57 protein-coding genes (2 of these 57 running past the window's edge) are annotated in these 55,435 nt (G+C 69.6%); 36 read left to right on the plus strand and 21 right to left on the minus strand.

Annotation, left to right across the window (positions count from 1 at the left end; genetic code table 11):
- The 4 genes in view from M673_RS02540 to M673_RS02555 are tightly spaced (each overlapping or abutting the next) and all read left to right on the plus strand, a layout consistent with a single transcriptional unit that may run on beyond the window.
- Nucleotides 1–396: the 3' end of an HpcH/HpaI aldolase/citrate lyase family protein gene (locus M673_RS02540; RefSeq protein WP_082639593.1), read on the plus strand. 489 nt of this gene lie to the left of the window's left edge; 396 of the gene's 885 nt are visible here — the last part of the coding sequence; the start codon falls outside the window, past its left edge; it ends in the stop codon at nt 394–396.
- A complete protein-coding gene (locus M673_RS02545; RefSeq protein WP_061973330.1) occupies nt 393–599 on the plus strand; it encodes a DUF1737 domain-containing protein in 207 nt (68 codons plus the stop codon). The genes M673_RS02540 and M673_RS02545 overlap by 4 nt, the downstream gene beginning before the upstream one ends.
- On the plus strand, nt 596–865 hold the full coding sequence (locus M673_RS02550; RefSeq protein ID WP_062215220.1) for a hypothetical protein: 270 nt from the start codon (nt 596–598) through the stop codon (nt 863–865). Before M673_RS02545 ends, M673_RS02550 begins: the two co-directional genes overlap by 4 nt.
- On the plus strand, nt 862–1,572 hold the full coding sequence (locus M673_RS02555) for a TIGR02117 family protein (RefSeq protein WP_061973333.1): 711 nt from the start codon (nt 862–864) through the stop codon (nt 1,570–1,572). The genes M673_RS02550 and M673_RS02555 overlap by 4 nt, the downstream gene beginning before the upstream one ends.
- A 78-nt stretch (nt 1,573–1,650) precedes the next feature.
- Here M673_RS02555 and M673_RS02560 read toward each other — a convergent pair whose 3' ends face one another.
- Nucleotides 1,651–2,073, minus strand: coding sequence for a metallopeptidase family protein (locus M673_RS02560; RefSeq protein ID WP_061973335.1), 423 nt, complete (start codon nt 2,071–2,073; stop codon nt 1,651–1,653).
- 487 nt (nt 2,074–2,560) lie between these two features.
- On the opposite strand from M673_RS02560, the gene M673_RS02565 reads away from it, so the two are divergent.
- The 3 genes from M673_RS02565 to M673_RS02575 are packed head-to-tail and all read left to right on the plus strand — an operon-like array spanning nt 2,561 to nt 8,614.
- Entirely contained in the window at nt 2,561–3,526 is a 966-nt protein-coding gene (locus M673_RS02565) for an ImuA family protein (RefSeq protein ID WP_061973337.1), read from the plus strand.
- Nucleotides 3,471–5,093: a Y-family DNA polymerase gene (locus M673_RS24010; protein WP_244493272.1), complete on the plus strand. Its 1,623-nt coding sequence runs from the start codon at nt 3,471–3,473 to the stop codon at nt 5,091–5,093. Before M673_RS02565 ends, M673_RS24010 begins: the two co-directional genes overlap by 56 nt.
- Nucleotides 5,090–8,614: an error-prone DNA polymerase gene (locus M673_RS02575; RefSeq protein WP_061973338.1), complete on the plus strand. Its 3,525-nt coding sequence runs from the start codon at nt 5,090–5,092 to the stop codon at nt 8,612–8,614. Before M673_RS24010 ends, M673_RS02575 begins: the two co-directional genes overlap by 4 nt.
- A gap of 18 nt (nt 8,615–8,632) precedes the next feature.
- On the opposite strand, the gene hisC is transcribed toward M673_RS02575, so the two are convergent.
- The gene (gene hisC / locus M673_RS02580) at nt 8,633–9,691 is read right to left on the minus strand and encodes a histidinol-phosphate transaminase (protein ID WP_061973340.1); all 1,059 of its coding nucleotides are present in this window, start codon (nt 9,689–9,691) and stop codon (nt 8,633–8,635) included.
- A 172-nt stretch (nt 9,692–9,863) separates the two neighbouring features.
- On the opposite strand from hisC, the gene M673_RS02585 reads away from it, so the two are divergent.
- The 14 genes from M673_RS02585 (at nt 9,864) to M673_RS02650 (ending at nt 26,071) form a co-directional block, all read left to right on the plus strand.
- On the plus strand, nt 9,864–10,331 hold the full coding sequence (locus M673_RS02585; protein WP_148639953.1) for a DUF2269 family protein: 468 nt from the start codon (nt 9,864–9,866) through the stop codon (nt 10,329–10,331).
- Between the two features lie 4 nt (nt 10,332–10,335).
- The gene (locus tag M673_RS02590; protein ID WP_061973343.1) at nt 10,336–11,649 is read left to right on the plus strand and encodes an SDR family oxidoreductase; all 1,314 of its coding nucleotides are present in this window, start codon (nt 10,336–10,338) and stop codon (nt 11,647–11,649) included.
- A 222-nt stretch (nt 11,650–11,871) separates the two neighbouring features.
- Entirely contained in the window at nt 11,872–12,846 is a 975-nt protein-coding gene (locus M673_RS02595) for a cytochrome c oxidase subunit II (RefSeq protein WP_061973344.1), read from the plus strand.
- Complete coding sequence (ctaD, locus tag M673_RS02600) at nt 12,843–15,410, plus strand: cytochrome c oxidase subunit I (protein ID WP_061973346.1); 2,568 nt, start codon at nt 12,843–12,845, stop codon at nt 15,408–15,410. The genes M673_RS02595 and ctaD overlap by 4 nt, the downstream gene beginning before the upstream one ends.
- A 160-nt stretch (nt 15,411–15,570) precedes the next feature.
- On the plus strand, nt 15,571–15,951 hold the full coding sequence (locus M673_RS02605) for a hypothetical protein (RefSeq protein WP_061973348.1): 381 nt from the start codon (nt 15,571–15,573) through the stop codon (nt 15,949–15,951).
- A complete protein-coding gene (locus M673_RS02610) occupies nt 15,948–16,652 on the plus strand; it encodes a cytochrome c oxidase assembly protein (RefSeq protein WP_244493267.1) in 705 nt (234 codons plus the stop codon). Before M673_RS02605 ends, M673_RS02610 begins: the two co-directional genes overlap by 4 nt.
- Complete coding sequence (locus M673_RS02615) at nt 16,649–17,953, plus strand: c-type cytochrome (RefSeq protein ID WP_061973351.1); 1,305 nt, start codon at nt 16,649–16,651, stop codon at nt 17,951–17,953. The genes M673_RS02610 and M673_RS02615 overlap by 4 nt, the downstream gene beginning before the upstream one ends.
- A gap of 401 nt (nt 17,954–18,354) precedes the next feature.
- Nucleotides 18,355–19,281, plus strand: coding sequence for a pyridoxal-phosphate dependent enzyme (locus M673_RS02620; RefSeq protein ID WP_061973352.1), 927 nt, complete (start codon nt 18,355–18,357; stop codon nt 19,279–19,281).
- A 114-nt stretch (nt 19,282–19,395) separates the two neighbouring features.
- Entirely contained in the window at nt 19,396–20,283 is an 888-nt protein-coding gene (locus M673_RS02625; RefSeq protein WP_061973354.1) for a BadF/BadG/BcrA/BcrD ATPase family protein, read from the plus strand.
- Nucleotides 20,284–20,538: 255 nt separating this feature from the next.
- Nucleotides 20,539–21,651 carry an S-(hydroxymethyl)glutathione dehydrogenase/class III alcohol dehydrogenase gene (locus M673_RS02630; protein ID WP_061973355.1) on the plus strand — a complete coding sequence of 371 codons (1,113 nt, stop codon included), beginning with the start codon at nt 20,539–20,541 and terminating at the stop codon, nt 21,649–21,651.
- 2 nt (nt 21,652–21,653) lie between these two features.
- The gene (locus M673_RS02635) at nt 21,654–22,148 is read left to right on the plus strand and encodes a GNAT family N-acetyltransferase (protein WP_061973357.1); all 495 of its coding nucleotides are present in this window, start codon (nt 21,654–21,656) and stop codon (nt 22,146–22,148) included.
- A gap of 26 nt (nt 22,149–22,174) precedes the next feature.
- Nucleotides 22,175–23,017, plus strand: coding sequence for an S-formylglutathione hydrolase (gene fghA, locus M673_RS02640; RefSeq protein WP_061973359.1), 843 nt, complete (start codon nt 22,175–22,177; stop codon nt 23,015–23,017).
- Between the two features lie 97 nt (nt 23,018–23,114).
- Nucleotides 23,115–24,548, plus strand: coding sequence for an NADP-dependent phosphogluconate dehydrogenase (gndA, locus tag M673_RS02645; RefSeq protein WP_061973360.1), 1,434 nt, complete (start codon nt 23,115–23,117; stop codon nt 24,546–24,548).
- A gap of 227 nt (nt 24,549–24,775) precedes the next feature.
- Nucleotides 24,776–26,071: a PQQ-dependent sugar dehydrogenase gene (locus tag M673_RS02650; RefSeq protein WP_061973361.1), complete on the plus strand. Its 1,296-nt coding sequence runs from the start codon at nt 24,776–24,778 to the stop codon at nt 26,069–26,071.
- A 344-nt stretch (nt 26,072–26,415) separates the two neighbouring features.
- On the opposite strand, the gene M673_RS02655 is transcribed toward M673_RS02650, so the two are convergent.
- The 8 genes from M673_RS02655 to M673_RS02690 form a co-directional block, all read right to left on the minus strand.
- On the minus strand, nt 26,416–27,255 hold the full coding sequence (locus M673_RS02655) for an ABC transporter ATP-binding protein (protein WP_061973368.1): 840 nt from the start codon (nt 27,253–27,255) through the stop codon (nt 26,416–26,418).
- A gap of 8 nt (nt 27,256–27,263) precedes the next feature.
- Nucleotides 27,264–29,282: a Fe(3+)-hydroxamate ABC transporter permease FhuB gene (fhuB, locus tag M673_RS02660; RefSeq protein WP_061973370.1), complete on the minus strand. Its 2,019-nt coding sequence runs from the start codon at nt 29,280–29,282 to the stop codon at nt 27,264–27,266.
- Nucleotides 29,279–30,178, minus strand: coding sequence for an ABC transporter substrate-binding protein (locus M673_RS02665; RefSeq protein ID WP_061973371.1), 900 nt, complete (start codon nt 30,176–30,178; stop codon nt 29,279–29,281). Before M673_RS02665 ends, fhuB begins: the two co-directional genes overlap by 4 nt.
- A 513-nt stretch (nt 30,179–30,691) precedes the next feature.
- A complete protein-coding gene (locus tag M673_RS02670) occupies nt 30,692–30,880 on the minus strand; it encodes a hypothetical protein (RefSeq protein ID WP_061973373.1) in 189 nt (62 codons plus the stop codon).
- A 142-nt stretch (nt 30,881–31,022) separates the two neighbouring features.
- Nucleotides 31,023–33,017 (minus strand): HAMP domain-containing methyl-accepting chemotaxis protein, encoded by a 1,995-nt coding sequence (locus M673_RS02675; RefSeq protein ID WP_061973375.1) that lies wholly within the window; start codon nt 33,015–33,017, stop codon nt 31,023–31,025.
- Between the two features lie 264 nt (nt 33,018–33,281).
- On the minus strand, nt 33,282–34,346 hold the full coding sequence (locus M673_RS02680) for an HlyD family secretion protein (RefSeq protein WP_061973376.1): 1,065 nt from the start codon (nt 34,344–34,346) through the stop codon (nt 33,282–33,284).
- A gap of 21 nt (nt 34,347–34,367) precedes the next feature.
- Nucleotides 34,368–35,957: an MFS transporter gene (locus M673_RS02685; protein ID WP_061977607.1), complete on the minus strand. Its 1,590-nt coding sequence runs from the start codon at nt 35,955–35,957 to the stop codon at nt 34,368–34,370.
- A 130-nt stretch (nt 35,958–36,087) separates the two neighbouring features.
- Nucleotides 36,088–36,540, minus strand: coding sequence for a MarR family winged helix-turn-helix transcriptional regulator (locus tag M673_RS02690; RefSeq protein ID WP_061973378.1), 453 nt, complete (start codon nt 36,538–36,540; stop codon nt 36,088–36,090).
- Nucleotides 36,541–36,672: 132 nt separating this feature from the next.
- Between M673_RS02690 and M673_RS02695 the strand changes: the two genes are divergently transcribed.
- Complete coding sequence (locus tag M673_RS02695; protein ID WP_061973379.1) at nt 36,673–36,969, plus strand: SelT/SelW/SelH family protein; 297 nt, start codon at nt 36,673–36,675, stop codon at nt 36,967–36,969.
- A gap of 100 nt (nt 36,970–37,069) precedes the next feature.
- Here the strand turns inward: M673_RS02695 and M673_RS02700 are convergent, their stop codons facing one another.
- Both M673_RS02700 and M673_RS02705 read right to left on the minus strand, forming a co-directional pair.
- Nucleotides 37,070–37,504 (minus strand): DUF1236 domain-containing protein, encoded by a 435-nt coding sequence (locus M673_RS02700; RefSeq protein WP_061973381.1) that lies wholly within the window; start codon nt 37,502–37,504, stop codon nt 37,070–37,072.
- A gap of 220 nt (nt 37,505–37,724) precedes the next feature.
- Nucleotides 37,725–38,081 carry a DUF427 domain-containing protein gene (locus M673_RS02705; protein WP_061973383.1) on the minus strand — a complete coding sequence of 119 codons (357 nt, stop codon included), beginning with the start codon at nt 38,079–38,081 and terminating at the stop codon, nt 37,725–37,727.
- A 155-nt stretch (nt 38,082–38,236) separates the two neighbouring features.
- Between M673_RS02705 and M673_RS02710 the strand changes: the two genes are divergently transcribed.
- The 10 genes from M673_RS02710 to M673_RS02750 all read left to right on the plus strand — a co-directional run bounded on the left by M673_RS02710 (nt 38,237) and on the right by M673_RS02750 (nt 45,061).
- Entirely contained in the window at nt 38,237–38,809 is a 573-nt protein-coding gene (locus M673_RS02710; protein WP_061973384.1) for a sigma-70 family RNA polymerase sigma factor, read from the plus strand.
- The gene (locus tag M673_RS02715) at nt 38,806–39,531 is read left to right on the plus strand and encodes an anti-sigma factor (protein WP_061973386.1); all 726 of its coding nucleotides are present in this window, start codon (nt 38,806–38,808) and stop codon (nt 39,529–39,531) included. The genes M673_RS02710 and M673_RS02715 overlap by 4 nt, the downstream gene beginning before the upstream one ends.
- 798 nt (nt 39,532–40,329) lie before the next feature.
- Nucleotides 40,330–40,905, plus strand: a complete 576-nt coding sequence (locus tag M673_RS02720; protein ID WP_061973387.1) for a fasciclin domain-containing protein — start codon at nt 40,330–40,332, stop codon at nt 40,903–40,905.
- A gap of 227 nt (nt 40,906–41,132) precedes the next feature.
- Entirely contained in the window at nt 41,133–41,291 is a 159-nt protein-coding gene (locus tag M673_RS24490) for a hypothetical protein (protein ID WP_187301288.1), read from the plus strand.
- 176 nt (nt 41,292–41,467) lie between these two features.
- Nucleotides 41,468–42,757 carry a UDP-N-acetylglucosamine 1-carboxyvinyltransferase gene (gene murA / locus M673_RS02725; RefSeq protein ID WP_061973389.1) on the plus strand — a complete coding sequence of 430 codons (1,290 nt, stop codon included), beginning with the start codon at nt 41,468–41,470 and terminating at the stop codon, nt 42,755–42,757.
- A 243-nt stretch (nt 42,758–43,000) separates the two neighbouring features.
- Nucleotides 43,001–43,219, plus strand: a complete 219-nt coding sequence (infA, locus tag M673_RS02730; RefSeq protein WP_061973391.1) for a translation initiation factor IF-1 — start codon at nt 43,001–43,003, stop codon at nt 43,217–43,219.
- Nucleotides 43,220–43,231: 12 nt separating this feature from the next.
- Entirely contained in the window at nt 43,232–43,858 is a 627-nt protein-coding gene (locus M673_RS02735) for a Maf family nucleotide pyrophosphatase (protein ID WP_061973393.1), read from the plus strand.
- A complete protein-coding gene (gene yacG, locus M673_RS02740; protein ID WP_061973395.1) occupies nt 43,855–44,067 on the plus strand; it encodes a DNA gyrase inhibitor YacG in 213 nt (70 codons plus the stop codon). Before M673_RS02735 ends, yacG begins: the two co-directional genes overlap by 4 nt.
- Before the next feature lie 23 nt (nt 44,068–44,090).
- Nucleotides 44,091–44,630 carry a hypothetical protein gene (locus M673_RS02745; RefSeq protein ID WP_061973396.1) on the plus strand — a complete coding sequence of 180 codons (540 nt, stop codon included), beginning with the start codon at nt 44,091–44,093 and terminating at the stop codon, nt 44,628–44,630.
- A gap of 86 nt (nt 44,631–44,716) precedes the next feature.
- On the plus strand, nt 44,717–45,061 hold the full coding sequence (locus M673_RS02750) for an NIPSNAP family protein (protein WP_061973398.1): 345 nt from the start codon (nt 44,717–44,719) through the stop codon (nt 45,059–45,061).
- Nucleotides 45,062–45,084: 23 nt separating this feature from the next.
- Here the strand turns inward: M673_RS02750 and M673_RS02755 are convergent, their stop codons facing one another.
- Entirely contained in the window at nt 45,085–45,609 is a 525-nt protein-coding gene (locus tag M673_RS02755; protein WP_244493266.1) for a transglutaminase-like cysteine peptidase, read from the minus strand.
- Between the two features lie 363 nt (nt 45,610–45,972).
- Nucleotides 45,973–46,773 (minus strand): alpha/beta hydrolase, encoded by an 801-nt coding sequence (locus tag M673_RS02760; protein ID WP_061973401.1) that lies wholly within the window; start codon nt 46,771–46,773, stop codon nt 45,973–45,975.
- A 463-nt stretch (nt 46,774–47,236) separates the two neighbouring features.
- On the opposite strand from M673_RS02760, the gene infC reads away from it, so the two are divergent.
- Nucleotides 47,237–47,776, plus strand: coding sequence for a translation initiation factor IF-3 (gene infC / locus M673_RS02765; RefSeq protein ID WP_082639133.1), 540 nt, complete (start codon nt 47,237–47,239; stop codon nt 47,774–47,776).
- A 117-nt stretch (nt 47,777–47,893) separates the two neighbouring features.
- On the opposite strand, the gene M673_RS02770 is transcribed toward infC, so the two are convergent.
- From M673_RS02770 to tsaD, 7 genes are all read right to left on the minus strand, one after another.
- Nucleotides 47,894–48,568, minus strand: coding sequence for a class I SAM-dependent methyltransferase (locus M673_RS02770; protein ID WP_061973403.1), 675 nt, complete (start codon nt 48,566–48,568; stop codon nt 47,894–47,896).
- On the minus strand, nt 48,565–48,735 hold the full coding sequence (locus tag M673_RS24495; protein ID WP_156421139.1) for a hypothetical protein: 171 nt from the start codon (nt 48,733–48,735) through the stop codon (nt 48,565–48,567). Before M673_RS24495 ends, M673_RS02770 begins: the two co-directional genes overlap by 4 nt.
- Before the next feature lie 155 nt (nt 48,736–48,890).
- Nucleotides 48,891–49,112, minus strand: coding sequence for a DUF3072 domain-containing protein (locus M673_RS02775; RefSeq protein ID WP_061973404.1), 222 nt, complete (start codon nt 49,110–49,112; stop codon nt 48,891–48,893).
- An 80-nt stretch (nt 49,113–49,192) separates the two neighbouring features.
- Nucleotides 49,193–49,627, minus strand: a complete 435-nt coding sequence (locus tag M673_RS02780) for an EVE domain-containing protein (RefSeq protein WP_061973406.1) — start codon at nt 49,625–49,627, stop codon at nt 49,193–49,195.
- A gap of 3 nt (nt 49,628–49,630) precedes the next feature.
- Nucleotides 49,631–49,921 (minus strand): YciI-like protein, encoded by a 291-nt coding sequence (locus M673_RS02785; RefSeq protein ID WP_061973408.1) that lies wholly within the window; start codon nt 49,919–49,921, stop codon nt 49,631–49,633.
- Nucleotides 49,922–50,015: 94 nt separating this feature from the next.
- The gene (locus M673_RS02790; protein WP_061973410.1) at nt 50,016–50,999 is read right to left on the minus strand and encodes an NAD(P)H-dependent glycerol-3-phosphate dehydrogenase; all 984 of its coding nucleotides are present in this window, start codon (nt 50,997–50,999) and stop codon (nt 50,016–50,018) included.
- Nucleotides 50,996–52,114 carry a tRNA (adenosine(37)-N6)-threonylcarbamoyltransferase complex transferase subunit TsaD gene (tsaD, locus tag M673_RS02795; RefSeq protein WP_187301289.1) on the minus strand — a complete coding sequence of 373 codons (1,119 nt, stop codon included), beginning with the start codon at nt 52,112–52,114 and terminating at the stop codon, nt 50,996–50,998. Before tsaD ends, M673_RS02790 begins: the two co-directional genes overlap by 4 nt.
- A 472-nt stretch (nt 52,115–52,586) precedes the next feature.
- Here tsaD and hemC point away from each other — a divergent pair, with 472 nt between their 5' ends.
- The 3 genes from hemC to M673_RS02810 form a co-directional block, all read left to right on the plus strand.
- Nucleotides 52,587–53,516, plus strand: a complete 930-nt coding sequence (gene hemC, locus M673_RS02800; protein ID WP_061973412.1) for a hydroxymethylbilane synthase — start codon at nt 52,587–52,589, stop codon at nt 53,514–53,516.
- A 32-nt stretch (nt 53,517–53,548) separates the two neighbouring features.
- The gene (locus tag M673_RS02805; RefSeq protein ID WP_061973414.1) at nt 53,549–54,253 is read left to right on the plus strand and encodes a uroporphyrinogen-III synthase; all 705 of its coding nucleotides are present in this window, start codon (nt 53,549–53,551) and stop codon (nt 54,251–54,253) included.
- Between the two features lie 141 nt (nt 54,254–54,394).
- On the plus strand, nt 54,395–55,435 hold the 5' portion of the coding sequence (locus tag M673_RS02810) for a hypothetical protein (RefSeq protein WP_061973415.1). 774 nt of this gene lie beyond the right edge of the window; the window shows 1,041 of its 1,815 coding nt (coding positions 1–1,041); it begins with the start codon at nt 54,395–54,397; the stop codon falls past the right edge of the window.

Here is a 55,435-nt window from a genome sequence, read left to right on the forward strand (position 1 = left end):
CTCCAGCTTTCGCCGGGCCGACCGGAGCTTCTGCCCTGGCTCGGCCCCGTGCTCGTCGCCGGCAAAGCGGCGGGCGTTCCGGTGCTGGATGGGGTCTGGTCGGACCTCGGCGACACGGCGGGCTTCGAGGCCGAGTGCCGTCAGGCGCGCCGCTTCGGCTTTGCCGGCAAGACGCTGATCCACCCCGCGCAGATCGCCGCGGCCGAAGCTGCCTTCTCCCCGGACGCGGAGGAGATCGCGCGCGCCGAACGTCTCGTCGCCGCCTTCGCCGACCCCGCCCATGCCAGGCGCGGCGTCATCCGCCACGAGGGGCGGATGGTGGAGCGCCTGCATCTTCATGCGGCCGAGCACCTCCTCGCCCGCGCCGCCCGCATTCGCGAAAGGACCCATCCATGAAGCTCTACCGCCTGTTGACCGGCGTCGACGACGCCGCCTTCTGCCACAAGGTCTCGCTCGCCCTGTCCAAGGGCTGGGAACTGGCGGGCAGCCCGGCCTATGCGTTCGACGCGGCCGAGGGCGTCATGAAATGCGCCCAGCCCGTCACCAAGCTCGTTGAGGGCAAGGATTATGATCCCTCCATGAAGCTCGGCGAACAATGACCACGCGTGACCCGTTGCGCGAAGCGTTTCTGGCCGGCCTCGAAGGGCTGAGGCGGGGCGCGAAGGCGCTTCCGCTCGGCGCGGACGGTTTGCGGCGCGGCGCCGAGGGGCTTCGGCAGGGCCTGGATGGGCTGGAGCGGGGCACTGAGGGTCTTCGCGAGGGCGCGGAGGGTCTGCGCCGTGGCATGGAGGGCCTGCGCCGGGGTCAGGAGGCTTTGCGCCGCGCCGAGGAGGCCATGCGGCGCCGGGGGCCGAAGGGCTCTTGAAGCGCTGGCTCGGCGCCGGCCTCGCTCTGCTTCTCGCCCTTGCGGCTGTCTTTTCGGGGCTGGCGCTTCTGGCGCTTGTCGTCCCCCGCGCGCCCAGCGTCGGCTTCGCGCCGCCGGGGCCGGGCGAGGCGAGCGTCGTGGTGGTGCTTGCCGCCAATCCCATCCACACCGACATTCTCCTGCCCGCGACCCCCGCGCTTCTCACCCGCTTCGGCTTCCTGGCGCGGGACGGCCTGCCCCTGGACGACCCGCGCGTCGGCGCCATCGCGGTGGGCTGGGGCGGGCGCGCCTTCTATACGCAGACGCCGGAATGGCGCGACCTCTCGCTGGACGCGCTCTGGCGATCCTTCACCTATGACCGCTCGGTGCTCCACCTTTCGCTCGCCCCCGCGCTCGCCGGCACGGAGCCGGGCCTGCGCCCCGTCACCTTGAGCGAGCCGGCCTATGAAGCGCTCCTACGTTTCGTGGAGGCGAGCTTCGAGCCCGACCCCAATTCCGGCGGCGGCCCCTGGCTCCTGCCGGGCTTCGCCTACAGCCCCTATGACCGCTTCTACGAGGCGCGCGGCGGCTTCAACCTCCTGTTCGGCTGCAACACCTGGACCGCCGAGGCCCTGCGCCACGCGGGCCTTCGAACCAGCCTCTGGTCCCCCCTCCCGCCCCTCCTGCTCTGGGGGCTGGATCTCCACGGCGCGCAGAGTGGAGGCTGAGAGCTGTCTATTGAAGTGCCGCCCTCGTTTCGGAAGATAGGCGCGCAGGTGGCCGGCAGTGATGGCACCTAAGCCGGCTTAGTCCGCCTGCGCCTCCAGCGCTTCCATGTCGTCGTCCGACAGGCCGAAATGGTGGCCGATCTCGTGGATCAGGACGTGGGCGACCAGCGTGCCCAGCGATTCCTCGTGCTCGGCCCAATAGTCAAGGATCGGGCGGCGGTAGAGGAGGATGCGGTTCGGCATCTCGCCGGTGGAACTCACCGCCATCGCGGCCACCGGCCGGCCTTCGAACAGGCCGAGAATGTCGAACGGGCTTTCGAGGTTCATCGCCTCCACCACCTCGTCGTCGGGAAAGTCGGCGACATGGAAGCGGATTTCGCCGGACAGGGCGCGAAACTCCGGCGGCAGCGACGCATAGGCGTCCAGCGCCAGCGATTCGATCTCCTCCAGGCTCGGCGCCATGCGCCGGCCCCAGTCCTTGGCCTGATCGAGCTGAGCCATCCCCGTCCTTCCCTGATGTCCGCCCGGCCTTGCCGATGCGGCGGTCCGTGCCCTTCCGCTCTTCGTGACATATCGCACCGTCGCCCGCGAGCCTGCCGCGCTTCACGAAGGCGCGGGGCCGTGCCCTGTCCACATCCCAGCCCTGCAAACGCCTTTTGAGCCCAGTGGTTTTCCACAGGCGGCCGTCAGGAGTGTGGAAGGAAAATAATCCAGACCCCGGCACGATTGACTCGCGGGGAGGCCTCTGGAATCCATAGGAACATAAAGTGAACAGATGCCGTTTCGGACGGTGCCGCTCGGCGGCGAGACAGGCTGTCCGAAGGAGAAGACCATGCTGGCGGCGAAACCGGAAACCGCGTCCCCCGATACGCCGGAGCCCATCCGTTCCTTCCAGAAAAGCTCGATAAAATCAAGACTTGGCCCCTGCGGCGCGTTATCCGACGAGCTGCTGAGCGAGGGAAAAAGCGAGGAGGGAGCACCGGCGCCGATGCCGCGCCTCGGTGATCTGCGCGCGGTGATTCGGCGAATCGAGGATCGCGCGCCGCCACGCTGGAGCGAGCGGGGGACGGGCGATGCGGGGTCCGAACAGGGTGGCGAGGGGGAGGAATTTTGTCCTGCCGTGCCTGTGTGCCCGCTCGGTTTTGCCGAGATCGACGATCGGCTCGGCGGCGGCTTTCCCGAGGCCGGCCTGTCGGAGCTGCGGGTTGAGGCGGTGCGCGATGCCGGGGCGGGCCTTGGCTTCGCGTTGGCGCTGGCCGTGCTGCTCGGCGCCACGGCGCGCCGACCGCTGGTCTGGATCGCGCCGGCCGCGACGCTCACCGATGCCGGCTATCCCTACCGGCCCGGGCTGGCCGGCTTCGGGCTCGACCCGGCCGCGCTCGTCATGGTGCGCGCCCGCCGGCTGGAGGAAGCGCTCTGGGCGGCGGAGGAGGCGGCACGCTCCGGCGCCCCGGCGCTGACGCTGCTCGAAGTGCAGAACAACCCGGCCCAGCTCTCGCTGGAGGGCTCGCGCCGCCTCCATTGGCGCTCGCGCGCCGCCGGGCGGCCGGTGGTGGTGCTGCGCCAAGGCGGCTTTGCCGAATCCACCGCCGCGCCGCTGCGCCTGCGCCTCGCGGCCGGCCCCGCCGCTGACACCCCCCGCAGCGGGGTCGGGCTGGAGGCGCAGCGCCTCGTCGGCGCGCCCGCCTTCACCGTCTCGATCGAGAAATCCCGCGATGGCCGCCTTGGCCAAGTCTGTCTGGAGTGGAACCCCCATGAGCGTCGATTCGAAACGATCCGTCCCGCCGCGCTTTCTCGGCCTGTTCTTTCCACGCCTCCCGACGGACCGGCTGCGCCGGCAGCGGTTCGGCCGCTCATGGCGCCTGGAGAAGGAGGGGCGCCTGGAGCAGGAGGGGCGCGTGGAGAAGGAAGCGTGCGGGACGGCGCCCGCGAGCCGCGCCGCCGCGCATCCTGACGCGGGTTTTCCCCAGCCGCTGCTGACGCCGCGCCTGGGAGCGGGCAACGGCCACCGCCCGCCCGCCGCGCTGCCGCTGGCCACCCTGCGCCCCTCGCAGCGCGAGGTCGTGGAAGGCGCGGAAGGAGAACTCGCCCCGCTCGCGCTGTTCGAGCGCCAGGGCGGGGCGGACCGGCTGGCGGCCTTGTGCGAACTGGCCGCCGGCCTCGGGCTGCGGCCGGGCCTCGGCCTTGCCGAAGCGCGGGCGCGCTTTCCCGAACTGGAACTCTGCGACATGGACCGAGGGGCCGACCGCCAGCTTCTGGAAGCGCTGGCGGACGCGGCCGAGCGCTACACGCCGCTGGTCGCGCGCGACGGGCGGCAGGGCCTCGTGCTCGACATTTCGGGCTGCGCCCATCTCTTCGGCGGCGAGGCGGCCTTGTGCCGCGAAGTGGCGCTGCGCTTCGGGGCGCAGGGCTTCGCGCTCGGCTGGGGCCTCGCCTCGCAGCCCGCGCTTGCCGGCGCCCTGGCGCGCCACCGGCCCGGCGTCAGCGTGGCGGCGGGGGAGGAGGCGTCGGCGGTCTCCGCTCTGCCCATCCAGGCTCTGCGGATCGATGCCGAGGAACGCGCCCGGCTCGGGCGCCTCGGCCTCGCGACGGTGGGCGATCTCCTGGCCCTGCCGCGCGCCTCGCTGGCGCGCCGCTTCGGCGAGGCGCTGCTCGCCCGGCTCGACGCGCTCACCGGCCGGCATCGTCGCCCGATCGAGCCGCGCCGCTACGTCGCCCCGCTCGGGCGCGAGCGCCTCCTGTTCGAACCCGTTAGCCTCGCCGACGACATCCTGCGCCTCGTGCGCCATCTCGCCGGGCATCTGAGGCCCGATCTGGAGGCGCGGGGCGAGGGCGCGCGGCGGCTGGAGCTTGCGTTGTTCCGTGTCGACGGGCGGGTGGAGCGGCTGGAGGTTCGCAGCGCCCGGCCCCTGCGCGCGCCCGAGCGCATCGAGCGCCTGTTCGCCGAACGGCTGAAATCGATCAGCGACGATCTCGACGCCGGCTTCGGCTACGATCTCCTGCGCCTGTCGGTGATGGAAACCGAGGCGATGGACGACCGGCAGACGAGCCTGACGGAGGAGGACGGGCCCGGCGGCGGCGAGGCGCTGGCCGATCTTCTCGACCGCCTGTCCACCCGGCTGGGCGAGGCGGCGATCTTCTCGCTGGAGCCCGACGAGAGCCACCGGCCGGAGCGCGCGCAGCACCGCGTCCAATGGCTGAGCGCATCGGGCGCGATAGAAGGCGAAGTGCCGCTGTCGCCCCGGCCCTTGCGCCTTCTCGTGCCGCCCGAGCCGGTCAGCGCCACGGCCGAGGTGCCGGACGGGCCGATCCGCCAGTTTCTCTGGCGCCGCGCGCATTACCGCGTCGGGCGGATCGAGGGGCCGGAGCGCATCGCGCCCGAATGGTGGCGCGCCGACGCCGTGCCGGAGCGCGACTATTACCGCATCGAGGACGAGGGCGGCCGGCGCTACTGGATGTTCCGCGAAGGGGGGCGGCCGGACGGCGCCTCCGGCTGGTTCCTGCACGGCCTCTTCGCGTGAGCGGCAAGGGGCTCCTTGCGCCCGGCCCGGGCTTTTGCGAGATCGGCGCAGCCTCGACCTTTTCGTTTCTGCGCGGCGTGTCGCAGCCGGGCGAGATGGTGGTGGCGGCCAAGGCCCTGGCGCTGGGCGGCCTGGGGCTGGCCGACCGCAACACGCTGGCCGGCGTGGTGCGGGCCTATGGGCAGGCGGAACTGGCCGAGATGCCCTTTCGCCCCGGCGCGCGGCTGGTGTTTCGCGACGAGACGCCCGACCTCTTCGCCTATCCCCGCGACCGCGCCGCCTGGGGCCGGCTTTGCCGGCTGTTGACGGTCGGAAACCTGCGCGCGCCCAAGGGCGAGTGCCATCTTGATCTGGCCGATCTCCTCGAATGGGGAGAGGGGCTGAACCTGGCGCTTCTCGCCCCAGACGCTTTGGGCGGCGACGAGGCGACGAGCGGCGAGGCCGAGCGGCGCCTGCGCACGGCGTTGAACCCGCTGGCGCACGCCTTTCCCGGCGCGCTGCGCCTGGCCCTCGCGCCCCGGCTCGACGGCGGCGACCGGCGCCGCCTCGCTCGCGCGCAAATCCTGGCCAAGGCCTGCCGCGCGCCGCTTCTGGCCACCAACGACGCGTTCTATCACGGCGAGGACCGGCGCCCCTTGAGCGATGTTGTCACCGGCATTCGCGAGCATGTGCCGCTGGCGCAGGCCGGCTTTCGTCTGGCCCGCAACGCCGAGCGGCGGCTGAAGCACGAGGGCGAAATGCTGCGCCTGTTTCGCGGCTTCGAGGGGGCGATCGGCGAGGCCCGGCGCTTTTTCGAGGAGCTCGGCTTCGATCTCGCCAGCCTGAAATACGACTATCCCGACGAGGCGCTGGGCCTTTCCGTTTCACCGGGCGAGGAGCTTCGGCGTCTGGCGCGCGAAGGGGCGGTGCGCCGCTACCATCCCAAGCCCGTGCCGGATAGCATCTGGAGCCGGATCGAGACCGAGATGGCGCTGATCGAGAAGAAGAAATACGAGCCCTATTTCCTCACCGTCCACCGCATCGTCGACGCCGCGCGGGAGATGAAGATCCTCTGCCAGGGGCGCGGCTCGGCGGCCAATTCCGTGGTCTGCTACTGCCTCGGCGTGACGGAGGTGCATCCCGACAAGGCCGGCCTCCTGTTCGACCGCTTCATCTCGGCCGACCGGGACGAGCCGCCCGACATCGACATCGATTTCGAGCACGAGCGGCGCGACGAGGTGATCCGCTGGATCTACGATTTCTACGGCCGGGACTCGGCCGCGATCGCCGCCACCGTCATCACCTATCGCGCCCGCTCGGCGGCGCGCGAGGTCGGCCAGTGCTTCGGCCTGTCGGAGGACGCGCTGAGCGCCCTGTCCGGCTCGGTCTGGGGCTATTCCGCCAGCGATCTCGGCGCGCGAGAGGCCGAGGCAGCGGGGCTCTCGGCCGAGGACCGCACGACGCGCCACGTGCTCGACTTCGCGCGCCAGCTCGCCGGTTTTCCACGCCACCTGTCGCAGCATGTCGGCGGCTTCGTGCTGACGCGCGGCCGGGTGGACGAGACCGTGCCGGTGCTCAACACCGGCTCCAAGGGCCGCATCATCGTGGAATGGGACAAGGACGATCTCGACACGCTCGGCATCCTGAAGATCGACATCCTGGCGCTGGGCATGCTCTCGTGCCTGCGCCGCGCCTTCGACATGCTGAACAAGCTCTATCCTGGCGAGGCGACGGGCGATGGGCGTCCGGCCACGCTCGACACGCTGCCCGTCGAGCCGCCGAACGGCCCGGTCTGGCGCATGACGCACCGGGCCGACACGCTCGGCACGTTCCAGATCGAATCCCGGGCGCAGATGTCCATGCTGCCCAAGCTCCAGCCCAACAAGTTCTACGACCTCGTCGTGCAGGTCGCCATCGTTCGCCCCGGCCCGATCCAGGGCGACATGGTGCATCCCTATCTCCGCCGGCGCATGGGGCTGGAGGATGCCACGCTGCCGAGCGAGGAGCTTCGCGAGATTCTGGATCGCACCTATGGCGTGCCCCTGTTTCAAGAGCAGGCCATGCGCATCGCCATGGTGGCGGCCGGCTTTTCCGGCACCGAGGCCGACAAGCTGCGCCGCGCCATGGCGACCTTCAAGCGCACGGGGCAGGTCACGCATTTCAAGGAGCGGATGATCTCCGGCATGGTGGCCAAGGGCTACGAGCCCGACTTCGCCGCGCGCTGCTTCGGCCAGATCGAGGGCTTCGGCGAATACGGCTTTCCCGAAAGCCACGCCGCCTCCTTCGCGCTCTTGGTCTATGCTTCGGCCTTCATCAAGTGCCACTATCCCGATGTCTTCGCCGCCAGCCTTCTCAACTCCCAGCCCATGGGCTTCTACGCCCCGTCGCAGATCGTGCGCGACGCGCAGGAGCATGGGGTGGAGGTGCGCGCCGTCTGCGTCAACCGCTCGTCATGGGACATGACCATGGAGCCCGCCCGCTTCGACCCACGCCGCATCCACCCGCGCCACCGCGAGATGGCACGCGATATCCGCTCGCGCCACGCCATCCGGCTCGGCTTCCGGCAGGTGAAGGGCCTTGGCGAAGGCGAGATGCGCCGGCTCGGCTGGGTGCGCGATTCTACCGGCCCCTTCCGCTCGCTGCACGATCTGCGCCAGCGCGCCGGCCTTTCGCGCCGTACGCTGGAGCGGCTGGCGGACGCCGACGCCTTCACCGATCTGGGTCTCACGCGCCGCGAAGCGCTCTGGGCGGTGCAGGGGCTGGACGAGCCGGTGGAGGATCTGCCGCTCTTTGCCGCCTCGCGCGGGGCCGACCTGCGGCCCGAGGCGCCGGCCGCCCTGCCGGAGATGCCGGAGGGCGAGGAGGTGGTGAACGACTACCGCTTCCTGTCGCTGTCCTTGAAGGCGCATCCCGTGTCCTTCCTGCGCGGCCATCTCGCCGATCTCGGCATCGCGCAGACGGTGGCCCTGGAGGGGGTGCGGCCCGGCCGGCGGGTGGACGTGGCGGGGCTGGTGCTCATCCGCCAGCGTCCCGGCTCGGCCAAGGGCGTCGTCTTCATCACGGTGGAGGACGAGACGGGCGTCGCCAATATCGTGGTCTGGAAGCATGTGTTCGAGCGCTTCCGGTCCGTGGTGCTGGGCGCGCGCTTCATCCGCATTTCAGGCCGGCTCCAGCGCGACCATGGCGTCCAGCATCTGGTGGCGGATCGGCTGGAGGACCTCTCGCCGCTGCTCGCGCATCTTTCCCGGAGCGGCTTGGCGAAGACCAACACGCTGCAGCCCGCCGACCATGTGCGCAAGCCCCTGCGCTATCACGGCAACGAGCGCGCCCTGCAGCGCCCGATCTCGCCCGAGGTGGTGGAGGCGGCAAGCGCGCTCGGCGCGGTTCTCTCGCGCGCCGACGAGTTCCGCCATCCCCAGCCCGAAGGCCGCGTCAACCTTCACCGCACTCCGCGCGAAGGCCGCCTCCTGCCGAACGCGCCGGACGGGCAGGACATCCGCGAGGCCCATTCCGTGCTGCCCAAAGGGCGGAACTTCCATTGAGCCGGGCGGTGTTCGCGCTCAGTCCAGAACCGCCCGCAGCACCGCGAGCAGCCGGTCGCATTCGGGATCGGTGCCGACCGTGATGCGCAGGAAATCGGCGATGCGCGGCCGGGCGAAATGGCGAACCAAGACGCCGCGCTCGCGCAGGGCGCGGGCGAGGTCCGCGCCGGCGTGGCCGGGATGACGCGCGAAGAGGAAGTTCGCCTCCGACGGCAGGACCTCGAAGCCCAGCGCCGCCAGCGCCCCGGCCAGCCGCTGGCGCGAGGCGACGACCAGCGCCCGGTGCCGCTCGAACCAGTCGCGATCCTCGAAGGCGGCAAGCGCCCCGGCCTGCGCCAGCCGGTCCAGCGGATAGGAGTTGAAACTGTCCTTCACCCGCTCCAGCGCCTGGATCAGGGGCCGTTGGCCGAGGGCGAAGCCGACGCGCAGCCCCGCCAGCGAGCGCGACTTGGAAAAGGTCTGCACCACGAGAAGATTGGGATAGGCGCGCACCAAACCCGCCGCGCTCTCCGTGCCGAAGTCGACATAAGCCTCGTCGATCACCACGGGCTGTTCGGGATGCGCGCCCAGAAGCCGGCGAAGCGCGGCGAGCGGCAGCGCGATCCCGGTCGGCGCGTTCGGGTTCGGCAGAATGATCGCGCCGCAAGGCCGGTCATAGGCCTCCACCTCGATCTCGAAGCGTTCGTTCAGCGCGACCTGTTCGAAGCGGATGCCGTAGAGCCGGCAATAGGTGGGGTAGAAGGCGTAAGACAGGTCGGGAAAGAGCAGCGGGCGCTCGTGGTTCAACAGCGCCTGGAAGACATGGGCCAGCACCTCGTCCGAGCCGTTGCCGACGAAGACCTCCTCCGCCCGCAGGCCGAACCCCGCAGCGATCCCCTCTCGCAGCGCCGAGGCCGACGGATCGGGATAAAGGCGCAGCGGGTCGCCCGCCGCCGCCCGGATCGCCGCCAGGGCGCGGGGCGAGGGGCCGTAGGGATTCTCGTTGGTGTTCAGCTTGAGGAGATCGGCGAGGTTCGGTTGCTCGCCCGGCACATAGGGCTCCAGCGAGTGGACGATCGGGCTCCAGAAACGGCTCATGGCGATCCTGCCGAGAAGAAGGGGAAGGGGCGGCTGACGGGGGAATAGCCTCGCACCGCGGCGCCTGTCCAACACACCCCCCGGCTCAACCCTCGCCCGGCTTCGTTCTTTACGGCTTCGTCAGGTCCTTCGGGCCATGGTCGGGTCTGTCGCCGCGTCGGAGGGGCCCGTCTTGCTCTATCTCGCCCTCAAATATCTCCATGTGCTCGGGGCCATCGTGATCCTGGGAACGGGAACCGGCATCGCCTTCTTCATGCTCATGGCCCATCGCACGCGCGAAGCCGGTTTCGTGGCGCGCACGGCCGGCGTGGTGGTGACGGCCGATCTTCTGTTCACCGCCTCGGCCGTGGTTCTGCAGCCCATTACCGGTTACTGGCTGGCCCGCGAAGCCGGCTATCCCCTCACCGAGCCCTGGATTCTCACCTCGCTGGCGCTCTACGCACTGGCCGGCCTGTTCTGGCTGCCGGTGGTCTGGATCCAGGTGCGCATGCGCGATCTGGCGCAGGCGGCGGCCGCGCGGGGCGAGCCGCTGCCGGCGCGCTATCACCAGCTGTTCCGCGTCTGGTTCGTGTTCGGCTTTCCCGGCTTCGGCGCGGTCGCCGCCATTCTGTGGCTGATGATCGCCAAGCCGGGGCTCTGACGCGATGACCGCTCCTCCCACGATCGCCATCTTCGGCGCCTCCGGCCTGATCGGCGAGGCCACGGCGCGCCAGCTCCAGGCCGAGGGCTTTCGCGTCCTGGCGTTGGCCCGCCGCTTTTCCCCCGCCCAGCGCGCGGCCTTCCCGAACGCCGTGGAAGCGCCGCTGCTCGCCTTCTCGGCGGGGGATCTCGACCAGATCCTCTCCGCCCACGGCGCCGAGATCGTGGTGAACTGCATCGGCGTCCTGCAAAGCAGCCCGCAGAAGGGCAGCGCCGAAGACGTGCATTGCGGCTTCGCCGCCCGGCTCGTGGAGGCGACGCAGGCGCGGCTTCTCGTGCAGATCTCGATTCCCGGCAGCGAGACGGAGGATCGCACACCCTTCAGCGCCACCAAGCGGGCGGCCGAGCGGTTGATACACGCCCGCAGCCCCGCCTTCGCCATTTTGCGCCCCGGCTTCGTCTGGGCGCCGTCGGCCTATGGCGGCAGCGCCCTGATGCGCGCCCTCGCCCTGCTGCCGGCCGATTTGCCGGCGCGCGAGGCGGCAAGCCCCTTCGCCGCCACGGATGCGGGCGACATCGCCCGCACGATCGGCTTTCTCGCCCGGCGCTGGGCCGGCGGCGAGCGCGACTGGCGCGTGACCTGGGACGTGATGGAGCGCGGGGGCGAAAGCGTCGGCGGCGTCGTCTCGCGCCTTCGCCGGCACATGGGCGGACCCAAGCCCTGGCTGCGCCTGCCCGCCGCGCTGATGCGGCTCGGCGCACTGGCCGGAGACGCCGCCGCCCGGCTCGGCTGGTCCCCGCCGATCCGCACCACGGCGCTCCGCGAGATGCGGCGCGGCGTCCAGGGCGACCCCGGCCCCTGGATCTCGGCAACAAGCATCGAGCCCCGCGCCTTCGCGGACGCCTTGGCGCACACGCCCGCCAGCGTGCAGGAGCGCTGGTTCGCCAAGCTCTATCTCGCCAAGGCCCTGGTGATCGGCACGCTCGCCGCCTTCTGGCTCGTGTCGGGCCTCCTCGCCCTAACGCTCGCCTTTGATGCGGCGGCGGCGATCCTGATCCAGGCCGGCGCTCCCCCGCTTCTGGCCAAGGCGGCGACCGCGGCCACCAGCCTCCTCGACATCGCCATCGGTGGCCTCATCGCCATAAGGCGCACGTGCCGCCTCGGCCTCCTGGCCGGCATGGCCGTCACCCTCGCCTATCTTCTCGGCTCCGTTCCCATCGCGCCCCATCTCTGGCTCGATCCCATCGGCGCCATGGTCAAAACCGTGCCCGCCCTCGTCCTGATGCTGGTGGCGCTGCTGATCCTGGACGAGCGCTAGAACCGGTCCGTGCGCCTTATCACGCGAGCGTGATGGCGGCTCGGCGAACCCTCCTCATCCCAAAGCTTCGCGCCGCCTTAGTTCGCTTCCTAAGGAATTGCGCGTCCGGCCTGGGGGATCTGGTGGGGCGTCGCGGGGCAGGGCGCTTTGGCGCCGGGGGATCAGACGCTGAAACGGGGTATTCCGAGACTTTCGGGGCAGGGCGGAGCGTGGCGAAGGGCTGTGGGCCTTCTGCCGCTCGTGCTGCTGGCCGCCTGCCAGGGGCCGCAATCCACCTTCGCGCCGGCCGGGCTCGAGGCCGAGCGGGTGCTCGGCCTGTTCTGGGTCATGCTGGGCGGGGCGGTCGCCATCTGGCTCTTCGTCATGGCCGTGTCGATCTATGCGACGCGGGCCAACTCGACGACCTTCAGCGACAAGGCCGGCAACCGCTTCATCCTTTGGGGCGGGGTCGCCTTTCCCGTGGTGGTGCTGACCGCGCTTCTGGTCTTCGGCCTGCGCCTCATGCCGGATTTTCGCGCGCCTGCCGACGGGCCGCGCATCGCCGTGTCGGGCGAGCGCTTCTGGTGGCGCGTTCATTACATCGCGCCCGACACGCCGGGCGTCGCCAAGGCGCTGTCGGGCGAGGGCGTGCCCTCGGCCAACGAGATCTGGCTGCCGGTGAACCGGCGCTCCGAACTGCTGCTCGGCTCGCCCGACGTCATCCATTCCTTCTGGGTGCCCAATATCGCGGGCAAGACCGACACGATCCCCGGCCGCGTCAACCGGCTGGTGGTGGAGCCGACGCGGCTCGGCACGTTCAACGGCATCTGCGCCGAGTTCTGCGGCACGGCCCATGCCCAGATGCTGTTTCGCGTGCGCGTCGTTACGCAAGAGGAGTTCGACGCCAGGGTCGCGGCGGAGGCCGCCCCCGCGACGCTGCTCGATCATCCCGGCCGGCTCGTTTTCGAGCGCAGCGGCTGCGGCGCGTGCCATGCCGTGCGCGGCACGCAGTCGACGGGCGAGGTCGGGCCGGACCTCACTCATCTGGCCGCCCGCCTGACGCTCGGCGCCGGCATTCTGGAGATGAACCCGGACAATATCGCGCGCTTCGTCGCGCTCACCGAACATGAGAAGCCGGGCGTCGAGATGCCCGCCTTCTCCATGCTGCCGCCGGAGGACCTCCGGCAGATCGCCGACTGGCTGGGGAATCTTCGATGAGCATGGCGGCCGAACTCAACGCGCTCCGCCGCCCGCAGGACCCGGACCAGGAGGACGAGGCGGTGCGCCGTGCCCAGGCCGAGCGGCTGATCGCCGTCTGGGACAGCCCCAAGGGCTGGCGCTACTGGTCCGACGTCAACAACACGACGGTCGGCGTCTGGTACACCGCCACCGCCTTCGCCTTCATGCTGTTTGCCGGCGTGCTCGGCCTGATGATCCGCGTACAGCTGGCCGTGCCGGGCAACGACTTCCTGTCGGCCACGCTGTACAATCAGGTGTACACGCTGCACGGCACGGTGATGATGTTCCTCTTCGCCGTGCCGATCTTCGAGGCGGTGGCGGTCATCCTCCTGCCGCAGATGCTGGGCGCGCGCGACCTACCCTTTCCCCGCCTCTCGGCCTTCGGATACTGGTGCTTCCTGATCGGCGGCATCTTCGTCTGCGGCTCGATCTTCTTCGGGCAGGCGCCCAATTCCGGCTGGTTCATGTACCCGCCGCTGACCACGCAGGCGCGCTTCACCCCCGGCTACGGCGCCGACATCTGGCTGCTCGGCCTGTCCTTCATCGAGGTCGCCTCGATCGCCGCGGCGGTGGAGCTGATCGTCGGCGCGCTGAAGTGCCGGCCCCCCGGCATGAAGCTCAACCTCATGCCGCTCTATGCCTGGTACGTCTTGGTCGTCGCGGCGATGATCCTCTTCGCCTTTCCGCCGCTGATCGCCGGCGACATCCTGTTCGAGATGGAGCGCCTGTTCGACTGGCCCTTCTTCGACCCGACGCGCGGCGGCGACCCGATGCTCTGGCAGCATCTGTTCTGGATCTTCGGCCACCCGGAGGTCTACATCATCTTCCTGCCGACCATCGCGCTCTTTGCCATGATCATCCCGACCTTCGCCCGGCGCCCGCTGATCGGCTATTCCTGGATCGTGCTGGCGGCGGTGGGCACGGGCTTCCTGAGCTTTGGCCTGTGGGTCCACCACATGTTCACGACGGGTCTGCCGGCCATGTCGCTCGGCTTCTTCTCGGCGGCGTCGGAGGCGGTGGCAATCCCCACCGGCGTGCAGATCTTCGTGTTCCTGGCGACCTGCCTTGCCGGGCGCGTCGTCTTCGCCGTGCCCATGCTCTTCGTCGCCGGCTCGCTCGGCATCTTCGTGCTGGGCGGTCTTACCGGCGTCATGGTGGCGCTCGCGCCCTTCGACTGGCAGGTCCACGACACCTATTTCGTGGTGGCCCATCTCCACTACGTCATCCTCGGCGGCGTGCTCTTCCCGATCGTCGCCGGCCTCTACTATTATTGGCCGATCGTCTCCTCGCGCAAACTCTCGGACCGCTGGGGCAAGATCGCCTTCTGGCTGATGTTCGTCGGCTTCAATGTCGGCTTCTTCCCCATGCACTATTCCGGCATGATCGGCATGCCGCGCCGCATCTACACCTATCCCGCCCTGATGGGGCTGGAACTGCCGAACCTCATCTCCACGTTCGGCGCCTTCGTCTTCGCGGCCGGCTTCCTGATCGTGGTGGCCGACATGCTGCGGCCGCGCAAGGACGCCTACGCGGAGAGGAATGTCTGGAACGCCGGCACGCTGGAATGGGCGGGCGAGGTGCCGGACCAGCCCTGGGGCGTGCGCTCCGTGCCGATCATCCGCTCGCGCTATCCGATCTGGGACCAGCCGGGCTTCGTCGACGACATCGATAAGGGCCGGTTCTACATGCCGGACGCCGAGGAGGGCAAGCGCGAGACCATGGTGACCACCGTGCTCGACGCCGAGCCGGTGCAGTGCCTGCGCGTGCCCGGCCCCTCCTTCGTGCCGATGTTCGCCGCGATCTTCCTCGGCGCCTGCTTCATCGCCGCGACCTTTCACTATTGGACGCTGACCATCGCCTCGCTGGTGGTCGCGGTCTTCGTCATCCTGTTCTGGCTCTGGAAGGCGACCGCCGTCATTCCCGAGAAGGACGAGAAATATGTCGGGCTCGGCCTGACCCTGCCGACCTATGTCTCGGGGCCGCATTCGGTCTCCTGGTGGGCCATGTTCATTACCATGATCGGCGATGCCACGGCCTTTCTGAGCCTCGTCTTCGGCTATTACTTCTTCTTCACCATCCACGAGAACTTCCCGCCCGCCGGGGTGAGCGGTCCGGGCCAGCTCTGGCCGAGCGTTTCGCTGGCGCTTTTCGCGCTCGGCTGGGGCGCGACGCTGCTGGCCCATCGCACCCTGAAGCGCGGCAGCGTCGGCGCGGCGCGGCTGCTCCTCCTCGTCGGGCTGGTGGCGCATCTTGCGGCCGGCGCGGCGCTGCTCTGGGGGCCGCATGCGACGGGGCTCCAGCCCTCGACCCATGTCTATCCCGCCACCGTCTGGATCCTCTGCATCTGGACGGCGATCCATGCCGGCGTCGGCGCCCTGATGCTGGCCTACTGCCTCGCCCGCTCGCTCGCCGGCAAGCTGACGCCGCGCTACGACATCGACCTCGCCAATGTCGCGCTCTACGCCCATTTCGCGGTGGCCACCGGCCTCGTCACGGTTCTGACGGTCGGCTGGTTCCCCTTGGTCGCAGGAGGCTTAGAGTGACTTTCGAAACCTCCCGGGGTCGACTGGCGGAGGCTTTTGGCCGCCCGGCATCGTTGCCGATCCTCGCCGATGCTGTCGGCATCGACTGCGTTCGGCGCCTTGCCGACGACCAAAATCCTTCCACCATCCTCCGCCCGGAGGCCTCGAAAGTCACTCTCCCATGTTCGGTCTTCGCCGCGGTACAAGCGACAGCTTGATCACCATGATCGCGACGCCCACGGTCTGGGCGCTGCATTTCCTCTTCTCCTATGTCTGGGTGGCGAGCGCCTGCGCGCCCAACGAGGACGTGTTCAAGTCCATCGCCCCGGCGCGGATCGGCGTGGCGGTGGCGACGGTGCTCGGCCTCCTCTTCTGCTTCTTCGCCGGCCTTCGCGCTTGGAGGGAATGGCGGGCGGAGGGCGGCGAGCCGCCGCACGACAAGCCGACCGAGGCCGATCGCGAGCGGCAGATGGAACTCGCCTCCGTGCTTCTGTCCGGCCTCTCCTTCCTCGCCATCGTCTTCACCGCCCTGCCGGTCCTTCTCGTGGCGGATTGCCGATGAGCCCGTCGCGCTGGGACATCCCGCCCGAGCCCGTCCGCCCGGCTCCCCTGGGCGGCAAAGCTTTGATGCGTCGGCACGCGCCGCTGGCCTTGGCGCTCCTCGTGCTCGTCGCGGCCTGGTTCGGGCCGCTGCCGGCGCGGGCCGAGACGTCCTTCGCCGCGCATATGATCCTGCATATGGGCGTCGTCGCCTTGGCCGCGCCGCTCCTCGCCTTCGGCCTCGCGCGCTCCAACCTTCTGCCGACCGGCGCCAGCGCCGGGCGTTTCGTTCTGCCGGCGGCACTTCTGGAATTCCTTCTGATCTGGGGCTGGCACGCGCCGGCCCTGCATGACGCGGCGCGCCAGAGTCTGGCGCTCTTCGCCCTCGAACAGGCTTCCTTCCTGCTCGCCGGTCTCTTCCTCTGGACGGCGGCACTCGGCAGCCTCGGCAGCCAGCGCACCGGCGCGCGCGCCGCAGGGGCAGCCGGCCTGCTGCTCACCTCCATGCACATGACGCTGCTCGGCGCGCTGCTCCTGCTCGCGCCCCGCCCGCTCTATCGCTGCGGCACGCTCTGTTCGCCGCTGGCGACGCTGACTCCGCTGGAAGACCAGCAGCTCGGCGGCACGCTCATGCTCGCGGTCGGCGGCGCGGCCTATCTCGCGGGCGGCATCGCGCTGCTCGCCGGCGTTCTCAACACCAGACCGGCCGAGGCGCGTCCATGAAGCGAACCGTCGAGATTACCTGGCGCCGCCTCGCCCTTCTGCCGGTGATCGGGGTTGCCGGCGCGCTCCTCGTCGGCGGCTCGGGCCTTGTGTCGATCGCCGCCTCCTCGGGCCATTTAGCCCCCGTCGAATGGTTTCTCCATTGGACCTTCAACCGTGCGGTGGTGACGCAGTCGTTGCCGATCGCAGTGCCGGCCGGCGTCGATCTCGCAGACCCCCTTCTGGTGCAGCGCGCGGCGGGGCATTTCGCCAGCGGCTGCGCCCCCTGCCACGGCGCGCCGGGCGAGAAACAGTCGCCGCTGACGCAGGCCATGGTGCCGCCGCCGCCGCGCCTGGAGGAGAATGTCGGCCATTGGCGGGACCGCGAATTGTTCTGGCTGGGCCTTCACGGCATCAAATATTCCGGCATGCCGGCCTGGACCGCCCCATCGCGGCCCGACGAAGTCTGGTCCATGGTCGCCTTCCTGCGCGCCCTGCCGGGCATGAAGGCTGAGACCTATGCCGATCTGGCGCTTGGCGGAGGCCAAGCCGGCAAGGCCGGCGCCGCGCCGACGGACGCCGCGCCGGGCCTGATCCCGGGCCTCGCCGCGCTGGGCGAGAAGGCCGCGCCGGCGCTCGCCGACTGCGCACGCTGCCATGGCTATGACGGGCGCGGACGCGGCGCGCCGGGCGCCTTTCCCAACATCGCGGGCCAGCCGGAAGCCTATCTCGCGGCGACGCTTCTGGCCTATGCCTCGGGCACGCGCGAAAGCGGCATCATGACGCCCGCCGCCGGTATTCACGAGGAAGCGACGCTGCGCGAGCTCGCCGCCTGGTATGCCGCGCAGGACCCTGGCCCCGCTACGAGCGGCCCGATCCCGCCGCCTGCCGGCGTCGCGATCGGATACGAGGGCGCCGCGCGCCTGCCGCGCGGCAGCATCGGCCCCGGGGCACCCGACATCGAGCCCGCCCCCTCGGGCGCGGCGGCCGCGCTCGACCCCGCCGCCGCGAACGGTCCGCCCTATAGCACGGCGGGCTTGTCCGAACTCGGCCGGCGCATCGCGCAGGAAGGCCTGCCCGAGCGCAAGCTCGCCGCCTGCGAGACCTGCCATGGCGCTGCCGGGCGAGCGCGCAACCCGAACCATCCCCGCCTCGCCGGCCAGCCGGAATGGTTCATCGCCACCCAGCTCCAGCTCTGGAAGGACGATCATCGCGGCGGCACGCCTTCGAACCATGTCATGATCCCGATCGCCACCAACATGACGCAGGAGCAGATCGACGCCCTGGCGCTCTGGTATTCCCGGGCCGATCCCGCCCGGTAAAGGGCCGCGACGGGGTGTCGGAAAGGCTGGGAAGATTGAGCGACGGCTAACCCCGCCGCTGGCGGCATGGCTATCCTGAAATTGTCGTCGCCTTCGCCTATCGCGGAGGCGCGTCTTTTCCCAGTACCGCGAGCGCTTTATGAGCTCGGAACAAGACCGGGCGCGGCGAACCGGACGGATGATTTGGAGTGCCTGACAGAACCCTTGGGCGGAGGATGGTCGAGGAGTTTTGTCCGGGGAAGAGGATCGAAGCTTGAGCGATGCCAGCGACACAGCCAAGCGTTCGCGACGAAGCCTCAGAAGACCCGACCAGCCGACCCCGTGAGGTTTTGTCAGGCGCCCTTCGATCCTGTCCCGGCCTGCCCTGCGCCGCGCAGGGAAAACACGGAGAAGGAACGGCCATGCCGCTTCACATCGAGACGCCGCTGATCGAGTCGTCCAGCCTCGGGCGGCCGGGCCTTTCCGTCTGGCTGAAGCTGGAGGCGCTTCAGCCGCCGGGCTCCTTCAAGATTCGCGGCATCGGCCATGCCTGCGAGCGCCATGCGGAAGCCGGCAAGCGCCGCTTCGTCTCCTCTTCCGGCGGCAATGCGGGTCTTGCCGTCGCCTATGCCGGGCGAAGGCTCGGCTTGCCCGTCACCGTGGTCGTGCCGGAAACCACGAGCGCGCGGGCGCGCGCCCTGATCGAGGCGGAAGGGGCGGAGCTGCGGGTCCACGGCGCGGCCTGGCACGAGGCGAACGCCCTGGCCCTCTCGCTGGTGGACGGGGAGACCGCCTTTCTCCATCCGTTCGACGATCCGCTTCTGTGGGAAGGCCATGCCAGCCTGATCGACGAGGCCCTGCGTCAGGGGCCGGGCTTCGACGCGGTGGTGCTCTCGGTCGGCGGCGGCGGGCTGTTGTCCGGCGTGGTGGAGGGGCGGCGGCGCAACGGGCTCGAAACCTGCCCGGTCTTCGCGGTGGAAACCGAGGGCGCGGCCTCGCTCGCCCGCTCTGTGGAGGCCGGGCGGCGCGTCACGCTGGAGACGATTTCCACCGTCGCCACCTCTCTGGCGGCGAGAGAGGTTTGCGAGCAGGCCTTCGCGCTCACGCAAAGCCACGACATCCGCCCCGTTCTGGTCGGCGACCGCGAGGCGCTGCGAGCCTGCGAGCGCTTTCTGGACGACCATCGCATCCTGGTGGAGCCCGCCTGCGGCGCGGCGCTTGCCGCCGTCTCGGACGGCGCGGCCGATCTCTCCGCCTTTCGCTCCGTTCTCGTCGTGGTCTGCGGCGGAGCTGTCGCGACGATCGACACGATCCGCGCCGCCAGCGCCGCGCTGGACGAGGCGGCCTAACGGGCAGGGAAACTAAGAGACGATCGGTCCGGCCGGCGTTCGCGATTTCACGCCTCCCCCTCTCGCCACCCGGCCGGGCGCCGCGCATGATCGCCCCTGATTCGGGAGAACGGCATGAGCACCTTGTTTCTGGGCATCGACGCGGGCGGCACCAGTTGCCGCGCGCGGCTGATCGATGAAAGCGGCATCGTGTTCGGCGAGGGTGCGGCCGGGCCGGCCTCGGCGCGCCTGGGCGTGGAAGCGGTGTTCGACGCGATGATGGGGGCGGCGCGCGAGGCGTGGCGCGCGGCCGAGCTTGGCCCCTTCGCCTTCGCCCGGGTGCGCGCGGCCGCCGGAATAGCCGGCTATCGCCGCGAGGGCATCGCGGCTGACTTCACGGTTCGCCCCCATCCGTTCGAAAGCCTGCAACTGACCGACGACGGCACGATCGCGTGTCTCGGCGCCCATGGCGGCGCGGAAGGCGGCGTGGTGATCGCCGGCACGGGCTCCATCGCCTACGGGCTGCGCACGGGGCACGCGCTGCGCTTCGGCGGCTACGGCTTTCCCGCCTCGGACGAGGGTTCGGGTGCGCGGCTGGGCCTTGCCGCCATGGAGGCGGCGTTCCAGGCGATCGACGGGCGCGCCGTGCCGACGCCGCTGACCGAGGCGCTGATCGAGCGCTTCGGCGGCCGGGCGGCGGCGATGACGCATTGGTGCGACGGGGCGACGCCGACCGACTACGCCGCGCTGGCGCCGCTCGTCACGCTCCATGCCGAGCGGGGCGACCGGATCGCCCAGCTTCTGATGGAAGGGGCGGGCGACGCGCTGGCCGCGCTCGCCGCCGCGCTGGAAGCGGCGGGCTGCCCGCGCATCGCGCTGATCGGCGGCCTTGCCGGCGCGGTGCAGCCCTACCTGCCGCAGGCGCTGGCCAAGCGCCTGTCCGAGCCGCTGGGCGACGCGTTGGACGGCGCGCTGGCGCTGGCCGGACTGCCGCTGACGCTCGCCGCGACGGATGCGCGATAGGGGTTAGCCTTACCGCCCCGCTTTTGTCTACGCGGTCCCGCTTCGGCGTCTGAGCCGCGATTCGGCGACGCGCGTCGCCAGCCCGTCCCCGTGTTCGAGCGGTCCCGCCAGAGTCCCGATGTCGGCAAATTTGTCGAACAGGCACCGATGCTTGTCGCTCCCATGGTGGCGCGACCCGCCATGCTTCGTGTATCGAGGGCCGATTGCAAACGCCGCGTCGCTCGGGCGTGGCCTCGGGATGGGGATGCGAAGACGATGAAATCACGTGCCGCCGTGGCTTGGGAAGCCGGCAAGCCGCTCACCATCGAGACCGTCGACATTCGCGGGCCGCAGCCGGGCGAGGTCCTGGTCGAGATCATGGCGACCGGCGTCTGCCACACCGACGCCTACACGCTGTCGGGTCTCGATTCGGAAGGCAAGTTCCCCGCCATTCTCGGCCACGAGGGCGCCGGCATCGTGCGCGAAGTGGGCGCGGGCGTCACCTCGGTGAAGCCGGGCGACCATGTGATTCCGCTCTACACGCCGGAATGCCGCAATTGTAAGAGCTGCCTGTCGCAGCGCACGAACCTGTGCACCGCGATCCGCTCCACGCAGGGCCAAGGCCTGATGCCGGACGGCACGAGCCGTTTCCGCTGCGACGAGTCGACCGTGTTCCACTACATGGGCTGCTCGACCTTCTCGAACTTCACCGTCCTGCCCGAGATCGCGGTCGCCAAGGTGCGCGAGGACGCGCCCTTCGACAAGATCTGCTACATCGGCTGCGGCGTCACCACCGGCATCGGCGCGGTGCTCTACACCGCCAAGGTCTGGCCAGGCGCCAATGTCGTCGTGTTCGGCTTGGGCGGCATCGGCCTCAACGTGATCCAGGGCGCCCGCATGGTCGGCGCCGACAAGATCATCGGCGTCGATCTCAACCCCGGCAAGGTCGAGATGGCCCGCAAGTTCGGCATGACCGACTTCATCAACCCGGCCGAGGTCGGCCGCGACAAGGTCGTGCAGGCGATCCTCGATCTCACCGGCGGCGGCGCCGACTTCTCCTTCGATGCGACCGGCAACACCGAGGTCATGCGCCAGGCTCTGGAATGCTGCCATCGCGGCTGGGGCGAATCGATCATCATCGGCGTGGCGGAGGCGGGCAAGGAAATCTCCACCCGTCCGTTCCAACTCGTCACCGGCCGCGTCTGGAAGGGCACGGCTTTCGGCGGCGCGCGGGGGCGCACCGACGTTCCCAAGATCGTCGACTGGTACATGGAGGGGAAGATCAACATCGACGATCTCATCACCCACACCATGCCGCTGGACGAGATCAACACCGCCTTCGACCTCATGCACGAGGGCAAGTCGATCCGCTCGGTGGTTGTCTACTGAGGATGAAGCCCGGCGAATGGCGCTGGCGGCGGTTCGACGCGCTTCACGTGCGCGAACTGCACGATCTGTTGAAGCTGCGCTGCGACGTGTTCGTGGTGGAGCAGGCCTGCGCCTTTGCCGAGATCGACGGGCGGGACCCGGACGCGCTGTATCTCCTCCGCCTGGAGGAGGGCGGCGCGCTCGCAGGGTGCCTGCGCCTTTTCGCGCCTGACGAGTCGAAGGGGGGCGAGGCGGAGGGGAATGCCGCCCGCATCGGGCGCATCGCCACCGCGCCGGCCCATCGCGGCACGGGCCTCGGTCATCTCATGATGGCCGAGGCCCTTCGCTTGTGCGCCGAGCGCTGGCCGGAAGTCGACATTCTCCTCTCGGCGCAAAGCCATCTTCAATCCTTTTATGGCAAGCACGGCTTCCAGCCCGTGTCGGAGCCCTATCTCGAAGACGACATTCCCCATATCGATATGCGACGCCGCGCGGGCGCCGCCGCAGCGCTTTCCTGATTGCCGTCTCGCAAGGACCATTGACCATGCCGCTCGATATCGTATCCACCGCGAAGGCCCATGGCGGCACGCAGGGGGTCTATGTCCACCATTCGCGGTCGACCGACACGGCCATGAAGTTCGCCGTGTTCACCCCGCCGCAGGCGAGCGAAGGGCGCGTTCCCGTGCTCTGGTTCCTGTCGGGCCTCACCTGCACGCACCAGAACGCCATGGACAAGGGCGAGTATCGCCGGCTCGCCGCCGAGCTCGGGCTGATGATCGTCCTGCCCGACACCAGCCCGCGCGGCCCGAACGTGCCGGACGAGACGGACAATTGGCAGTTCGGCTCGGGCGCCGGCTTCTATCTCGACGCGACGCGCGCGCCCTATGCCGAGAACTACCGGATGTACAGCTACGTCACGGACGAGCTGCCGAGCTATCTCGCGACGCATTTCCCCGCCGACATGAAGCGCCAGGGCATTTTCGGCCATTCCATGGGCGGCCACGGCGCCTTCACGATCGCGCTGCGCAACCCCGAGACCTATCGCTCGGCCTCGGCCTTCGCGCCGATCGTGCAGCCGACCACGGCGGACTGGTCGAAACCGGCCTTCGACAAATATCTCGGCGTCGGCGCCAAGTCGCAGCGCGACTACGACACGGTGGCGCTGATCGAGGACGGCAAGCGCTTTCCCGAGTTCTATGTCGACCAGGGCACGGCCGACAGCTTCCTGGAAACGGGGCTTCGCCCGCAGCTCCTGGCAAAGGCCTGCGAGCGCGTCGGCATCAAGCTGACCCTCAACATGCGCGAGGGCTACGACCATTCCTACAATTTCATCTCGACCTTCATGGACGATCACCTGCGCTATCACGCCGAGCGCCTGAAGGCCTGAACCGGACACAGTCGAGAAGGCGGCGGGGCGACCCGGCGCCTTTTTCACGAGGCGACACCGCCGCCGGGAGGGGGCGGCCCAAAAGGGGATAAGGACGATGAGCGAGCAGACCCGAGCCGATCTCGGCGTGCTGGGCATGGGCACGATGGGCGCCAATCTGGCGCTGAACTTCGCCGACAACGGCCGCTTCACCGTGGCGCTCGGCAACCGCACGGTCGAGAAGGCCTATGGCGTGCGCGACAACAACCCGGAGCTGGCCGAGCGCCTCGTGCCGACGGACTCGATCGAGCATTTCGTCGGGGTGCTCAAGAGCCCGCGCGTCGTGGTGCTGATGGTCAACGCGGGCAAGCCGGTGGACGACCAGATCGCTCTCGTCCTGCCCCATCTTGCCCCCGGCGACATCCTGATCGACGCCGGCAATGCCGACTTCAACGACACGGTGCGCCGCGAGCGCGAGATCAAGGGCACCGGCATCCACTTCGTCGGCATGGGCGTGTCGGGCGGCGAGGAAGGAGCGCGCCACGGCCCCTCCATCATGGTGGGCGGCGACCGCGCCGTGTGGGAGCGCCTGAAGCCGCTGCTCGAGCCGATCTCGGCCAAGTTCGGCGGCGCGCCTTGCGTCGACTGGCTGGGCACGGACGGCGCCGGCCACTTCGTCAAGACCATCCACAACGGCATCGAATATGCCGACATGCAGATGATCGCCGAGATCTACGGCATCCTGCGCGACGGCGTCGGCCTTTCGGCCGGCGAAATGTCGGACATCTTCGCCGACTGGAACACGCGCGGCCTCCAGTCCTACCTCATCGAGATCACCGCCGTGACCCTTCGCGAGAAGGACCCGGAGACCGGCAAGGCGCTGGTGGACGTGATCGTCGACGAGGCCGGCCAGAAGGGCACCGGGCGCTGGTCGGTGATCGAGGCGCAGAAGCTCGGCGTCGGCGCGACCACGCTGGAAGCGGCCGTCTCTGCGCGCGGCATCTCCTCGCGCCGGGCCGAGCGCGGCGACGCGGCCAAGCTCTTCGGCACGCTCGACACGGCACGCGCCGAGTTCCACACCGACCACGAGGGCCTCGCCGAGCTGGAAGCGGCGCTGGAAACGGCCAAGATCATCGCCTATGCGCAGGGCTACGCCGTGATGGCGGATGCCAGCCGCGAGTTCGGCTGGAACCTGCCGCTCGGCGAGATCGCGCGCATCTGGCGGGCCGGCTGCATCATCCGTTCGCGCTTCCTGGACGACATCACGCAGGCCTACGAGAGCGGCGGGGCGGTGGTGAACCTCCTGCAGGCGCCGAGCTTCGCCGACCGCGTGCGCCAGGGCCAGGCGAGCCTTCGGCGCGTGGTGGCCAAGGCGGCGCTGGCCGGCTTGCCGGTGCCGGCGCTTTCGGCGGCGCTCGCCTATTTCGACGACTACCGCCGGGCGCGGGGCACGACCAACCTCACCCAGGCGCAGCGCGACCTGTTCGGCGCCCACACGTTCCACCGCCTCGATCAGGACGGCACGTTCCACCACAAGTGGCCGCAGGTCTGAGCCGGAACCCTTCGACGAAGAGAGACAGGGCTCGCGCAGGCGGGCCCTTTTTCGTTCGGGAAGGGAGCCTTTCGCAAGAGGGATGGATCGTGCGTGCGCGGCTTGATCGCGCGAACACGATCGAATCACTTCGCCGGGAACGGCGTTGCTCCGTGGGGAGGGGACGCCAATTGCCGAGGCAAGGCGGCCGGCGTGCCGCATCCCTCCTTTCGCGAGACCTCTGCCCGATGCGCACGACATCCCGAACCCTCGCCCTTCTTCTCGCCTCGACGCTGCTCGGCGCCTCGCCCGCCTTGGCGCAGGCGCAAGGCACCGAGGCCGACCGCCTTTCGCATGTCGACGGCAACCTGCCGGACGCCGGCAACGCGCCCGGCAAACCGGCCGAGACCGCCGAGGCCAACGCGCCCTCGCAGAAGCCTGCCTTCGAGGGGCAGACGCGCGCGCCCCAGCCTGCCGAGCTTGCCAAAGTCGAGACCACGGTTCTGGCCGACGGCCTGCCGCATCTCTGGGCCATGGAGTTTCTTCCCGACGGCCGAATGCTCGTCACCGCCAAGAAGGGCGCGATGATGGTTCTGTCGGCGGACGGCAAGACGCGCACCGAGGTTTCGGGTGTGCCGAAGGTGGAAGCCGGCGGCCAGGGCGGGCTTCTCGACGTCGCGCTGTCGCCCGGCTTCGCCGAGGACGGGATGATCTACTTCACCTTTTCCGAGCCGCGCGAGGGCGGCGGAAACGGCACCTCGCTCGGCAGCGCGAAGCTGGTGATGGACGGCGACGCGGCCAAGCTGGAAGGCATGAAGGTCGTCTACCAGCAGATCCCCGCCTATGACGGCAACAAGCATTTCGGCTCGCGCATCGTCTTCGCGCCGGACGGCAAGATCCTGCTCGGCGTCGGCGAGCGCTCCGACACGCCGATCCGCGATCAGGCACAGGATTTGAATTCCGGCCTCGGCAAGGTCTTCCGCATCAGTGCCGACGGGTCGATCCCCGAGGACAATCCGTTCCTCGCCCGGGAGAACGCGCAGGATGCGATCTGGAGCTACGGCCACCGCAACATCCAGTCCGCCGCGCTGGATGGCGAGGGCCGGCTTTGGGTGGTGGAGCACGGCGCGCGCGGCGGCGACGAGCTGAACCGCCCGGAGGCCGGCAAGAACTACGGCTGGCCGGTCATCACCTATGGCGTGGACTATGGCGGCAACCCGATCGGCGAGGGCAAGACGGCGGGCGAGGGCATGGAGCAGCCGGCCTATTACTGGGACCCGGTGATCGGCCCCTCCGGCATGGCCTTCTACCAGGGCGACGAGTTCCCGGCCTGGAAGGGCGCCTTCCTGATCGGCGGCCTCGTCACGCAGGGGCTCGTCGTCGTTCATGTCGACGGCGACCGGGTGAAGAGCGAGGAGCGCGTGCCGCTCGAAGCGCGCATCCGCGACGTGAAGGTCGGCCCCGACGGCGCGGTCTATGCCGTGACCGAGCGCCGCGAGGGCGAGGGCTCCTCGACCATCGTGCGAGTTGCCGCGGCGGACTGAGCCCGCTCACGACAGGACGATGAAAGGGGTCGGCCCGCGAGGACCGGCCCCTTTCTGCATCGGCGTAGGTCCGGCGGGATCGGATGCCGGCAGATGGCCGCCCTGCGCCTGTTCCGGCCGAGTCGGCCGAAGGCGCACCGTGCCCGCCCGGCCCGGGCGGGCTTCGGGAAGGGCGGACGAAGCTTGGGGCGGGAAGGCGGATGGACCGTCGCCCGCGGATAGGAAGCACGGCCGGGAGTGATCGCGACGGGGCAGTAAGCGAGAATGTCCAGGGCGAAGACCGGCGCCGGCCGGCCCGGCCGGTGAGCGCCCGGCGATGACCGACCCAGCGGCCCGGGTCCACCTCAGAGCGGGAAGGCCATCGGATCGCCCGAGCCGGGATGGGCGATCACCGCCATGTCGAGTCCGTAGATGCGGCGCAGCGGCTCGGCGGCGACCACCTCGCCCGGCGTTCCGCGCGCGACGACCCGACCGCCCTTCAGGGCCAGGATCTCGTCGCAGAAGCGGGCGGCCATGTTGACCTCGTGCAGCACGGCGATGACGCCGACGCCGCGCTCGTGACTGAGCCGGCGAACCAAGTCCAGAATCTCGATCTGATGCGCGATGTCGAGCGCCGAGATCGGCTCGTCCAGAAGCAGGCATTCCGCATCCTGCGCCACCAGCATGGCGAGCCAGACGCGCTGGCGCTCGCCGCCCGACAGTGCGTCCACCGCCCGGTCGCCCATCGCCTCCGTGTCGGTCAGCGCCAGCGCCTCGGCCACCTTCTGCCGGTCCGTCTCGCGGAAGCGGCCGAACGGCCCGTGCCAGGGATAGCGACCGAGCGCCACCAGCTCGCGCACCGTCATGCCGGGCGCGGCGGGCGTGGACTGCGGGAGATAGGCCACCGCGCGGGCGAAGTCGCGCGAGCCCCAGGTCTTGAGATTGCGTCCGCCGAAGGCGAGATGCCCGGCGCTGGGCACTTCCTGCCGCGCCAGGAGCTTCAGGAGCGTCGACTTGCCCGAGCCGTTGTGGCCGACGAGGCCGACGACCCGCCCCGCCGGTAGATCGAGCGTGATGTCCTCCAAGAGGCGGCGCCCCGGCACGTCGAAGGCGACGCCCTGGAGCGAGAAGCCGGCGCCGGCCCCGGCTCGGGTCTGTCTCTCATTTCTCTGGCTGTCCGGGGTCGGGGTGAGCGTGTCGAGCATGGCGGACCTCAGGCGGAGCGGCGGTTGAGAAGCAGCATCAGGGCCGGCGCGCCGATCAGCGCGGCGACGATGCCGGTCGGCATCTGCCAGGGATAGGCGAGGGTGCGGCCGAGCCAGTCGGCCGCGACAAGCAGGAGGGCACCGGCGAGCGCCGAGGCGAGAAGCGCCGGCGCGGCGCGGTGGAAGCCGAGCATCCGCGCGGCATGGGGCGCCATCAGGCCGACAAAGGTGAGGGGGCCGACGATGGGCGTCGCGGCCGCCGCCAGCGCCGCGGCGAGCAGAAACAGGAACAGCCGGGCACGGCCGAGCGGCAGGCCGAGCGAGGCCGCGCTGGGGGGCCCGAGCGGCAGGAGGGCCAGCGGGCGCGCGGCAAGGAGCGCCAGAAGCGTGAACAGGACCGCCCCGCCCGCTGCGCTCAAGGCCGCTGCGGCGCTGAGGCCGCTGGTCGAGCCCGCCATCCAGGCAAAGAGCATGAGCGCGCGCGGATCGCCCGTCGCCGACAGGACGCCCACCACCGCGTCGAGCAGGGCGTTCAGCGCGATGCCGGCCAGTAGCACGCGCTCGGGCTGGAAGCCGGAGCGGCGGCCGAGCGCCAGGATGGCGCCGATCACGGCCAGGCTCCCCAGCGTCGCCATGAGGCCGACCAGCGAGGCATGGGGCGTTGCGGCGATGAAGAGCGAGAGCGCGGCGGCGAAGGCCGCCCCGGCGCTGACGCCGAGCACTTCGGGGCTCGCCATCTCGTTGCCGGTGAGGCGCTGAAGAATGAAGCCGGCAAGGCCCAGCATCACGCCCGCGCTGGCCGCGCCGAGGACGCGCGGCCAACGCCAGGGCAGGATTTCCGAAAATTCGGCGGGCGCCAGCCAGGCCCAGGCGCCGGTCAGCGCGTCGCGCCCCAAGCACAACGCCAAGGCCGCCAGCCCCAGGCCGACGCCGAGGACGAGGGCGGCGCGCAGCGCGGGCGACATCGGCGGCCCGCCGGCCATGGGCGCAGCAGTGAGCGGCGGCCGCTCGGCGCGCGGCAGGCGCGGCAGAAGTAGGAGCAGGAGCGGCGAGCCGAGAAGCGCGGTGACGGCGCCGGTCGGCAGGAAGGCTTCCGAGGCGCCGGCCAGAAGCTGCACGCCGCAGTCGGCAAGGAGCAGAAGCAGCGCGCCGATGAGGGCCGCGCCGCCCAGCCGCCCACCGAAGCCCCGCGCGCCGGCAAGCCGCGACAGAATGGGCGCGACGAGGCCGATAAAGCCGACGACGCCCACCGCGCTCACCACGAAGCCGGCGATCAGGACGGCGAGAAACACCGCCATCGCGCGCAGTTTGCCGGCATTCAGACCCCGCGCGCGGGCGCTGGCATCGTCGAGATCGAGCAGCGAGAGCGGGCGCACGATGAGCAGCACGAGCGGCAGGAGCAGGACGAGGCGAAGGGCGAGCTGGAGCGCAGGGTCCCAGCTTTGCTGGCTTAGCGAGCCCGCGCCCCAGATGAAGAGCGAGGCGAGATAGCGCTCGTTGAGCAGCGTCAGAAGAGCCGAAAGCGCGCCGGCATAAAGGCCGACCACGAGGCCGGCGAGGATCAGCGTGACGGCGGCGAAGCCGCGCTTGCGCACCAGGGCGAAAACCAGAAGCGTCGACAGCCCGGCGCCGCCCAGCGCCACGAGATCGCGCCCGAAGCCCAGAAGCCCCGGCGCCCAGAGGGTTGCCACCGCCAGCGCCAGCCGCCCGCCCGCGTCGATGCCGAGCGTGGTGGGCGAGGCCAGCGGATTGCGCAGCGCCTGCTGCAGCAGCGCGCCGGAAGCGCCGAGCGCCGCCCCGCACAGGAGCGCCATCGCGGCGCGCGGCAGCGTGGCGTAGAGAAGCACCATGCGTGCGGGGTCGTAGCCCGCCGCGCTCAGCCCGCCCTGCCAGAGGGCGACGAGCGGCGGCCCCAGCAGCGTGGCGGCGGCAAGCGCCGTCGCCAGCGCCAGCGGCAGCAGGATCGCCAGCGCACCTAGCCCGCCGCGCGATCCGCTGGCGGGCGCAGCGGAGTGGGTGGCGCTCATGCCGATCCCCCTTCGGGAAGCTTGTCCAGGAGGCGGGCGAAGCGCAGGGCCGAGGGAAGGGTTCCGAACATCAGCGAGGCCGGCATGGTGGCGACGCGGCGCTCGCTCACGAAGGGCAGATGCGTCCAAAGGGGCGAGCGCGCCAGCGCCGGCCAGATGTCGGCGGCGACCGGCTCGATCACGACGCATTCGGCCTCGCCCGCCTTCACCAGCTCCTCCACGCCCACCGTCGCGAAGCCCCAGCTGTTGACCTCGCCCTCCCAGGCGTTCTCCAGGCCGAGCCGGGTCAGGACATTGCCGTAGAGCCCCTTGCGCCCGTAGACGCGCACATGGCGCGGGTCGAGAAAGGACAGGAAGAGAAGCGGGCACGTGTGGCGCGGGCGAAGCCGCGCGCCGAGCGTCTCCAACTCGGCGTCGAAGCTTGCGATGGCGGCTTCGGCCTCGCTCTCGCGGCCGGTGATGCGGCCGAGCGCGCGCGTCACCTCCACCGAGCGCGGCACGGGCTCGAACCCGTCGGCGCTGCCATGGATGGTCAGCCGCTCCACCGGCGCGATGCGCTGCAGCGTCGGCTCGGCCATGGCGACATAGTCGGTGGTCAGGATCAGGTCGGGCTTCAACGCGGCGAGCCGTTCGAAATTGGGCTCCACCGAGGCGCCGAGATCGGCCGTGCCGGGCGGCAGGGCGGGCTCCACCACCCAGATCTTCCAGTCCTCCGCCGACATGACGGCGATCGGCGGCAGGCCGATCAGGATCAGCGCCTCGGCCAGCCCGTAGTCGATCACCGCGATGCGCGTGGGATAGGTCTTTGCGAAGGCCGGTCCCCGCCAGAGCGCCGCGCTCGCCACGCCGAGGCCCAAGCGCCCCAGGGCGCGGCGCGAAAGCTCGTTGCGGCTCATGCGCGATATCCTGATTAGAAAAATCAGGTTTCTCCTAGCCGCACCCGCCCGCCCGTTCAAGGGGCGGCGGCGAGGGCGGGTAGGAGCGGAGGTTACATGCGGGACTGTCGGGGAATTTGGGACAGAACCCGCGGACGGAGAAGGGGCGCGGGATTTTCGCTGGGGCAAGGAGCGAAGCGTGAGGGATGCGAGGGCGCATGGCTCGGCCTTCGCCGCGAGGCGAGCGGATGAAAGACTGGCGGGCTGACCACGGCAGGTTTCATCCCAGGTTCCAGGAGCACCCAACAAGAACCTCGTGGGGTCGGCTGGTCGGGTCTTTCCACCGTGGACTTCGTCGCGGAGGCTTGGCCCTACCCCCTCGCATCCCTTGCGCTTCGTTCGCTGACGAGGAACGGGAAAAGCCTCGGCATCCTCTGCCCGAAGATTTTGTCATGCGCTCGAAAATAAAGGGAGCGAAGCGGCGACCACTTTGCTCCCTCCGAGAAATGCTTGAGGACAGGCGGTGCCCGTGCCTCAGGCGCTGAGGCGGCGGAAGCCGTCCGCCTCTTCGCGAGGCGCCGCGCCACTGGCCTTGCCTGAGAGCCGGGCCTTGGGCGCCGCCGCGCCGCCAGGGAGCACACGCGGAACGGTGCCGAGCCGCGCCTGTTCGCCTTGCCCGCCCTCCGCCGTTTCCTGACGGAAGAAGGCCGAGCGCTCGTCCAAGCCGACCCTGCGATGTCTCGTCGGGCACTACGGGGGACCTGAGTCCGACAGGTTTTGCCCGGGTTCAAAAGCAAAGGGAGCGAAGCGGTTTGCCGCTTCGCTCCCCCGAAGACATGCTTTGAGGACAGGCGGCGCCCCTGCCTTAGGCGCTGAGGCGGTGAAAGCCGTCCGCGTCTTCGCGAGGTGCCGCGCCGCCGGCCTTGCCGGAGTGCCGCGCCTCGGGCGCCGCGCCGCCGGGGAGCACGCGCAGAACGGTGCCGGACCGGGCCTGTTCAGTCTCGTCGCCTTCCGCCGTTTCCAGACGGAAGAAGGCCGAGCGCTCGTCCAACTGGCGCGATTCGGCCAGAAGCTGCTCGGCGGTGCCGCTCATCTCATGGGCCGCCCCGGCATTCTGCTGCGTGACCTGCTCCAGCTGCTGGATCGCCTGGTTGATCTGCTGCGCGCCCAGATGCTGCTCCTGGCAGGCGACCGAAATCTCGCCCACCAGCTCGGCCGTCTTGTGGATGCCCGGCACGAGCTCGCCCAGCCTCTGCCCGGCTTCCTGCGAGACCGACAGCGTGGCGCTGGACAATTGGCCGATCTCGCCCGCCACATGCCCGGCCCGCTCGGCGAGCTTGCGCACCTCGGACGCGACCACCGCGAAGCCCTTGCCGTGCGATCCCGCGCGCGCCGCCTCGATCGCGGCGTTGAGGGCGAGAAGGTCGGTCTGCCGGGCGATCTCCTCGACCTGCGTGATCTTCTGGGCGATCTCGCGCATGGCCTCGACGGAGTCGGCCACCGCCTTGCGGCTGCGCTCGGCGTTGGTGCTGGCCTCGGTCGCCACGGTCTCGGTCTCGCGAATGTTGTCGGCGGTCTGGCGGATATTGGCGACCATCTCCTCCATCGCGGCCGAGGCCTGCTCGGTGGCGGCGGCCTGCTCCGACGCGCCTTGGCTCAGGAGCTCGGCGGCCTGGGAAGACTGGCGCGAGCCGGATGCCACCTCGGTGGAGGATTGGCGCATGCCGGTCACGATCTCGCGCAGCTTGCGCGTCATCTCGTTCATCGTGTGCTGGAGATCGCCGATCTCGTCGCGGCTGCGGATCTCGACGGTCTGCGACAGGTCGCCTTCACCGATCAGCCGCGCGAAGGCGACGGAGCGCGACAGTGCCCTCGAGATCGAGAAGGCGATCCACAGGGCGGCGGCCGCCCCGATCAGGATCGCGCCGCCGATCAGCGCCAGAAGCGTGGAGCGCATCGCATCGTAGCGTCCGTTCGCCTCCTCGACATAGTGCCCGGTGAGGCGAAGCGCGCTGTCCACACGGGCGTTGACGAGGTCGGACACGATCTTGGCCTTGGGAATCACCGTGCCGTTCAGATAGTCGAGCGTCGCCTCGCTCTCGTCCTTCAAAGCCTTGTCCATCTCCCCGCGCTGCGCGGCGAACAGCGCCGACCAGCCGTCCGCCAGGGGCGAGAGCTCGGAGGGCGACAAGGCCGGGTTCGCCGCCAGCGAAGCGAGGGCGGCGCGGAACTCCCCGTCGGCGGCGTTCAGCGCGTCGTTGGCGCGCGCGCGGGTCGCGGGTTCGTCCAGGCCGAAGGCTGATATCACGGCAAGCCGCGCGTCGGAGGAGGCCTCGGCCAGGCGCGCCGGAGCGGCACTGTCGGGAAGGCGGGCCGCCAGCGCGCCGATTCGCGCGGCCAGCGCATCCGCCATGGGCGCGGTCTGCGTGATCGCCGTCTCGATCGGATTCTTGTCGCTCGCCACCACCATGGCGAGCCCTTTGCCGGCCGTTTCGCGATAGGTCTCGATCGCCGGTGTCAGTTCGGCCGCTTCGCCTTTCCGGTCGGCGGGCAAGGCGGTGAGATAGCGGGCGAGATCCGCGTCGATGCCTTGCCAGGTCCGCTCGTAGTCCTGGAGCATGGCGGCCTGCTTCTTCTCGTCGGGATAGACGAGCATGGCCAGGATCAGCCGGCGCGTGGCCATGACCTTGGTTTCCAGGGCCTGGATGTTGTGAAGCTGTTCGACGGGCTGGGCCGCGAAGGTCGCCATGCTCTCGTTGCTCTTGGCAAGGCTCGTGACGCCGCAATAGCCGGCGGCCCCCAGGAGAAGCAGGACGCTTCCAAAGGAAAGGAGAAGTTTCGTCTTGATGGTGACTTGCATGGAACTGCCTGCCTCATGGCCGAGGCGTGACCTGACGTCGGGCGTTCGTCACCTCCCTTGCCCGCCTCATGTCCCGCCTGCATCGTGTGGACGAATGTCGGCGGTGGCCCTTCCCCTCAATAGCCGAAGGGAAAGCCCAAGCATGCGACCCGCCTTGGCGAGAGGAGATAAGGTTAGGCGATTAAAGAATGTCGGAGCGAATCGCGACAATGCGGGGGAAGCCGGTTTTTGCCGGCTTTGCCCCCGATTCCGTGTCCCCGATTTTCAGCGCGCCGCCACGGCTGCCGCATCGGGCGCCGACGCCGTGTCCACCAGCACGACGACCGAGAGGCCGGGCGCGAGGTCTGCCATATGCGGCTGGCCGGGGTCGATGCGGATGCGCACGGGCACGCGCTGGGCGACCTTGGTGAAGTTGCCGGTGGCGTTGTCGGGGCGCAGCACGGAAAATTCCGAGCCGGTGGCCGGGGCGAAGCGCTCGATATGCCCGGTCATCTCCAGGCCGCCGAACGCGTCCACCAGAAAGCGGACGGGCTGACCGACCTGCATTCCGGCGAGCTGGGTTTCCTTGAAGTTGGCGACCACCCAGGCGACGTCTGGCACGAGGCTGGTGAGCTGCGTGCCCGCCTGCACATACTGGCCAAGCTTGACGCCGACCTCGCCGAGATGGCCCGCCTTGGGGGCGAGGATGCGCGTGTTGGCAAGATCGATCTCGGCGAGATTGACCGCAGCTTCCGCGTTGTCCACCGCCGCTTCCAGCGTCTGACGATTGACGATCACGGTCTGCAGGTCCTGGCGCGAGACCTCGAGCTGCGCCTTGGCCTGGTCGAGCGCGGCAGAGGCCTGGTTGTTCTGGCGCGTGGCGACGTCGAGATCGCTGCCCGGCACGTAGCCCTGGCGCGCCAGCGGCTGGATGCGGGCGAGATTGGCGGCGGCGGTCTCGAAGGCGGATTCGGCGCTCTTCACCGCCGCTTCGTTGGCGGCGATCTTGGCGACGCTGGAGCGGCGCTGCTGCTGGGAATTGGCGAGCGCCGCCTTCTGGCCGGCGAGACTGGCCCGCGCCTGCGCCACGCGCTGGGCGAAGATGCGGTCGTCGATCCGGGCGATCAGCTGCCCTTCCGCGACGCTCTCGTAATCCTGCACCGCGACCTCGGCGACGATGCCGGCGAGCTGCGGCGCGATCGTCGTCACCTGACCTCGGACATAGGCGTCGTTGGTTCGCTCGACGCTGCTGGCGAAGGGCGGCAGGCGCCAGGCGTAGAGCGCGAGCAGAACGCCGGCGGCGCCGACGAACAGGGCGACATAGGTGCCGAGTGAGCGGAAGATGCGCATGGACACGAACCGGAGCGTTGGTCAGCCTTCGGCCGGCGCGGGCGCGATGCGGGCGCGCAGCCGGTCGAAGGCGAGGTGAAGAAGAAGGAAGCCGAGGCCCACGGCGGCCAGAACCGCCGTCAGCAGGAATGCGTCGTTATAGGCCAGGATATTGGCTTCGCGCGTCGCCTGGGTGCCGAGCAGCACCAGCCCTTCGGCCTGACGAAGCGCGGGGTCGGCAAGCGTCGAGCGATAGCTGTTGCCGAGGGCGGCGATGCGCGCGGCCACGATCGGATCGGCCAGGGTGATGTTTTCCACGATCTGGTTCGAGTGGAACTTCTCGCGGATGGTGACGAAGGTGCGGAACAGGGCCGCGCCAATGGCGCCGCCGGTCGCCTGCGTGGTCAGGAAGATGATGAGGAAGGAGAGGATGTAGTTCATCCCCTTCTTCATCGCCGAGGCGAAACCCTGCGCCATGGCGGGGGGCAGGAACAGGACACCCGCCGCCGAGATGAGGCCTTGGCTCAGATACATCTGCTCGGGCCGCGTCAGCGAGGTCGCCTGCGAATCCATCAAGGCGCCCGTCATCAGGAACAGAAGCGCCACGATATGAATATACGGCGCGCGACCGGGCTTGAGGATCGAGGCGCAGACAAGACCCGCCGTGACGCCCGAGGCCAGCATCACGAGATAGAGCACCACCATCTGCTCGTTGCGCAGGCCCAGCACCTGGAAGAAGCCCGACGCGCCGCTGGTCTGCTCCGACAGGAGCAGCCGGAACAGGAGAAGCACGCCGGCAAAGTGCAGGATTTCCTTGGAGGTGATCCAGCGGATGTCGATCAGCGGATTGGTGCGGTTCAGCTCGATCACGGCGGCCACCGTCAGGCTGGCGAAGCCCCCGGCCAGCGTCCAGCCGATCCAGGGCGCCTCCAGCCACCAATCGAAGGGGCCGAGCGTGACCGCGACGGCGATGGAGCCGAGGCCCAGCGCGATGAAGACGTAGGACACGAGATCGAGCCGCTCGATCACCGGCGTCTTGGGCGGCGAGTTCAGCGGCAGGAGGCGGATGGCGCAGAAGCTCATCAGCGCGAGCGCCGTTTCCAGCATGAAGAGCCCGTTCCAGTCGTCGATGTCGAGCAGGCCCGGCGAGATGAGGCGCGCCAGGGTGGGCGCGATGGCGGTGTTGGTGAGGGCCAGACTCATGCCGATCGAGAGCTTCTTCTCGGGCGGAAAGCTCTCCAGCATGTAGAGAAAGGCGAGCGAGGACATGGGCGAGGCCGCCGCGCCCGCGAAGAAGCGCACCACCAGCGCCGACTGGAGATCGTCCACGAAGAGATGCAGCAGCGTCACCGTGACGAAGCCGGCGATCGCCCATTCGGCAAAATTTCGCAGGCCGAACTGCGCGCGCATCTTGGTGAGAAGCAGCGTCAGGCTGACATTGGGCGCGAGGTAGGCCGCGCTCAGCCAGACCGTCTCGTTCACGGTGGCGCCGAGCGGGCCTTGAAGCTGGTAGAGATTGGCGGTGATGAGGTTGAGCCCCAGCCCCTGCGTCGCCGCGATCAGCGTCGAGGCCAGGATGTAGAGCGCCGCCATCTGCGGGGTCTTGCGCACATAGGGCGCGGGGGCGGGCATGGGCGCGCCGCGCCGGCGCGGCGCGGGCTGGGCGGGCTCGCCGTCGGGGCGCACATCCTGCGGCGCCGGACCGCCGATCGAGGCGGTGGCCTTTTCGACGGGCTCGGCCGGGGCGGTGCCGCGCACGGTTTCATCCAGCATGGGCGCGATCCCGGTCGATGGCTTCGGAAACGAGGGCGAGCACCCGAAGCGTATCCTCGGCCTCGGTGGCCGGCACGCCGGCCAGCACGGCATCGCACAGCTCCTGCGCGATGCCGGCGACGATCGCGGCGGTCTTCTGGCCGTGCTCGGTCAACTCGACGCGCTTGACGCGCCGGTCCCCCTCGACGGGGAGCCGGCGCAGGAGCCCCAGCGCCTCCATCCCGTCGAGAAGCCGAACCACGGTCGGCCCTTCCAGCTCCAGATCCTCGGCCAGCTCGCGCTGCGTCATGGTCTGCCGGCTGAGCGCGGCCAGCGCCCGGGCGCGGGGGTAGGTCAGGCCGCGCGCGACCACCCGTGCGTTGAAGCGCGTGCGTAGCTTGCGCGCCGTCTTCATCAGCGTTTCGGCAAAGGCGGCTTTGAGAGCGGGGTCGGCCTCGGTCATACAAACAATATGGATAGGGTGCTTCTAGTGAGCAATGTATCAAAGCATGCATTCGGTGAACGCACCGTTGACGCGATGCCACACGGCTCGGCAAAACACCCCAGCCGATCCGCCGTTCGAAGGATGCCTGCCATGTCCGACGCCCCTTCCCCTGCCGCCGCTCCCCGCATTTCGATCCGCTATTGCACGCAGTGCCAATGGCTTCTGCGCTCGGCCTGGCTGGCGCAGGAGCTTCTGTCGACCTTCGGGCCGGACCTCGGCGAGGTCGCGCTCGTGCCGGGCACGGGCGGCGTCTTCGAGATCCGCTACGAGGACGAGGTGATCTGGGAGCGCAAGGCCGAGGGCGGCTTTCCCGAGGCCAAGGTTCTCAAGCAGCGGGTGCGTGATCGCCTCGACCCCGAGCGCAGCCTCGGCCACAGCGACCGCTAACGGCCAAGGGAGCGGAACGAGTGCGGGCCGCGCCCTTCGCAAGCGAAGGAGGCGGCCCGTGTTTTATGCCGCGCTCAGACGGCACGTCGGGTTCGAGCGCTTAGCGCTCGACATAGGTGACGACGCGGCGATCGGCCTTGGAGACGATCACCGGCCGGTCCTTGTTGTAGAAATAGACATAGTCCGGGTTGGACGGGACGGGGGTCAGTACCACGGTGTCGGGCACGACATAGCCGTTCTTGACCTCGCCCTCGACCACGACCGGATTGACCGGGTTGGCCACGACATATTGCTGCACGTCGTCAGGGGCCGAGGCCGCGCCGCCGATCACCGTGCCGGCCACGCCGCCGACCACGGCGCCCACCGGTCCGCCGACCAGTGCGCCGGCCACGGCACCGGCGCCCGTTCCGGCCAAGGTACCGGCTGCGCGTTCACCATTGCTCTTGGGTTCGGTCGTGGTGACGACCGTGGTCTGGGCCAGGGCCGGGCCGGCCAGAAGCGCGAGCGCGGCGGAAGCGAGAATGATCTTGCGCATGTTATGTCGTCCTTGAAACGTCCCTCGCGGCAACAAACAAGCGACCGGCCTTTGCGTTCCCGCGCTGGCTTCGCCATTCGCGCTGCACTGCGACAAATCGTCTCCCGGTGTTCGCGAGAAAAATCGGTCTGTCGATCTCGTCGCGCCAAGCCCCTCTCGCGGACGGCACGCGGCGGGCAGTCCCTCGCGGAACCTCCACCGCCACTATAGGAGCGGACCTTCAGCGATCCTCGGCCACCGCGATGCGCACCTTGTCGGGATAGAAGGCGAGATGGCCGGCGATGGCGCGGGCCGCCTCCTTGGGCTGGTCGTAGCTCCACACGGCGTTCTCGGCGCCGTAGCCTTCGGCCGAGATCGACCAGTAGCGCGCCTCGCCCTTGTAGGGGCAGGTCGTGCGCTTGTCGCTTTCCTGGAGAAAGGCCATCTCGGCATGGTCGCGCGGGATGTAGTAGACGGGCTCGTGCCCGGCCTCGATCAGCTTCAGAGCGTCCTTGGTGGAGGCGATCACCGCGTCGTGGAACAGGACCTGGACGGCGCGCGGTTCGCGCTCGATGCGGATGCGGTCGGTGGCGGACATGGTTGGTTCTCCCTTGAGCGGGCGCCTCTTCGAACGGGGGCGGCCCTTGCCGAGACAAGCCGGCTCGGGGCACCCCGGTTCCCACAGGTTGCACCCGGCGGTTGACAAGCCGGCGCCGGGCCTGTTCCCGTGCGCGCGCCGCCGGGAGGAGACGGATGCCGCCACGAACGAGCCCGAACACGCCGCGCGACCATCTCGCCCGCCGCCTCCTTGCCGTGGCGGAGGGGGACCGGGCCGCGCTGCGCGACGTCTACGACCTCACGGCCGCGAAGCTTTTCGGCATCTGCCTGCGTATCTTGAGCGACAGGGTGGAAGCCGAGGACGTGTTGCAGGAGGTCTATCTTACGGTCTGGAACAGGGCGGGGCGGTTCGAGCCGGAACGGGCGAGCCCAATCACCTGGCTCGCCACGATCGCCCGCAACCGCGCCATCGACCGCCTGCGGGCGCTCGGCCCCGCTCGGGCGGGGCGAAGCGGGCTGGAGGCGGCGGACGAGGTGGCCGACGACACGCCCGACGCGCTGGCGCGGCTGGAAGCCTCGGACGAGACGGCGCGCCTGCGCGCCTGCCTCGAGCAGTTGGAAGAGCGCACGCGCGGCGCCATTCTCGGCGCCTTCTTCGGCGGGCGCACCTATGACGATCTGGCTTGCCAGGCGGGGATTCCGCTCGGCACGATGAAGAGCACGATCAGGCGTGGCCTGATCCGTTTGAAAGGATGCCTCAGCGAATGAGTGGCATTGCCGATCCCGAAGGCGAGGGCTGGCTGGCGGCGGACTACGCGCTGGGCGTCCTGCCGCAGCGCGAGCGCCTCCTGGCCGAGCGGCGCGCCCGGCAGGACCCCGGTTTCGCCGCCGAGATCGGCGAGTGGGAAGCGCGCCTCGCGCCGCTGGCCGAGGCCGTGCGCCCGGAATCGCCGCCCGCCAGCCTCTGGGCAGCAATCGAGCGCGAACTGCCCAAGCCAAGGCCTGCCGCCGCCTCGCCGGCGCTGGATGTCGGCCGACGCGTGTCGGCGGTCTGGCGCTGGCTGGCGCTCGGCTCCACCGGCCTTCTCGCCGCGAGCCTCGCCTCGGTCGTGGTGCTGGTCTCCAATCCCGCCGCCCCGCCGGCGCCCGCCATGATGGCCTCCGTCTCCACCTCAGACGGTGCGGCGCTGCTCACCGCCGTTCTCGATCCGGTGGGCGGCCATGCCATGCTCATGCCCGGCGCCATGCCCATGCCGGAAGGGCGCGTGCCCGAACTCTGGATCATTCCCGAAGGCGGCGTGCCGATCTCGCTCGGCCTTCTCGACCCCGCCCGCCCCTTGCGCATCGCGCTGCGCCGGCCCGGCATGGCGGAGGACATGATGAAGCCCGGCGGGGCCATGCTCGCCATCTCGGCCGAGCCGGTGGGCGGCTCGCCCACGGGCCAGCCGACTGGCCCGGTGCTCGGCACCGGCGCGCTGCGCTCGATCTGAGGGACGGCTCGGCAACTCGGTCGGGCCGGGGTTTTGGCGACGCCGCTCTACGGCGAGCCGTGCCGCGCGACGAAGACAAAGCTGCACCAGCACTGCGGGGATTCGCTCATCCGTATGGGCCGCCTCCAATCCTCGCCAACTCGCCATCCAAGCTGGTCGCTGGGCCTATCGGGCCATCGTCCGGCAGGTTTGCTCGCTGCGTTGTCGAACAGTCTCTGAGGCCACCTTGCAAGGCCATGGGGTAGGCTAACCGGGTCCTTTCGCCGTCGACTATGCCGCGAATGCTTGCCCCAGCCGTCCGCATCGCCTGCGCACCGATCCGCGTCCCAAAAGAAAAGTCCATTGATCCTCCTCTCTGGAGGTTTCATCAGGCACTCCAGGCCAAGACTCCGGCGCCGGGCCGCCTGGATCTCGCCGCTGCCCGCGATCAATCGGTAAGGAACGCGCTGGCGCGCAGGCCCGCTAATGGGCCGCCCGGCGCCCGCCTTTGGTCTGAGGTGGACCCGGACCCTTTGACCGCTCAGACGTACGGTCCGGCGAAACTCGTAGCTGATGGCGGTGCGCTTCCCGGCTACAGCCCTGCCGCCGCTATAATTGTCTGCTGCCGGCTCTCCGATGGGCTGATCCTCTTCTCGTGCCCCTCGACCCTGCGTTCGGGCCACGCCGCCGCGATCCGCCCCGGCGCCGCAAACCTCCCTTAAAATTTATTTGCGACCCCCCTGCATCCGCCGGCCCCCGGCCGCTCGTAGCTGATCCCGACCCGCCCAGCCGTGGTGGGAGCCACCCAGGGAGAGTCCCATGCTTCGCCAGTCCTTCGCCGCCCTTCTCGTCGCCGGTTCGCTCGCTGCCTCGGGCGCGGCCTTCGCCCAGTCGCCCGTCATGGTCGGCGGCGCGCCGATGTATGCCAACAAGACCATCGCCCAGAACGCCCCCGAGGCGCCGAACCTCACCACGCTGGTCGCCGCCGTGAAGGCCGCCGGCCTCGTCGATACGCTGGCCTCCAAGGGCCCCTTCACCGTCTTCGCCCCCACCGACGCCGCCTTCGCCAAGCTGCCCAAGGGCACCGTGGAAACGCTGGTGAAGCCGGAGAACAAGCCGACCCTCACCAAGATCCTGACCTACCACGTGGTCGCCGGCGACTATTCGGCCGAGCGCCTGATGCGCGAGGCCCGCCGCAACAAGGGCGAGGTGCATCTCAAGACCGTCGAGGGCGAGCCGCTGACGGTGAAGATGATGGGCAAGAAGCTCGTCGTGATCGACCGCACCGGCAAGGCCGCGACCATCCAGACCGCCGACGTCAAGCAGTCCAACGGCGTGGTGCACGTGATCGGCTCCGTGCTCATGCCCAAGATGAAGCCCGCCAAGATGGGCTGATCGCCCGTCGCATAAGCTTGGCTCTCGAAGGCCCGGACGCCATGCGTCCGGGCCTTTCGCTTGGGAGCGTGGCGACGAAGCTAGGTTTTCGAGCTAGAGCATTTCCAGGCAAGGCGGACACGCTTTGCCGTCGGACAATGCGCCAAATCGAAGAGCTAGAGCCTGTCCGGTGACCTGAATTCACCGGACAGGCTCTAGAGAGGGCGCCGGAGGCCCCGTCTGCGCGCATGAACAAGCTCTTTTCCTTTCTCGTGATCCTGGTGATGGCCTTCCACATCTGGCGCCCGCTCGGCCTGCCGGGCCTGCGCAGGCGCGGCGATTTCTGGAAGATCGCCATCGCCGCCATGATCCTTTTCGGCCTCGACGTGGTTCTGCGCGGGCACTGACCTTCGCCTTCAAAAGAGCGTGGTGCGCTGCGAAAGGCTCTTGCGGCGGGGGCGCGGGGGCGAATCGCAAAGCAGGCTGACGGATTTGCCCCGCGAGGTCGGCTCGTGTAGAGCAGCGGCCTTCGACCGCCCGTCGGCTTGCCGGCGCGTCGTCACATCGGTTCGAAGGGCTTTTCATGGATCGGATTCGCATTCGCGGCGGCAACGCCCTCAACGGCACGATCGCGATTTCGGGCGCCAAGAACGCCGCCCTGCCGCTGATGATCGCCTCACTTCTGACGGACGACACGCTGACGCTGGAGAACGTGCCGCATCTGGCCGACGTCGAACAGCTGATCCGCATTCTCGGCAATCACGGCGTCGACTATTCCGTGTCGGGCAAGCGCCTCGCGACGACCGTGGGCTCGGGCCGCACCATCCATTTCAACGCCCGCACCATCGTCGACACCACCGCGCCCTACGAGCTCGTCTCCAAGATGCGCGCCAGCTTCTGGGTGATCGGGCCGCTTCTGGCGCGCATGCGCCGCGCCCGCGTTTCGCTGCCGGGCGGCTGCGCCATCGGCACGCGGCCGGTGGACCTCTTCATCGACGGCCTGCGCGCGCTCGGCGCCCAGATCGAGATCGACGCGGGCTATGTCATCGCCGAGGCGCCCAAGGGCCTGATCGGCACGCGCTTCACCTTCCCCAAGGTCTCGGTCGGCGCGACGCACGTCCTGATGATGGCGGCCTCGCTCGCCAAGGGCGAGACGATCCTGGAAAACGCCGCGCGCGAGCCCGAGGTTCAGGACCTCGCTGCCTGCCTGAACGCCATGGGCGCGCGCATTTCCGGCGCCGGCACGTCGACCATCACGATCGAGGGCGTCGAGGCTCTGTCGGGCGCGCGCCACCGCGTCCTGCCCGACCGGATCGAGACCGGCACCTATGCCATGGCGGTCGCCATGACCGGCGGCGACGTGACGCTGGAGGGCACGCATGGCGACCTGCTGCGCACCGCGCTGACCGCGCTGGGCGACGCGGGCGCCGAGATCACCGACGTTCCGAACGGCATCCGCATCCGGCGCAACGGCAACGGCATCCGCCCGGTGGACGTGGTGACCGACCCGTTCCCCGGCTTCCCGACCGATCTCCAGGCGCAGTTCATGGCGCTGATGACGCGCGCCGACGGCGTGTCGCACATCACCGAGACGATCTTCGAGAACCGCTTCATGCACGTGCAGGAGTTGGCGCGGCTCGGCGCCAAGATCTCGCTGTCGGGCCAGATGGCGCGCATCGAGGGCGTGCCGCGCCTCGCCGGCGCGCCCGTCATGGCGACCGACCTTCGCGCCTCCGTCTCGCTGGTCATCGGCGGTCTGGCAGCCGAGGGCGAGACCACGGTGAACCGCGTCTACCATCTCGACCGGGGCTTCGAGCGGCTGGAGGAAAAGCTCGGCGCCTGCGGTGCCGAGGTCGAGCGCATCTCGTCCTGATCCCGATCGCGGCGCCCGCGATCCCGATCACGGTGCCCACGATCCCGGCTCCGCGTGCCCTCAAGGGCGCCGGAGCGACGGCTCTTCAACGCCCGCGTCCGTCGGAAGTGCTTGCTTTTTGCCGGCCGAAGACCGATCTAGGGCCGAATTCACCGATCAGACCTGCCGAAGGCGGGCCGTATCCTTTTTCAAAGGGGCGGGGTCCGATCCCGCTGCCCCGCTTATCCGAAGGTCAGAAGACGCATGGCGAAAGAAGAAGTTCTCGAGTTTCCGGGAGTCGTCGTCGAACTCCTGCCGAACGCGACGTTCCGCATCAAGCTCGAGAACGACCATGAGATCATCGCGCACACCGCGGGTCGCATGCGAAAGAACCGCATCCGCGTGCTCACCGGCGACAAGGTGCTCGTGGAAATGACGCCCTACGACCTGTCGAAGGGCCGTATCACCTACCGCTTCAAGTAAGGTCAGGCCGCGATGAAGCCGCCGAGCGCCCTCGTTCTGGCGTCCGCTTCGCCGCGCCGTCTGGAACTCCTCCAGCAGGTGGGGATCGAGCCCGAGCGGCTCCTTCCGGCCGACGTGGACGAGACCCCCGAGCGATCCGAGCATCCCCGCCATCTCGCCAAGCGTCTGGCGCGCCTCAAGGCCCTGAAGGCCTTCGATGCGTTGAAGGGACGTGGCGAGACGCAGGGCCGCTTCACGCTCGGCGCCGACACGGTGGTCGCGGTCGGCCGGCAGATTCTGCCCAAGGCCGAGATCGAGGCCGAGGCGGTGGAGTCCCTGCGCCTTCTCTCGGGCCGCACACACCGCGTCTTCACCGGCGTCTGCGTCGTTTCCCCCAACGGCCGGGTGCGCGAAAAGCTGTCGGAAACGCGGGTGCGCTTCAAGCGCCTGTCGCGCGAGGATCTCGGCCGCTACATCGACTCGGGCGAGTGGCAGGGCAAGGCCGGAGGCTATGCCATCCAGGGGCTGGCCGGCGGCTTCGTGGTCCGGCTCATCGGTTCCTATACCGGCGTCGTCGGCCTGCCGCTCTACGAGACCCTGGCCCTTCTGCAGGGCGAGGGCTTCGTGATGCCGCCGCTGGACGCAGGCCTGCCGGCATGAGCGCGTCGGTGACGCCGCTGCGCCCGCGCCGCAAGTGCCCGGAATGCAGCCGCCCTTCCTCGCAGACCGACTTCCCCTTCTGCTCGCCGCGCTGCAAGGCGGTGGACCTCAACCGCTGGCTCTCGGGCTCCTACGTCATCCCAGGCTCGGCCGACGAACCCGACACGTCCGCCGACGGCAGCGGCAGCGGCGGCGGCGAGGAGCGCTAAGGCGCAAAGGCAGGGCTGGCGAGATGCGCGACTCCCGCGATGACGAGCCGCCTCTCGTTCGCGTCTATCGCGGCTTCCATTCGCATTGGCCCGGCCCACACCCCGCCTCTGCGCCGGGCGGCGCTTCGCGGAGGCCCATCTACGGCATCGCCTTATGTCTGATCTGGTTCGCCGCCCTAGCTGGGCTCGCGGCCTTCGTGCTGCTCGGCCGGCAGGAGGGTGCAGTGAGCCTGCGCGAGACGGCGGACTATCGCTGCCTCGATCGAGCGGGAGAGCGAGCCCCTTTCGTGACGTGGAAGCGCTTTCGCCTTGGCGCCTCAAGCACCCCCTTCTTCGCCGCCACCTTGCGCGAGCGCCCCAGAACAAACTGCATCGGCGACGGGGACGCAGTCACCTATATCCAGCTGCCGATGCCGCCGGACGGCGAACTCTCCTTGCTTCGCATCGCGGGCGATGGCGTGCGGGTCGAGCCGCGGGGCGGCGCGTGGTTCGATGTGCTGGGCAAGGAGGGAGCGATCCGCGACCGCAACGATCGCGGAGGCTATGTCCTCGCCTCGCCCTGACGCATGAGGGCTGCGACGGCGCTCGTGGACATCTCCTATCCGAGAGGCGAAATGTCGAGGCATCGACCCACCATGGAAAGCCTCGCATGACCCGCCTCATAGAAACGCTGCTCTATCGTTTGAAGCCGGGAACGGGCCGCGAGTTCGATCGGATCATGCACGAGATCAGCGTGCCGCTGCATCGCCGGCATGGCATGGATGTCGTCGCCTATGGCCAGTCGCTGCACGACCCCGACGCCTATGTCCTGATCCGGGCCTATCGCAGCCTCGATCACCTGCGGGATTCGCAGGACGCGTTCTACCTCAGCGAGGACTGGCGAGAGGGCCCGCGCAGCGCCATCGTCGAGCGGATCGAAGCGAGCTTGAAGGCCGTCTCGGAACTCCCGGCGGCGAGCGTGGACGCCCTTCGCGGGATACGTCAGCCCGCCTAAGCGGTGGCTCAGGCCCCTCCGCCCTATTTGTCCACCGCGCTGACCAACGGCTCGGAATCGCGCTCGATCGAGACCCAGCGGCCGGGGTTTTCCACCTGCTGGCGCTTGATGAAGCGGTAGCCGACCTCGCCCCAGGGGCGCACGCGCCAGTCGAGATTGTCGAGCACGAAGTCGCCGGACTGGGTGCGTAGGGTCAGCACGGCGTGGCCGGTGCCGTCGGGCTTGCGCACGACGGTCATCAAGAGGTCGCCGAGCGGCACGCCGGCCTCGTGCAGCCGGCGGCGCTTTTCCAGCGCGTAGTCCTCGCAGTCGCCCTTCCCGGAGGTGGGATAGGACCAGAACTCCTCGGTGCCGTAGGTCGCCTGGTCGGAGGCGGGGGTGACTTCGGAGTTCACGTCCGTGTTGACCTGCGCCACGAGCAGTTTCAGCTTCATGTCGAGAACGGCCGGCGCTGCGGGGAGGCCCGGAAGCGGCCAGCACTCGGCCGGCAGGCGCAGGCAGAAGTCGCGATGCCCGAAAGGCTGGAGGGTCGGATCGCCGAGCGGCATGAAGGCGTCCGCCGCCGATGCGCTTCCGCCAAGAAGCGCCGAAAAAAGGCAAAGCGAAGCCGTTGCGCCAAACACGCGCCGAACCATCATCGCGATCTCCGTCTTCGGACAGGCCCGTTCCCTGATCCATCCGCATCGTGTGTGCGGCGCGAAACGCTGTCAATCGGCAGAACCGGGCCACCAAGCTGGTGTCCGCCCCCTTATAGGGCGGAGAGTGGCGAAACGGCGGCGCAAGATGGGGCGGGGAGTTGTTCGGGCAAGGTCTATGTCGCGAGAAAATCGATGATTTTCGCGAGGCAACCCGCGTGCAACAGGGTCTGTGTTAAAAACGTCACGTTGGCGGGAGAACCGAACGGAGCTGTCTCAAGACTGCCCTTGTCCGATCATCTCCGCAACCGCCCGTTCCATTCGGCGCAGGTCTCCCTCGCGCGACAGGCGATGGTCGCCGCCGGGAACGAGGGTGAGCGCGACGCCCTCGCCTGGCAGGTGGGTGACGAGCTCCAGCGCGTGGGTGTGCGGCACGTCGGGGTCCGCCATGCCTTGGAGGATGTGGACGGGGCAGCCCGTGCGGATCGGCCCGGTCATGACGCTCGCCCGCCGCCCGTCCTCGATCAGCGCCCTTGTGTAGACGGTGGGGCGCGGGTCGTAGGGCGAGGGCTCGGCCAGGAAGCCCTCGGCCTCGATCGTGGCGCGCTGCGCCGCGCTGAGGCGCGGCTCCAGAAGGCGCGAGGTGAAGTCGGGGGCCGGCGCAAGCAGGACGAGGCCGGCGATGCGGCCCGTCTTCCCTCCCGCGTTGGTCTCGCTCCAGGCCTGCGCGAGGCGAAGCGCGATCCAGGCGCCCATGGAGGAGCCGACCAAGACGAGCGGGCCGTCCGGTGCCAGGGCGTCGATCGCGGCCTCGGCGTCCCGCGTCCAGGAGGAGATCGTGCCGTCCTCGAAGCGCCCGCCCGATTCGCCATGGCCGGAATAGTCGAAGCGCAGGAAGGCGTGGCCCTCGCGCGCGGCTTGGTCCGACAGGCGCTCGGCCTTGGTGCCGCGCATGTCGGAGCGAAAGCCGCCAAGCCAGACCACGGTCGGCGCCCGGCCCGCGACATGGAGCGCGGCAAGGCTGTGGTCGCCGCCGGGGGCGGGGAAGCGGATCGGCGAAGCGGGCTGAAGGGTCACGGCGGTATCTCCTCGAACGGGCTCCGCGCGAGGAGTAGAGGCTCGGGACCATGGCGTCCAGACCGGGCGCCGTTTCCAATCCTTGGCGGGGGCGCGCTCCTGTTGGAAGACGCGGCGGGGGCGAGCCCCGTCGCCCTTTCCTCCGCCGCGCCGGGGCGAGATGCGTGGCTCAAGCAGCGATCTGGACACCCACCAATCTTCTCCGACGAGCCCTGGTCTTGGCGGTTCTCGGCCTCTCGCGAAGGTTGCGCGATCCCCCGCGCGTTCCGCGTCGCCGCGTCCCCGAACGGGGCCTTCGGGAAAAATTGCGGCAACTCGCGTGAAATTGTGAGCCCATCGTGTTATATGAAGGGCGAAGACCTCGGATCGAGGGCAGTGTCCGCCTTCCCGGCGGAGCGGCCGCTCGTTCGAGGCGTTTGTTTCAAGACTACGCCTATGTCGTCAACAGCGGGAGTGAACGACCATTCGCAGACCATTTCGTGCGCCGCCGACCCAGAAGGAAGGGCCGCGCTCCAACCGGGAAATCCGGGTTCCCCAGATCCAGCTGATCGACGCTGAGGGGCAGAACCGGGGTGTCATCAATACGGCGGAAGCCATGACACTGGCTGAAGAGGCCGGCCTCGATCTCGTCGAGATCGTTCCGACCGCGAGCCCGCCGGTTTGCAAGATCCTCGACCTCGGCAAGCTGAAATACGAGGGCCAGAAAAAGGCCGCCGAAGCGCGTCGTCGCCAGAAGGTCATCGAGGTCAAAGAGATCAAGATGCGCCCGAACATCGACGATCACGACTACGAGACCAAGATGAAGGCGGTTCGCCGCTTCTTCGACGAAGGCGACAAGGTCAAGGTGACGTTGCGCTTCCGTGGTCGCGAGATGGCGCACCAGGAACTCGGCATGAAGCTTCTCATGCGCGTTCGCGACGAGACCGCCGAAATCTCCAAGGTGGAAGCCGAGCCCAAGCTCGAAGGCCGCCAGATGATGATGGTGCTGGCGCCGCGCGGCTGAACTCAGCTGCATCGCCTGACAACAAAAAGGGCGGCTTCGGCCGCCTTTTTCATGCGCGTCGTTTGGGTGAAACGCTGACGGGCCAAGGATAGGTGCCCCAGTGTTTCACGTGAAATCTCACGCTGCCGTATTTTCACCCGGTCTGCGCCAGCGCCAGACCGTGGTGCGCTTCACGTCGGCGTCTTCCAAGACCCGCGTCACCGGCACTTCGTAGACGGCTTCGCGCACCACCCGCCCTGCCGGAAGATAGAAGCGGCCGGGATCGCCGACATAGATCGCGACGCCGCTTGCCGCCAGCGCGTCGAACCAGGGCTCGAGCTTCAGCGAGAAGTTGGGGTCGTAGAACACGTCGCCGGCCAGAAGCACGTCGGCCTCTAGCGCTTCGCCGATCGTGTCACGCTGCTCCACCATCAGGGCCACGCCGTTCTCGCCTGCGTTCAGCCGCGCCGCCTCCGCCGCGAACGGGTCGATGTCGAGCGCGAGCACGCTGGCCGCGCCCGCCTTCATCGCCGCGATGGCAACGAGGCCCGAACCGCTCGCGAAATCCACCACGCGCCGTCCCTGGACACGTTCGGGATGGTCGAGCACGAAGCGGGCGAGCCCCTGGCCGCCGGCCCAGGCGAAGGCCCAGAAGGGCGGGGGCAGGCCGTCGGCCGCCAGTTCCTCCTCCGTGCGAATCCAGAGATCGTGGACCTCGCTGGCGAGATGCAGCGCGATCTCCGGCACGTGCGGTGGATGGAGAAGAGAGGTGTTGGCGAGAATGAAGCCGCGCCGGTTGCCAAGCGGGATCATGCGGCAAATTCCCGCAAAGCGCGGGAACCGGAGAGGACCTTGGTGGGTTTCATAGGCAAGACGATCACATGCAGACCTGCAAGGGAAGGAAGACCTATCATGCTCAAGGGTGGCTTGTTGTGGCTGATCGGCATCCCGATTCCCATCATCCTGATTCTCTGGCTCATGGGCTTCCTCCACTAATCGCCCTTCATTCGACGCGTTGCGTGGAAAAGCCCGCCTCGACTTCAAGTCGAGGCGGGCTTTTCGGTTTTGACAGGCATGAGGCAAGGAGGACAAGGCTCTTCCCGCGTGGCTGGGCCATCGCGGGAAGAGGGGATGCTCAGGCGTCCTTGAGCCGCTTGCTCTCGCCCTGAAGCTTGTCGATCAGCTTCGACGCGTCGGCCTTGGAGAGCTTCTCGTCGAATTCGTGGCCCGTCTCCTCGCAAAGCGTCTTCACGTAGGAGGCCTGCGCCCCGGTCATCGGCTCGTCGCCGGTGGTCCAGTCGTCCGGGTCCTTCTCGGCATTGGACGGGGCGTCGACCTTGGGCTGGGACTGCGTCATGGGATGTCTCCATTGCGAGTATGTTCTCAGAATGTTCTATCCCGCAAAGGGTTCCGGCGCAGAGCTCGCGCTCTCGACCCTCAGCCGAGCGCCAAGGCCGGATCGAGGCCGCCCATCTCGCAGATCACGGCGAACTCGGCCTCCGTCACCGGCTGCACCGACAGGCGCGAATTGGTGGCGAGCACCATGTCCTTGAGGCGCGACTCGCCCTTCACCGCGTCGAGCCCGACCGGGTTCGGCATGTCGCAGACCGCGCGGATGTCAACGCATTCCCAGCGCGGGTCGTCCGCCGTGGAGTCGGGATGGGCGAGGGCGCAGACCTCCACCACGCCGACCACGGCCTTGCCCTCGTTGGAATGGTAGAAGAAACCGCGCTCGCCGATCTGCATGGAGCGCATAAAGTTGCGCGCCTGGTAGTTGCGCACGCCCGTCCATTCCGTGCCCGCTGCGCCGCAGTCCTTCTGCTGCGCGAAGGACCATTTGAACGGCTCGGACTTGAACAGCCAGAACGCCATGCGTCAGGCCTGATCCGGGTTGTTCACGGTCCAGTTCCAGCGTCGCACGGTGACGGAGGCGAACAGGCCGGCCTTGGCATAGGGATCGGCGTCGGCAAGGGCCCGCGCGGCATCCAGGCTTTCGGCCTCGACCACGAGCAGGCTGCCGGTCGGCTTGTCGTCCGCGCCGAGGAACGGGCCGGCGAACTTCAAGACCGGGCCCAGCGCCTTCAGATGATCGAGATGGGCGGGGCGCGTTTCGGCGCGCAGCGAGCCGGCATCGGGGCGGTCTTCGCACAGAAGGGCGAACAGCATGGGGCGTCTCCGGTTGGGGCCGGCGCGCGGCCGGCGGCGATCTCGCCCGCCTCTTACGAGCGCCCGGCGCGGCCGGCAAGATCGGTTCGCCGCCTCAGTCGAACTCGCGCTTCAAGGGCCGGGCGAGCAGGGCGCGCATCGCCTCGGCCGCCGGCAGGCCCTCGTCCAGAATGGTGGCGACGGCTTCGATGATCGGCGCCTCGATGCCGCGCTCGCGCGCCAGGCGCGCGGCGATGGCGGCGGAGAAGACGCCTTCGGCAAGCTTCAGCCCGCTCGTGCCTTCGCCCCGGCCGAGCGCCAGCCCATAGGCGAAGTTGCGCGACTGCGCGCCCGAACAGGTGAGGACGAGATCGCCGAGGCCGGACAGGCCGAGCAGCGTGTCGGGCCGGGCACCCAGCGCCTCGCCCAGCCGCCGCAGCTCCACGAAGCCGCGCGTGACGAGGGCGGCCAGCGCCGAGGCGCCGAGCCCGAGCCCGGCGCTGGCGCCGGCGGCGATGGCGAGCACGTTCTTCAAGGAGCCGCCGGCTTCGACGCCCAACACGTCGTCGCCGGCATAGATGCGGAAGGCCGGCGCGGCGAGGCGGCGGGCGAGATCGTCCGCCAGCGCGGTGTCGCCAGCGGCGAGCGTCACCGCCGTTGGCAGGCCGGCGGCGACGTCGGCCGCAAAGCTCGGGCCGGACAGGACGGCGACGGGATGGCCCGGCAGTTCGGCCTCCACCACGGCGGAGGCGAAAAGGCCGGTGTCGCGCTCGATGCCCTTGGAACAGAGCACCAGCGCCGTGCCGGGCGGCAGATGCGGCGCCATTTCGCGGCTGGCAGCGCGCAGCGCCTGGGCCGGCAGAACGAGAAGCGCGATCTCCGCCCCCGCCAGGGCCGCGCCGAGATCGCTCGTGGCGGTGAGGCTTTCGGGCAGGGTGATACCCGGGAGATAGCGCGGGTTTTCGTGACGCTCGGCGATGGAGCGAACGGTCTCCGCGTCGCGAGCATAAAGGGAGACCGGCTCGCCGCCGCGCGCCCGCATGGCGCCGAGCGCGGTGCCCCAGGCGCCGCCGCCAATGATGCAGACGCCGCCGCTCATGCCTTGGCGCCCCGCTTGCCGAAGCCGACCAGCGGCGCGGCCGTCTCGTCCAGCGGCCAGCGCGGCCGCACGGGGGCGGAGAGCGGATCGGTGAGCCCGGCTTCCAGCCGCTCCAGCCCGGCATAGGCGATCATCGCCGCGTTGTCGGTGCAGAGCTTGAGCGGCGGCGAGACGACACGCGCGCCATGGCGCGCGGCAACCTCTTCCAGCGCGGCGCGGATCTCGCCATTGGCCGCGACGCCGCCGGCCACCGCCAGCGCGGGCTCGGCCAAGTCGGGATAGGCGGTGCGAAAGCGCTGCAGGGCGAGGGTCACGCGGTCGCGCACGCTCTCGGCCGCCGCGCGCTGGAAGCCGGCGCAGAGATCGGCCGCGTCCCCCTCGCTCAAGGGCGCATGGGCCAGCGCCAGCTGGCGCACCGCCGTCTTGAGGCCGGAGAAGGAGAAGTCGAGCCGCTTCTCGCCGCGCAGCGGCCGGGGCAGGTCGAAGCGCGCGGCGTTGCCCTGTGCTGCCATGCGTTCGACGCTGGGTCCGCCGGGATGGGGCAGTTCCAAGAGCTTGGCGGTCTTGTCGAAGGCCTCGCCCAGCGCATCATCGATCGTCGTGCCCCAGCGCTCGTAGCGCCCGAGGCCGGAGACGAGAAGGATCTGCGTGTGGCCGCCGGAAACGAGCAGCAGGAGATAGGGATAGGGAAGCGCGTCGGTGAGCCGGGGCGTCAGCGCATGGCCCTCCAGATGGTTCACGGCCAGAAAGGGCAGGCGGCGCGAGGCGGCGATGCTCTTGCCGACCATGGCGCCGACGATCAGCCCGCCGACGAGCCCCGGCCCGCTGGTGGCGGCCACGGCGTCGATCCGGTCCAGCGTCACGCCCGCCTCCGAAAGCCCGGCCTCCACCACGCCGCCGATGCTCTCGGCATGGGCGCGGGCGGCGATCTCCGGCACCACGCCGCCGAAGGCCGCGTGCTCCTCGATCTGGCTGAGCACGACATTGGACAGGATCACCGGCCGCCCGTCGGCCCCGCGCCCGACGACGCTCGCCGCCGTCTCGTCGCAGCTCGTCTCGATGCCGAGAACCAGCGGACGAAGGGACGAGGGCGGGGGCGAGGCGGAGGCGGGCAAGGGCGGGCTTTCCTGACGCGGGGGCGGTGCGCGGTTGCGGGTTCCTCCGCGAAGTAACGATTCCCTCGGCGTTTCGCCAGCGCTTCCAACTCGGCCCCGGGTTTCGTGCTGCGCGCCGGATCGGCCGGAACGCCAGACGCGGAGGGTCCTTGGCGCCTACCTCGCGACCCCGTCGGCCTTTTCCCCGTCATCCCGAGGGCGAGCCGTGCCGCGCGGGCTGCAAAAGCGCGAGGGTTGGCCCGCCCGTCCGCAGGCCTCGTTGCCCATCTCCGCCGATGGCCCCTTGCAGTCCTCACGTCCGGCGCCTTGCGAAGGGACAAACCTCATGCGCTGGCTAGGCTCCGCCATGGTCGAACAGGCCGGTAATTCGGCCGGCATGACGACGGCCGGGGGCGGCTGCGACCCCGCGCAAGCCCTGTTCATGGCCGAAAACAGTCTCTAGAGAACTTCCAAGTTTCAGGAAGGCCGAGACATGACCCAACCCATCCGCATCGGCACGCGCGGCAGCCGTCTGGCGCTGGCGCAGGCAGAAGAGGTGCGCGCGCGCCTGATGGCGGCCCATGGCTTGGCCGAGGAGAATTTCGCGATCACCGTGATCTCGACCTCGGGGGATCGCATCCAGGACCGCGCTCTGTCGGAGGCCGGCGGCAAGGGGCTCTTCACCAAGGAGATCGAGGAAGCGCTGTTGGATGGGCGGATCGATCTCGCCGTTCATTCCTCCAAGGACATGGCGACCCATGTGCCGGACGGGCTCTCGCTCGCCGCCTATCTCCCGCGCGAGGACGTGCGCGATGTCTTCATCGGCCGCCGGGTGCGGCGGATCGCCGACCTGCCCCAGGGCGCGCGGGTCGGCTCGGCCTCGCTCCGCCGACAGGCGCTCCTGCGCCGCCTCCGGCCCGATCTCGAACTCGTGATCTTTCGCGGCAACGTGCAGACGCGCCTCGCCAAGCTGGAAGCGGGCGAGGTGGAGGGCACGCTTCTGGCGCTGGCGGGCCTCAAGCGCCTGGGCGACGAGCGCTTCGCCGGCGAGATACTCGACGCCGAGAGTTTCCCCCCGGCACCGGGCCAAGGCGCGATCTGCGTCGAGACGCGGGAAGGGGACGGGCGCGTCGCCTCGCTGGTGGCGGCGATCGACCATCCCGACACCCATGGCGTGCTGAGCGCCGAGCGCGCCTTTCTCGCCGTGCTCGACGGCTCCTGCCGCACGCCGATCGCCGCCCATGGCACGCTGGAGGGCGACCTGTTTCGCTTTCACGGCATGATCCTGACCCCGGACGGGTCGCAGATGCACGAGACGCGGGTCGAGGGCACGCGAGCCGAGGCCAGCCGGATGGCGGAGGACGCGGCGCTGCGCCTCGTGGCGCAGGCGGGCGCGGCCTTCTTCGAGGGCTGGCGGCGCTGAGCGGCCCGCTTCGCCCGACCCGTCTTCTCGTCGTGCGCGAGCGCGAGGACGGCGCGCGCACGCTGGCGCGCCTGAAGGAGGCCGGGCTCGACGCCGCGCTCCTGCCGCTGTCCGAGATCGTGCCGCTCCGCCCCGCCCCGCCGCCCCGCCCGTTTCGCGCGCTGGTCGCCACGAGCCGCCATGCCGTGCCCTGGCTCGCGCGGCATTTCTCGGGAACCGACTGCCCCGTGCTGGCCGTGGGCGAGGCGACGGCCGGGCATCTTCGGCAGGCCGGCTTTGCCGACATCATCGAGGGCCAGGGGCGGGCGGGGGATCTTGTGGCGCTCGCCAAGGCCCTGGCGGAGGGCGAGGGGGCCGCGTTTCTCTATGCCGCCGGCCGGGTGCGCCTGCCCGAGCTCGAAGCCGGCTTCGCGGCGGCGGGGCTCTCGCTTCAAATGGTGGAGGTCTACGACACGCGGCCTCGCGCGCCCAGCGAGGGGGAGTTGGCAAGGCTTACGCTCGGCGGCCCGTTCGGGGGCGTGCTGCTCCTGTCGAGGGGGCAGGCGCGGGCGGCGGAGCGCCTCGTTCGCGAGGCGCCCGACCTTCTGTCGCGGGATGCCAGCTTCTTCTGTTTGTCGGAGGCGATCGCACTGGAACTTTCGCCGCAGTTTGGAAAGAATGCAGTCTGGGCCGCGCGTCCCACGCTGGCGTCGCTGATCGAGGCGATCCATCGGGGGCACGAGCGGCCCGGTCGATAATCTTTTCGTTGCAGCTTGCGCAGCGCACGCTAGATCAGGACGTTGACTCGTCCGAACCATCGGCCGAAGGGAATCCGGCTCAAGCCGGCCGGTTCATGCGGCGGCCGCCGCCCGTGGGATGCGACATGAAGGAGTTCTCGGATGGCCAATCGTCCGCGCCGGTCCAAGCCAGGCGCACGACCGGAAACCACGATCGACCTCGAGGCCGAGCGGATCGCCAAGACCGGGGGCGCTGAGAGCGGCGCAGACATGGGCTCCGCGTCGGAGGCCGAACAGGACGAGACGGTTTCGATGAACGACAAGACCAAGCAGGGCGACCCGAGCCAGACCCCGGAGGAGCGCCACGAAGAGGCGCTTCTGTCCGCCACGGCGGACAGCGCCGCCGAGCGCGAGCGCAAGAACGAGATCGCCACCGGCAGCGCCTCGGCCGACGCGCTGGCAGGCGCCGAGCCTGCCAGCGTGGCGGACCCGCTGACGGCAGCCCCCGCACGGCCGGATGCGGGCGAGCCGCTGACGGCTAGCGAGCCGGTTTCGGCCTCGTCGTCCGAGCCGGTCTTTTCCGCCGCCTCCGAGCCTGCGACCTCGTCCGAGGGCGCGCTGCTGGGCGAGACGGCGAAGTCAGACGAGACGGCAAAGCACGAAGACGCGGCGACGGACGACGCGGTTGCGGGCGAGCCCGTCGCCGAGCCGGCCGCCGAGTTTGCCCGCGAAGAGGGCTTTGCCGGCAAGAAGCGCGACCTCGGCGAGTTCGAGGACGACGAGACCGTTCTGCCCGCCGCCCATCCCGAGCCCGCCGGGCCGGACCCGCTGACCTCCAGCCCCTATCACGCGGCGGCCGGCACCACCCATGGCGACGGGCGCGGCCCGGGCTTCGGCCCGTTGCTCGGCGCCGGGCTTCTGGGCGCGGCGATCGCGCTCGGCGGTGGCGCGGCTCTGCTTTATTCCGGCGTGGTGAGCCCGCCGGCCGCGCAGGTCCAGCCGGCGCAGACCCAGCAATTCGCCACCGCCGGCGAAGTGCAGAAGCTGACCGGCGACATCTCGACGCTGCGCGGCACTGTGGAGCAGCTCCAGTCGGCCCAGGCGGCTGGCGGCGCGGGCTCGGGCAATGTCTCGCGCACCGAGTTCACCCAGCTGTCCGACCGGGTGGCCGCCAACGAGCGCTATGCCCAGACCAACGGCGAT

Origin of the sequence: Aureimonas sp. AU20 (assembly GCF_001442755.1) — a bacterium.
Lineage (GTDB): Bacteria > Pseudomonadota > Alphaproteobacteria > Rhizobiales > Rhizobiaceae > Aureimonas.

Coding starts and splice junctions, on each gene's coding strand:
- M673_RS02545 (WP_061973330.1), top strand. CDS start 393: ATGAAGCTCTACCGCCTGTTGACCGGCGTCGACGACGCCGCCTTCTGC.
- M673_RS02550 (WP_062215220.1), top strand. CDS start 596: ATGACCACGCGTGACCCGTTGCGCGAAGCGTTTCTGGCCGGCCTCGAA.
- M673_RS02560 (WP_061973335.1), bottom strand. CDS start 2,073: ATGGCTCAGCTCGATCAGGCCAAGGACTGGGGCCGGCGCATGGCGCCG.
- M673_RS02565 (WP_061973337.1), top strand. CDS start 2,561: ATGCCGCGCCTCGGTGATCTGCGCGCGGTGATTCGGCGAATCGAGGAT.
- hisC (WP_061973340.1), bottom strand. CDS start 9,691: ATGAGCCGTTTCTGGAGCCCGATCGTCCACTCGCTGGAGCCCTATGTG.
- M673_RS02590 (WP_061973343.1), top strand. CDS start 10,336: ATGACCGCTCCTCCCACGATCGCCATCTTCGGCGCCTCCGGCCTGATC.
- ctaD (WP_061973346.1), top strand. CDS start 12,843: ATGAGCATGGCGGCCGAACTCAACGCGCTCCGCCGCCCGCAGGACCCG.
- M673_RS02605 (WP_061973348.1), top strand. CDS start 15,571: ATGTTCGGTCTTCGCCGCGGTACAAGCGACAGCTTGATCACCATGATC.
- M673_RS02610 (WP_244493267.1), top strand. CDS start 15,948: ATGAGCCCGTCGCGCTGGGACATCCCGCCCGAGCCCGTCCGCCCGGCT.
- M673_RS02615 (WP_061973351.1), top strand. CDS start 16,649: ATGAAGCGAACCGTCGAGATTACCTGGCGCCGCCTCGCCCTTCTGCCG.
- M673_RS02620 (WP_061973352.1), top strand. CDS start 18,355: ATGCCGCTTCACATCGAGACGCCGCTGATCGAGTCGTCCAGCCTCGGG.
- M673_RS02625 (WP_061973354.1), top strand. CDS start 19,396: ATGAGCACCTTGTTTCTGGGCATCGACGCGGGCGGCACCAGTTGCCGC.
- M673_RS02630 (WP_061973355.1), top strand. CDS start 20,539: ATGAAATCACGTGCCGCCGTGGCTTGGGAAGCCGGCAAGCCGCTCACC.
- M673_RS02635 (WP_061973357.1), top strand. CDS start 21,654: ATGAAGCCCGGCGAATGGCGCTGGCGGCGGTTCGACGCGCTTCACGTG.
- fghA (WP_061973359.1), top strand. CDS start 22,175: ATGCCGCTCGATATCGTATCCACCGCGAAGGCCCATGGCGGCACGCAG.
- gndA (WP_061973360.1), top strand. CDS start 23,115: ATGAGCGAGCAGACCCGAGCCGATCTCGGCGTGCTGGGCATGGGCACG.
- M673_RS02650 (WP_061973361.1), top strand. CDS start 24,776: ATGCGCACGACATCCCGAACCCTCGCCCTTCTTCTCGCCTCGACGCTG.
- M673_RS02655 (WP_061973368.1), bottom strand. CDS start 27,255: ATGCTCGACACGCTCACCCCGACCCCGGACAGCCAGAGAAATGAGAGA.
- fhuB (WP_061973370.1), bottom strand. CDS start 29,282: ATGAGCGCCACCCACTCCGCTGCGCCCGCCAGCGGATCGCGCGGCGGG.
- M673_RS02665 (WP_061973371.1), bottom strand. CDS start 30,178: ATGAGCCGCAACGAGCTTTCGCGCCGCGCCCTGGGGCGCTTGGGCCTC.
- M673_RS02675 (WP_061973375.1), bottom strand. CDS start 33,017: ATGCAAGTCACCATCAAGACGAAACTTCTCCTTTCCTTTGGAAGCGTC.
- M673_RS02680 (WP_061973376.1), bottom strand. CDS start 34,346: ATGCGCATCTTCCGCTCACTCGGCACCTATGTCGCCCTGTTCGTCGGC.
- M673_RS02685 (WP_061977607.1), bottom strand. CDS start 35,957: ATGCCCGCCCCCGCGCCCTATGTGCGCAAGACCCCGCAGATGGCGGCG.
- M673_RS02690 (WP_061973378.1), bottom strand. CDS start 36,540: ATGACCGAGGCCGACCCCGCTCTCAAAGCCGCCTTTGCCGAAACGCTG.
- M673_RS02695 (WP_061973379.1), top strand. CDS start 36,673: ATGTCCGACGCCCCTTCCCCTGCCGCCGCTCCCCGCATTTCGATCCGC.
- M673_RS02700 (WP_061973381.1), bottom strand. CDS start 37,504: ATGCGCAAGATCATTCTCGCTTCCGCCGCGCTCGCGCTTCTGGCCGGC.
- M673_RS02705 (WP_061973383.1), bottom strand. CDS start 38,081: ATGTCCGCCACCGACCGCATCCGCATCGAGCGCGAACCGCGCGCCGTC.
- M673_RS02710 (WP_061973384.1), top strand. CDS start 38,237: ATGCCGCCACGAACGAGCCCGAACACGCCGCGCGACCATCTCGCCCGC.
- M673_RS02715 (WP_061973386.1), top strand. CDS start 38,806: ATGAGTGGCATTGCCGATCCCGAAGGCGAGGGCTGGCTGGCGGCGGAC.
- M673_RS02720 (WP_061973387.1), top strand. CDS start 40,330: ATGCTTCGCCAGTCCTTCGCCGCCCTTCTCGTCGCCGGTTCGCTCGCT.
- M673_RS24490 (WP_187301288.1), top strand. CDS start 41,133: ATGAACAAGCTCTTTTCCTTTCTCGTGATCCTGGTGATGGCCTTCCAC.
- murA (WP_061973389.1), top strand. CDS start 41,468: ATGGATCGGATTCGCATTCGCGGCGGCAACGCCCTCAACGGCACGATC.
- infA (WP_061973391.1), top strand. CDS start 43,001: ATGGCGAAAGAAGAAGTTCTCGAGTTTCCGGGAGTCGTCGTCGAACTC.
- M673_RS02735 (WP_061973393.1), top strand. CDS start 43,232: ATGAAGCCGCCGAGCGCCCTCGTTCTGGCGTCCGCTTCGCCGCGCCGT.
- yacG (WP_061973395.1), top strand. CDS start 43,855: ATGAGCGCGTCGGTGACGCCGCTGCGCCCGCGCCGCAAGTGCCCGGAA.
- M673_RS02745 (WP_061973396.1), top strand. CDS start 44,091: ATGCGCGACTCCCGCGATGACGAGCCGCCTCTCGTTCGCGTCTATCGC.
- M673_RS02750 (WP_061973398.1), top strand. CDS start 44,717: ATGACCCGCCTCATAGAAACGCTGCTCTATCGTTTGAAGCCGGGAACG.
- M673_RS02755 (WP_244493266.1), bottom strand. CDS start 45,609: ATGCCGCTCGGCGATCCGACCCTCCAGCCTTTCGGGCATCGCGACTTC.
- M673_RS02770 (WP_061973403.1), bottom strand. CDS start 48,568: ATGATCCCGCTTGGCAACCGGCGCGGCTTCATTCTCGCCAACACCTCT.
- M673_RS24495 (WP_156421139.1), bottom strand. CDS start 48,735: ATGAGCCAGAGAATCAGGATGATGGGAATCGGGATGCCGATCAGCCAC.
- M673_RS02775 (WP_061973404.1), bottom strand. CDS start 49,112: ATGACGCAGTCCCAGCCCAAGGTCGACGCCCCGTCCAATGCCGAGAAG.
- M673_RS02780 (WP_061973406.1), bottom strand. CDS start 49,627: ATGGCGTTCTGGCTGTTCAAGTCCGAGCCGTTCAAATGGTCCTTCGCG.
- M673_RS02785 (WP_061973408.1), bottom strand. CDS start 49,921: ATGCTGTTCGCCCTTCTGTGCGAAGACCGCCCCGATGCCGGCTCGCTG.
- M673_RS02790 (WP_061973410.1), bottom strand. CDS start 50,999: ATGAGCGGCGGCGTCTGCATCATTGGCGGCGGCGCCTGGGGCACCGCG.
- hemC (WP_061973412.1), top strand. CDS start 52,587: ATGACCCAACCCATCCGCATCGGCACGCGCGGCAGCCGTCTGGCGCTG.